47 protein-coding genes and 3 rRNA genes (2 of these 50 cut by a window edge) are annotated in these 56,945 nt (G+C 65.3%); 18 read left to right on the top strand and 32 right to left on the bottom strand.

The window, feature by feature from the left end; all coding sequences use genetic code 11:
* From ABRP17_RS10265 to ABRP17_RS10225, 9 genes are all read right to left on the bottom strand, one after another.
* On the bottom strand, positions 1-1,294 hold the 5' portion of the coding sequence (locus ABRP17_RS10265; protein ID WP_349984740.1) for a VOC family protein. Its footprint begins 71 nt before the window's first position; only the first 1,294 of its 1,365 coding nucleotides appear in the window; the start codon lies at positions 1,292-1,294; the stop codon falls past the left edge of the window.
* 75 nt (positions 1,295-1,369) lie between these two features.
* Positions 1,370-1,861 (bottom strand): hypothetical protein, encoded by a 492-nt coding sequence (locus tag ABRP17_RS10260; RefSeq protein WP_192082732.1) that lies wholly within the window; start codon positions 1,859-1,861, stop codon positions 1,370-1,372.
* A gap of 31 nt (positions 1,862-1,892) precedes the next feature.
* Positions 1,893-2,657, bottom strand: a complete 765-nt coding sequence (locus tag ABRP17_RS10255) for an HAD family hydrolase (protein ID WP_349984741.1) — start codon at positions 2,655-2,657, stop codon at positions 1,893-1,895.
* A gap of 193 nt (positions 2,658-2,850) precedes the next feature.
* Positions 2,851-3,276, bottom strand: coding sequence for an EF-hand domain-containing protein (locus ABRP17_RS10250; RefSeq protein WP_349984742.1), 426 nt, complete (start codon positions 3,274-3,276; stop codon positions 2,851-2,853).
* A 217-nt stretch (positions 3,277-3,493) separates the two neighbouring features.
* On the bottom strand, positions 3,494-3,871 hold the full coding sequence (locus ABRP17_RS10245; RefSeq protein WP_188325870.1) for a hypothetical protein: 378 nt from the start codon (positions 3,869-3,871) through the stop codon (positions 3,494-3,496).
* Positions 3,872-3,928: 57 nt separating this feature from the next.
* Positions 3,929-4,642, bottom strand: a complete 714-nt coding sequence (locus tag ABRP17_RS10240) for a M15 family metallopeptidase (RefSeq protein ID WP_349984743.1) — start codon at positions 4,640-4,642, stop codon at positions 3,929-3,931.
* A complete protein-coding gene (locus ABRP17_RS10235) occupies positions 4,575-6,056 on the bottom strand; it encodes a serine hydrolase (protein ID WP_349984773.1) in 1,482 nt (493 codons plus the stop codon). The genes ABRP17_RS10240 and ABRP17_RS10235 overlap by 68 nt, the downstream gene beginning before the upstream one ends.
* 183 nt (positions 6,057-6,239) lie before the next feature.
* Positions 6,240-9,266 (bottom strand): TonB-dependent receptor, encoded by a 3,027-nt coding sequence (locus ABRP17_RS10230; RefSeq protein WP_349984744.1) that lies wholly within the window; start codon positions 9,264-9,266, stop codon positions 6,240-6,242.
* A 39-nt stretch (positions 9,267-9,305) separates the two neighbouring features.
* A complete protein-coding gene (locus tag ABRP17_RS10225; protein WP_372487003.1) occupies positions 9,306-10,688 on the bottom strand; it encodes a transglutaminase-like domain-containing protein in 1,383 nt (460 codons plus the stop codon).
* A gap of 260 nt (positions 10,689-10,948) precedes the next feature.
* On the opposite strand from ABRP17_RS10225, the gene ABRP17_RS10220 reads away from it, so the two are divergent.
* From ABRP17_RS10220 to ABRP17_RS10190, 7 genes are all read left to right on the top strand, one after another.
* A complete protein-coding gene (locus tag ABRP17_RS10220) occupies positions 10,949-12,412 on the top strand; it encodes an SH3 domain-containing protein (RefSeq protein ID WP_349984746.1) in 1,464 nt (487 codons plus the stop codon).
* The gene (locus ABRP17_RS10215) at positions 12,412-13,506 is read left to right on the top strand and encodes a dipeptide epimerase (protein WP_192095923.1); all 1,095 of its coding nucleotides are present in this window, start codon (positions 12,412-12,414) and stop codon (positions 13,504-13,506) included. The genes ABRP17_RS10220 and ABRP17_RS10215 overlap by 1 nt, the downstream gene beginning before the upstream one ends.
* Positions 13,507-13,612: 106 nt before the next feature.
* A complete protein-coding gene (locus ABRP17_RS10210; RefSeq protein WP_349984747.1) occupies positions 13,613-14,461 on the top strand; it encodes a MurR/RpiR family transcriptional regulator in 849 nt (282 codons plus the stop codon).
* 12 nt (positions 14,462-14,473) lie between these two features.
* Positions 14,474-15,247 (top strand): L,D-transpeptidase family protein, encoded by a 774-nt coding sequence (locus ABRP17_RS10205; protein WP_349984748.1) that lies wholly within the window; start codon positions 14,474-14,476, stop codon positions 15,245-15,247.
* A complete protein-coding gene (locus ABRP17_RS10200; RefSeq protein WP_188325862.1) occupies positions 15,244-16,548 on the top strand; it encodes an APC family permease in 1,305 nt (434 codons plus the stop codon). The genes ABRP17_RS10205 and ABRP17_RS10200 overlap by 4 nt, the downstream gene beginning before the upstream one ends.
* Before the next feature lie 292 nt (positions 16,549-16,840).
* Positions 16,841-17,185, top strand: a complete 345-nt coding sequence (locus tag ABRP17_RS10195; protein ID WP_349984749.1) for a hypothetical protein — start codon at positions 16,841-16,843, stop codon at positions 17,183-17,185.
* A 134-nt stretch (positions 17,186-17,319) separates the two neighbouring features.
* Positions 17,320-18,474, top strand: a complete 1,155-nt coding sequence (locus ABRP17_RS10190; RefSeq protein ID WP_349984750.1) for a PQQ-dependent sugar dehydrogenase — start codon at positions 17,320-17,322, stop codon at positions 18,472-18,474.
* A gap of 66 nt (positions 18,475-18,540) precedes the next feature.
* Here ABRP17_RS10190 and ABRP17_RS10185 read toward each other — a convergent pair whose 3' ends face one another.
* The 6 genes from ABRP17_RS10185 to tsaD form a co-directional block, all read right to left on the bottom strand.
* Positions 18,541-19,155: a hypothetical protein gene (locus ABRP17_RS10185; RefSeq protein WP_349984751.1), complete on the bottom strand. Its 615-nt coding sequence runs from the start codon at positions 19,153-19,155 to the stop codon at positions 18,541-18,543.
* A 133-nt stretch (positions 19,156-19,288) separates the two neighbouring features.
* Entirely contained in the window at positions 19,289-21,463 is a 2,175-nt protein-coding gene (locus tag ABRP17_RS10180) for a glycoside hydrolase family 3 N-terminal domain-containing protein (protein WP_349984752.1), read from the bottom strand.
* A 141-nt stretch (positions 21,464-21,604) separates the two neighbouring features.
* On the bottom strand, positions 21,605-22,867 hold the full coding sequence (locus ABRP17_RS10175; RefSeq protein ID WP_188325857.1) for a mechanosensitive ion channel family protein: 1,263 nt from the start codon (positions 22,865-22,867) through the stop codon (positions 21,605-21,607).
* A 61-nt stretch (positions 22,868-22,928) separates the two neighbouring features.
* Positions 22,929-23,285, bottom strand: a complete 357-nt coding sequence (folB, locus tag ABRP17_RS10170; protein WP_349984753.1) for a dihydroneopterin aldolase — start codon at positions 23,283-23,285, stop codon at positions 22,929-22,931.
* Positions 23,286-23,376: 91 nt separating this feature from the next.
* Positions 23,377-23,901, bottom strand: coding sequence for a hypothetical protein (locus tag ABRP17_RS10165; protein WP_349984754.1), 525 nt, complete (start codon positions 23,899-23,901; stop codon positions 23,377-23,379).
* Positions 23,902-24,236: 335 nt separating this feature from the next.
* On the bottom strand, positions 24,237-25,262 hold the full coding sequence (gene tsaD / locus ABRP17_RS10160) for a tRNA (adenosine(37)-N6)-threonylcarbamoyltransferase complex transferase subunit TsaD (RefSeq protein ID WP_349984755.1): 1,026 nt from the start codon (positions 25,260-25,262) through the stop codon (positions 24,237-24,239).
* 168 nt (positions 25,263-25,430) lie between these two features.
* On the opposite strand from tsaD, the gene rpsU reads away from it, so the two are divergent.
* From rpsU to ABRP17_RS10135, 5 genes are all read left to right on the top strand, one after another.
* A complete protein-coding gene (gene rpsU / locus ABRP17_RS10155) occupies positions 25,431-25,646 on the top strand; it encodes a 30S ribosomal protein S21 (RefSeq protein WP_002808376.1) in 216 nt (71 codons plus the stop codon).
* A gap of 141 nt (positions 25,647-25,787) precedes the next feature.
* Positions 25,788-26,234 carry a GatB/YqeY domain-containing protein gene (locus ABRP17_RS10150; RefSeq protein ID WP_192095910.1) on the top strand — a complete coding sequence of 149 codons (447 nt, stop codon included), beginning with the start codon at positions 25,788-25,790 and terminating at the stop codon, positions 26,232-26,234.
* A 155-nt stretch (positions 26,235-26,389) separates the two neighbouring features.
* Positions 26,390-27,361, top strand: coding sequence for a YihY/virulence factor BrkB family protein (locus tag ABRP17_RS10145; RefSeq protein WP_372486749.1), 972 nt, complete (start codon positions 26,390-26,392; stop codon positions 27,359-27,361).
* Between the two features lie 60 nt (positions 27,362-27,421).
* Entirely contained in the window at positions 27,422-29,158 is a 1,737-nt protein-coding gene (gene dnaG, locus ABRP17_RS10140) for a DNA primase (protein ID WP_349984756.1), read from the top strand.
* A gap of 33 nt (positions 29,159-29,191) precedes the next feature.
* Positions 29,192-30,163 carry a bile acid:sodium symporter family protein gene (locus tag ABRP17_RS10135; protein WP_188325851.1) on the top strand — a complete coding sequence of 324 codons (972 nt, stop codon included), beginning with the start codon at positions 29,192-29,194 and terminating at the stop codon, positions 30,161-30,163.
* A gap of 373 nt (positions 30,164-30,536) precedes the next feature.
* Here the strand turns inward: ABRP17_RS10135 and ABRP17_RS10130 are convergent, their stop codons facing one another.
* The 5 genes from ABRP17_RS10130 to ABRP17_RS10110 all read right to left on the bottom strand — a co-directional run bounded on the left by ABRP17_RS10130 (position 30,537) and on the right by ABRP17_RS10110 (position 35,032).
* Positions 30,537-31,349 carry a calcium-binding protein gene (locus tag ABRP17_RS10130; RefSeq protein ID WP_349984757.1) on the bottom strand — a complete coding sequence of 271 codons (813 nt, stop codon included), beginning with the start codon at positions 31,347-31,349 and terminating at the stop codon, positions 30,537-30,539.
* A 244-nt stretch (positions 31,350-31,593) separates the two neighbouring features.
* Positions 31,594-32,484 (bottom strand): heme o synthase, encoded by an 891-nt coding sequence (cyoE, locus tag ABRP17_RS10125; protein ID WP_192082831.1) that lies wholly within the window; start codon positions 32,482-32,484, stop codon positions 31,594-31,596.
* A gap of 4 nt (positions 32,485-32,488) precedes the next feature.
* A complete protein-coding gene (locus ABRP17_RS10120) occupies positions 32,489-33,652 on the bottom strand; it encodes a COX15/CtaA family protein (protein WP_349984758.1) in 1,164 nt (387 codons plus the stop codon).
* 10 nt (positions 33,653-33,662) lie between these two features.
* The gene (locus ABRP17_RS10115; protein ID WP_349984759.1) at positions 33,663-34,238 is read right to left on the bottom strand and encodes a hypothetical protein; all 576 of its coding nucleotides are present in this window, start codon (positions 34,236-34,238) and stop codon (positions 33,663-33,665) included.
* Between the two features lie 80 nt (positions 34,239-34,318).
* Positions 34,319-35,032, bottom strand: coding sequence for an SURF1 family protein (locus tag ABRP17_RS10110; protein ID WP_349984760.1), 714 nt, complete (start codon positions 35,030-35,032; stop codon positions 34,319-34,321).
* A gap of 57 nt (positions 35,033-35,089) precedes the next feature.
* On the opposite strand from ABRP17_RS10110, the gene ABRP17_RS10105 reads away from it, so the two are divergent.
* On the top strand, positions 35,090-35,308 hold the full coding sequence (locus ABRP17_RS10105; protein ID WP_188325844.1) for a twin transmembrane helix small protein: 219 nt from the start codon (positions 35,090-35,092) through the stop codon (positions 35,306-35,308).
* Between the two features lie 17 nt (positions 35,309-35,325).
* On the opposite strand, the gene ABRP17_RS10100 is transcribed toward ABRP17_RS10105, so the two are convergent.
* The 5 genes from ABRP17_RS10100 to coxB all read right to left on the bottom strand — a co-directional run bounded on the left by ABRP17_RS10100 (position 35,326) and on the right by coxB (position 39,601).
* A complete protein-coding gene (locus ABRP17_RS10100; RefSeq protein WP_192082827.1) occupies positions 35,326-36,201 on the bottom strand; it encodes a cytochrome c oxidase subunit 3 in 876 nt (291 codons plus the stop codon).
* Between the two features lie 23 nt (positions 36,202-36,224).
* Entirely contained in the window at positions 36,225-36,821 is a 597-nt protein-coding gene (locus ABRP17_RS10095) for a cytochrome c oxidase assembly protein (protein ID WP_188325842.1), read from the bottom strand.
* Entirely contained in the window at positions 36,818-36,949 is a 132-nt protein-coding gene (locus ABRP17_RS10090) for a hypothetical protein (protein ID WP_274603073.1), read from the bottom strand. The genes ABRP17_RS10095 and ABRP17_RS10090 overlap by 4 nt, the downstream gene beginning before the upstream one ends.
* Positions 36,950-36,957: 8 nt before the next feature.
* Entirely contained in the window at positions 36,958-38,568 is a 1,611-nt protein-coding gene (gene ctaD / locus ABRP17_RS10085) for a cytochrome c oxidase subunit I (RefSeq protein ID WP_188325841.1), read from the bottom strand.
* 61 nt (positions 38,569-38,629) lie between these two features.
* Positions 38,630-39,601 carry a cytochrome c oxidase subunit II gene (coxB, locus tag ABRP17_RS10080; protein ID WP_349984761.1) on the bottom strand — a complete coding sequence of 324 codons (972 nt, stop codon included), beginning with the start codon at positions 39,599-39,601 and terminating at the stop codon, positions 38,630-38,632.
* Positions 39,602-40,023: 422 nt separating this feature from the next.
* Here coxB and putA point away from each other — a divergent pair, with 422 nt between their 5' ends.
* On the top strand, positions 40,024-43,245 hold the full coding sequence (gene putA / locus ABRP17_RS10075; protein WP_349984762.1) for a bifunctional proline dehydrogenase/L-glutamate gamma-semialdehyde dehydrogenase PutA: 3,222 nt from the start codon (positions 40,024-40,026) through the stop codon (positions 43,243-43,245).
* Between the two features lie 437 nt (positions 43,246-43,682).
* Here putA and pnuC read toward each other — a convergent pair whose 3' ends face one another.
* Entirely contained in the window at positions 43,683-44,261 is a 579-nt protein-coding gene (gene pnuC, locus ABRP17_RS10070) for a nicotinamide riboside transporter PnuC (RefSeq protein WP_349984763.1), read from the bottom strand.
* 248 nt (positions 44,262-44,509) lie between these two features.
* Here pnuC and ABRP17_RS10065 point away from each other — a divergent pair, with 248 nt between their 5' ends.
* Positions 44,510-45,931, top strand: coding sequence for a S8 family peptidase (locus ABRP17_RS10065; protein WP_349984764.1), 1,422 nt, complete (start codon positions 44,510-44,512; stop codon positions 45,929-45,931).
* Positions 45,932-46,011: 80 nt separating this feature from the next.
* On the opposite strand, the gene ABRP17_RS10060 is transcribed toward ABRP17_RS10065, so the two are convergent.
* A complete protein-coding gene (locus tag ABRP17_RS10060) occupies positions 46,012-47,355 on the bottom strand; it encodes an outer membrane protein transport protein (protein WP_192082822.1) in 1,344 nt (447 codons plus the stop codon).
* A gap of 223 nt (positions 47,356-47,578) precedes the next feature.
* On the opposite strand from ABRP17_RS10060, the gene ABRP17_RS10055 reads away from it, so the two are divergent.
* Positions 47,579-48,271 carry a rhomboid family intramembrane serine protease gene (locus ABRP17_RS10055; protein ID WP_188325836.1) on the top strand — a complete coding sequence of 231 codons (693 nt, stop codon included), beginning with the start codon at positions 47,579-47,581 and terminating at the stop codon, positions 48,269-48,271.
* 104 nt (positions 48,272-48,375) lie between these two features.
* Here ABRP17_RS10055 and ABRP17_RS10050 read toward each other — a convergent pair whose 3' ends face one another.
* Both ABRP17_RS10050 and ABRP17_RS10045 read right to left on the bottom strand, forming a co-directional pair.
* The gene (locus ABRP17_RS10050; RefSeq protein ID WP_349984765.1) at positions 48,376-49,845 is read right to left on the bottom strand and encodes a S41 family peptidase; all 1,470 of its coding nucleotides are present in this window, start codon (positions 49,843-49,845) and stop codon (positions 48,376-48,378) included.
* A 128-nt stretch (positions 49,846-49,973) separates the two neighbouring features.
* Entirely contained in the window at positions 49,974-51,191 is a 1,218-nt protein-coding gene (locus ABRP17_RS10045) for a peptidoglycan DD-metalloendopeptidase family protein (RefSeq protein ID WP_349984774.1), read from the bottom strand.
* A gap of 190 nt (positions 51,192-51,381) precedes the next feature.
* Here ABRP17_RS10045 and ABRP17_RS10040 point away from each other — a divergent pair, with 190 nt between their 5' ends.
* Both ABRP17_RS10040 and ABRP17_RS10035 read left to right on the top strand, forming a co-directional pair.
* Positions 51,382-52,044: a hypothetical protein gene (locus ABRP17_RS10040; RefSeq protein ID WP_349984766.1), complete on the top strand. Its 663-nt coding sequence runs from the start codon at positions 51,382-51,384 to the stop codon at positions 52,042-52,044.
* A 55-nt stretch (positions 52,045-52,099) separates the two neighbouring features.
* Positions 52,100-53,827, top strand: coding sequence for a M28 family metallopeptidase (locus tag ABRP17_RS10035; RefSeq protein ID WP_349984767.1), 1,728 nt, complete (start codon positions 52,100-52,102; stop codon positions 53,825-53,827).
* A gap of 230 nt (positions 53,828-54,057) precedes the next feature.
* Here the strand turns inward: ABRP17_RS10035 and rrf (ABRP17_RS10030) are convergent.
* The 3 genes from rrf (ABRP17_RS10030) to ABRP17_RS10020 all read right to left on the bottom strand — a co-directional run.
* Positions 54,058-54,172 (bottom strand): 5S ribosomal RNA (gene rrf, locus ABRP17_RS10030).
* Positions 54,173-54,327: 155 nt separating this feature from the next.
* Positions 54,328-54,442, bottom strand: a 5S ribosomal RNA gene (gene rrf, locus ABRP17_RS10025).
* Between the two features lie 174 nt (positions 54,443-54,616).
* Positions 54,617-56,945, bottom strand: a 23S ribosomal RNA gene (locus ABRP17_RS10020) (it continues 555 nt past the right edge of the window).

Below are 56,945 nucleotides of genomic sequence, written 5' to 3'. Positions count from 1 at the left end.
CACCCAGCGCTTCTTCAAACGCGCTGCGGTTCGCGTGTGCGGCATAGGCGCGTTGCTCGCCGCCGCCCAGGTTGGACTGGAAGATGCCCGCTGCGCTGACCGGCAGGAAGTCCTCATAGATGATCGGATCGGCGGTGGCCAGGCCTTCGGCGATCAGCCGCTCGGCCGGCAGGTCGGCGACACGCCCCGGTGCCGCGCGGCCGGCGTCGGTGAGCTGGTACCGATAGAAGCCCAGACCTTCGGTACGCAACGTGGCATGGTCGTCCGGGAAGCCGACAAACACGGCCTGGAGGCGCTGGCCGTAGTCAGCGCCCGTGCTGCCTGCCGCATCGGCTTCGCGGGCCTGCGTGAGCAGCTGGTCATACAGCGCGCGGCCCTTGTGGGTGAGGGCCAGCCCGCGCTGCTCGATCTCGCCGAAACGCGCGGTGTGGCTGCCAGCGCGGCCGCCTTCGCCATCCGGGAAGTGCACCGGTTCCTCCAGCGCCTTGAAGCTGGTCTGCCGCAGCAGGATCGGACAGGCGCGCGGCGGGGGCCCTTCGATCACCGCCTTGGCGGCCATGCCGCGTTCGATCATCGCCGCCTGCGCTGCGTCGATATCCAGCGTACGCGGCGTGAGGTGGTTGATGTGCGGGCCGCGGAAGCTGACCACGTCGGCGATCAGGCGATGTGCCTCCTGCAGGGCGTGGTAGGTGTCCAGCGCCACGGTGGCGTCGCCGTGCCAGCGGAACGTTTCCAGCGCCTGCGCGACGAAGCGTTCGGCATCGGCGGTCGACAGTCCACCGTCGTGCTCGGCCTGTTCGATCAGCGCGAGCGCGTCATCGGTGAAGATGCGGCGACGTGCGAGGATCGCGGCAGCCTGCGCGCGCAGCGCGTCGTCTTCGATCAGCTCCAGGCGCAGCAGCGATGTGAAAACACGGAACGGATTGGCCGCCAGCGCAGCGGCGTCGGTGGGGCGGAATGCCGTGGAGTGCACCGGCACGCCGGCCACGCTGAGATCGTAGTAGCCCACCGGCTGCATGCCCATCACCGCGAACAACCGACGCAGGGTGGAAAGCTCTTCGGCCGTGCCAACGCGGATGGCGCCGTGGCGCTCTTCATCCAGCCGACCGCGGCCATCGTTGCGCTGCAGCTGCGAGGCAAGTTCGGCATCGGTGTCCAGCACCTGTGCATTGATCTGCGCCACCAGATCGACCAGGTCGCCGTAGAGCGGCACTTCGGCGCGGTACATGCGGGACATCGCCTGCGCGAACAAGCGGCGGATGGCATCGGTCGACAGGAATTCAGAAGTGCTCATGGGGTACCCGGCAAGGAACACGGAACAGGCGTTGAGCTGCATTGTCGCTGGGCCACCGCCGCTTGGGTAGCGCCGTCAGTTGCCCAGCTGGCGGCGCAGGGTGGCGTCCAGGGTGATCGGGCGGTCCCAATGGCGGAAGCTGGCCACGATGTCGTGGCGCACCGCGCGCCAGTGCAGGTTGTCCGGTGCTACCGGCAAGCGCTCGACCACGGCTTCCCAGCCCCCTTCCGGGTTCGCACTGAAAGCCCGCACCGTGTCGCGGCAACTGTGCTTGATTGCCTTGGCCCAGAAACAGGCGAAGTACACGTCGGCGGCGTGCCAGCCGTGGTTGTTGACCAGTGCGGCGGCGTAACCGCGATCCACGCCGCTGTAGCGCGACACCTCGTCCAGGAAGCTGTCCGGGTAGCGCTCGGCGTAATGGTTGATGTCGCTCAGCCAGGTGTCCACCCAAGCGTCGCCGGTCTGCACGGTGTAGGTGGCGGATTTCTCCGCGGTCTGCTGGGCCAACGTGATCGTCGGCACCAGCAGCGCGGACAGCAACAGCAGCAGGGTCAGCAGGCGGCTCATGCCCTGATTGTGACCCAGCGCGCCGCGCCTGTCAGGCCTCCCCGCCGCGGGCTGCGGTGGCCTTGGCCTCGATCGTGTCCAGTGCAGCCGGCCAGTCCCACGCGGTATCGGCGGTGACCATGCGCGGCTCGTCATCGGCCACGCCGTGCTCGGTTTCATGGGCCCAGGTGACAGCGTAGGGGGTATGCACGCCCCAGCCACCGAGGGTCACCACCGGCTCGATATCCGAGCGCAGTGAGTTGCCGACCATCACGAACTGCGCGATCGGCAGGTCGAACTCGGCCAGCACGCGGGCGTAGGTTTCCGGGTCTTTCTCGGACACGATCTCGATGCGCGGGAAGAGATCGTGCAACTGCGCGACCTTGATCTTGGCTTCCTGATGAAACAGGTCGCCCTTGGTGATCAGCACAACGGGGTACTGCTCCGCGATCTTGGCCACCGACTCGCGCACACCCGCGATCAGCTCGACGGGATGACGCAGCGTGGCATGGCCGATGTCCAGCATGCGTTGGATATGCGCCGCACTGACGCGGCTGTCGGTGATCTCGATCGCCGCCTCGATCATCGAGAGCGTCATCGCCTTCACCCCGTAGCCGAACACGGTCAGGTTCCGACGTTGCACCTCCAGCAGGTGCCGCGCGGTGTCGGTGTCGTGCACGTCGATGTAGTGGGAAAGCAGTTCGAGGTAGTCCTGCTCGGCCTGACGGTAGAAATCCTCGCTCTTCCACAGCGTGTCGTCACCGTCAAAACCAACTAGGCCAATGGCGCGGTCACGCGCAGGCGTTGGGGTAGTCATCGGTGAAGAATAACAGGGGGGGTGGGGCTCGGGATTTGCCTCTGGACGGGGCTGCGAAATTTGCCTCTGGACGGGGCTGCGAATGCCAGCTAGGGGGCAAGACCGCGAGCGAAATCGGAACTACCGGCGCGGGTCAGCCGGCCAGCATCCCGCGGTGCCGGCCGGAGCCGACACCGCAGAATAGAGGCTGGGATCAGTTGCCCTGTGCCGCGCCTGCTGCCTGCTGCGACTGCACGAAGGCCTTGTACTCATCGGCCGACAGCTCGCCGTCCTTGTTGGTGTCCGCCTGGTCGAAGACCTGGGCGAGTCCGGCGTTGACCTGCGCCTCGCTCTTGCTGAGGGTGCCGTTGCCATCGGTATCGATGCTGGCCCACGTCTGGCCACCGCCACTGGCCTGTGCCGCGGCCTGCCCGGCGGCGTGGGTTGCCTGGTCGGCGGCATTGCCTGCTTCGGCGGCCTGGTTGCCCGCCGCTGCAGCGGCCTGCTGGGCCTGCACGGCCTGCGCCTGTGCATCCGCTGCGCGATTCTGTGCGGCGCTCTGCGCCATGGCCGGAAGGGCGAACACACTGCCAGCGGCGACAAGGAGGGCGATCAGCGGCTTACGGTTACGAATCGTCATTGGGTGGTCTCCTGAGGGAATGTTGCACGGCCATGTATTCCGTACGGGGCCTACGTTGGCAGCGCGTCGATGAACGCAAATTGGGCCGCAATCAGCACGAACACGGCGTGTTAACCAATCTCCGGAAGGCATCGGCTACCTGCTTGGTTAGCCGGCGGTGAGCTGAAAGTAAGGTGCGCATTCAGCCGGGTGATTTTTAACCTGCAACAAACATAAATCAGCCGGCATCGGGCGTTTCATCGACTGACCGCGAACTGAACAACAGCCATCCCAGGGCAACACCGGACAGGGCACCGATGATTTCCAGCATGACCCGACTGCCCAGTTCGTTCGGATCGTGGATGGTGGACAGGAAAAGACGCGCGTAGAACGGCGACTCCATCCGCACGATGCCCATGTAGAACAGCTTCCACATGTCGATGCCGGCCGCGATGACCACCGAGATACCGCTGGCCCAGCCCAATGCGGGACCGTGGGCCCATCGCAGCGCGCGCGCGATGTGGTGGAAAAGGAAGTACACGAGCAGGCCGACCAGCAGGGCGATGCCCGCCGCTTCCAGCGTGCCCAGCAGACCGAAATGAAGGGGAAGGTTCATAGCGACAGTGTAAGGGGCCGCAGGGCGTCAGACCGCGCGGTGGCGTGGAACCCGCGATCACTCCACGGGCACGTCGTACGCCGTCTGCGGATCCGGCTCGGGCTGGAAGGTGAAGTGCCACCATTCCTTCGGGTAATTGACGAAGCCCTCAGCGGCCATCGCCTGCTGCAGGCGTCGCCGGTTGGCCCGCTGCACGTCGTTGAGCCCGGCCGCGTCGGTATGTGCGCGGGCGCCGAAGAAGTCGAAGTCGGTGCCCAGGTCCAGCGGCGTGCAACGTGCGGCGTTGCAACGCATCAGCCCCACATCCACGGTGGCGGCGCGACTGTGGCCGGAGCGCTCGGCGATGTAGCCGTTCGCAAACAGCTGCGATTTCTCCATGTCGGGGTATTGCACCGCCTTGCGTGATGTCTCCCGCGGGTCGTGTGCCCACGCCACGAAGGCCTGCACCGAGTGGACGGGCCGGTAGCAGTCGTACACCTGCAGCGCATGGCCTTGGCGGCGCAGGTGGTGCTCTACCTTGGCCAACGCGTCGGCAACGGCAGGCAGGAGATAACAGGCCGGACGCGCGTAGCCGGGCACGCGCTGGCCGGTGAAGTTGTTGGCCGTGGCATAGCGGATATCCAGCGCGATGCCGGGCGCCCGCGTACGGATCTCCACCAGGCCGGCTTCGGCCGTCGTCCGCGCAGGGGATACCGCCGGCGGCTCAGCGGCGTGGACGCTCGCGGCCAGGGCAATCGCCAATGCGAGTGAAATGCAGGTCCTGGTAGTCATAACTGAAGTCGATATCCGGATCGATGGCGCGCAGGTCCAGGGTGGGCACCGGCCCGGCGGTGGGCTGCAGCCATGCCTGCGCGGTGGGCTCCAGCGTATCCCAGCGCAGCACCCAGCGTGATCCGGCCTGCAGCACATCGGCCTGCAGCCGCGGGGACTTATCCACGCTGAAACGCAGCCGACCCTGCACCGGGCAGAGCGATGCGTCGCCCAGCCAAGGATCACGATAGCGGCCCTGTACGGCGTGCAACGCGGTTGCGGACGCGCGCGGTGCCGCGCGGGTGGCCTCCAGCGGATCGTCCGTCGCAGCGGGCGAAGGGTGCGCCTGTGCCAGCTTGTCCAGCCATCCCTCCACGCCCTGCGTGTCAGCGGGCGCGGTGTAGTGTTTCAGCGCCGCCTGCATCAAGGCAGTACGTGCATTCTCGCCTTCGCCGTTGATCAGCAGCACCACGCCCACCTTGCGGTCCGGCAGCAGGGCGAGCGAGGAATACATGCCGGACAGGGTGCCGGTGTGGGCGACTTTCCATTGCCCGTCCAGGTCGGACAGCCGCCAGCCATATCCATAGCCTGCAACGTGCGCGTTGTCCCAGCGCCGCTGCCGCTCACCCAGCGGCATCGGCATGTGCAGCGTCCACAACGCATTGCGCTGGGCGGCGTCCAGCCAGCCCGGGACGGTGCCCGGATCGAGCAGCACCTGCATCCAGCGCAGCATGTCATTCAACGAACAACGGATGCCGCCGGCCGCCATCGACGGTGCGTCCGGGTTGGTTTCCATGTCCGGCGCGACGACCACGTTGCGTCCCGCGCGGCGCACGTGGGGCTGGGCGACGTTGCCCACTGCGGTCGTAGACCAGGCACCCACCTGGCAGCGGGTCAGGCCCAAGGGCTGGAACACCTGCTCGCGCATCAGCTGGTCATAGGGTTTGCCGCCCGCGGCTGCGGCGACTTCACCGGCTACGACATACATCAGGTTGTCATAGGCGTACCCGCTGCGGAAACTGGTGACCGGCTTCAGGTGGGCCAGGCCGGCGATGATGTCCTGCCGTGTGAACTGGTTAGGCTCCGGCCACAGCATCAGGTCGCCGGCGCCGAGACCCAGCCCGCTGTTGTGGATCAGCAGGTCGCGCACCTGCATCTGTTCGCCCACCCAAGGATCGAACAGGGTGAAGGACGGCAGGTGACGACGCACAGGATCGTCCCAGCGCAGGCGTCCCTGCTGCACCAGCCGTGCCAGCAACGCGGCGGTCATGGCCTTGCTGTTGGAGGCGATCTTGAACAACGTGTCGTCGTCGATGCGCGCACCCGTGGCGTCGCCGCGCCGCCCTTCCGCGCGGCGGTAGACAACGTCGCCATTTTCCACCACGCCCATGGCGAGGCCGGGCAACTGCTCGCGCTGCACCGTGCGCTCGAACATGGCGTCGAACGGCGATGATGCGAGCGCGAGCAGCAGCAGCGGTTGGAACATGGCAGGCAACCCTTCAAGAATGGATCTGTAGCGCCGAGCCATGCTCGGCGAGCGCAGCGGCCGGGGCAACCGATTGACGGCCAGCGGCCGTCATTACCGGATACCTGACGGCCAGCGGCCGTCACTACCTTCCTAGAAGTTCCAGGCCACCACCAGCTGCGCATAGCGCGGTGCCTGCCAACGCGTGCCTGTGTTGAACGTCGCTTCGCGGAACACGCCGGGCTGGCTCTCGTAGCGCTGGTGCACGTTGATCACGGTCTGGTTGTTGAACAGGTTGTACACCGACAGGCGCGCGCTCAGGTCGATGCCGTCCACCGGCAACCGCCAGGTCACGTTGGCCCCCATGGTCCAGGTCCACGGCAGGCGACCGAAGGCCCCGCGCGCGGTCGGTTCGAACACGCGCTGGTCTACGGGTCCGGCACAGTTGGCCACGCACAGCCAGCCGGTGCCGCCGCCGCTGCCTTCGCTGGAGGTGCTGCCCCCGGCCACGGTGTCACCCGGCCACATCACGCCGAAGGCGGTGATGGGGCCACCGGACTGCACCTGCAGCGTGGTACCGAACGACCACTGCTCGTTCAAGGCATAGGCGGCGCGGAACTTGAACTGATGGCGGAAGTCGTTGAACAGCACGCCATAGCGTTCGTTGTTCGACGGGTGGTCCCAGTGCTGGACCATGCCGGTGTCACCGTAGTTGGTGTCCGAGTTGACCGGCCCTTCGAAGTTGCCTTCGCTCTTGGCCCACAGGTAGGACGCGTTGAACATCCACTTCTCGTCCCATGCGCGATCCAGTTGGAACTCCAGCGCCTTGTAGGTGCGCTTGGGTTTGGAATACCCCACCACCTCGCCACTGCCGCCCTTGCGGTAGCCGCTGTTGGCGGTATCGATGGTGATCCAGCCCTCCTCGGCGCACCCTATGCTGGAATCCCCCCAGATGGTCAGGCTTTCGCCGGGATTGGCGATCGGCCACAGCGTGCTGCCGGTCGGCCCGCACGGCGTGTAGTTCAGGCGCATATCGTCCAGCGCACGCGTCATCCTGCGATAGGTGCCGTTGACGCCCCACGACCACGCCTGGTCGATCATGGTCTGGAAGCCAAGGATGTATTCGTCCTGGTAGACCGCCTTCAGGTCTTTGTCCACGCTCTGCCGCAGATCGGCCGCACCGGTGTTCATGCGGGTATCGGTCGGCCCCACCTGCTGGCCGATGATCGGCGCCATGTACGGTGCACCGGTCACCGGGTTGCTCTGCTGCTGCCAGCCGTTGAGCACGTAGTAACTGTATTCGTCGGTGAGCCCGCCGGCGAAGTTGACGTTGATGTTGTTGGTCACCGGCAGGTAATAGCGCCCCGCGTTGCCGAAGATCTTGGTGCTGCCGTCGCCCTTCACGTCCCACGAAAAGCCCACGCGCGGCGCGATCAGATCGTCCATCTTGATGAAGGCATCGCCATCGGCGGTGCGGTTCTCGAACCGATCCCAGCGCACGCCCAAGGTGAGCATCAGGGTCGGGGTGATGTTCCAGATGTCTTCGACATACAGCGCATTGGCTTCGGTTTCGAAGGTGCCGCCGGATACGCGGTTGCGGGCACGCAGCATCTGCATCACACCCGGCGGCACGAAGGCACCGGCGCCGTCCCACACCTCGTCACCGGGTCGCGCTGCATAGGCGGTGTAGGTCATCTGGCTGGGGCCGGGATAGCGGGTGGACTGCTCGGTGGTCATCAGCTCGCGGTCGATGCCGAAGCGCAGCAGGTGGGTGCCCAGGGCCCATTCGAAATCCAGGCGCGCGGCATCGCGGGTATCGTCGCGCTCGGCGATGGCGGTACCGGTGGGGTGGCAGCCGGCACGCAGTCCGTTCAACTGGCCCAGGTAGGGTGCGTACGTGGCATCGGTGAACACTGCATCGCAGTACAGATCCAGCGTCGAGTTGGAGAAGGCGCGCTGGTTGTTCTGGCCGACCATCGCCTTGGCGGTGAAGTTTTCGCCGAAGCGTCCGGTATACGTGGCCGACCAGTTCTTGCCACCGCCGTCGGTCAGCGTGTCACCGCCCCATTGCCCGAGCGTCTGCGTCTCCCAGTTGTAGCCGGACGACGCCTGCGTGGTCTCGGTTTCGTCGGAGAAAGCCAGCAGTTCCAGGGTGTGGTTGTCGGTGATGTTCCAGTCCAGCTTGGCCCCCCAGAAGTCGTCGTCGCCCTTGTTGTCGAACCAGGTGCGCCCGTCGGATGCCGTGTTGTTGCCGTGGGTATCGCGCTTTTCATACATCGCGAACAGGAACAGCCGGTCTTTCACCAGCGCACCGGAACCCCACACATTGGTCTTGGTGAACGAAGTGGCATCGGTGCTGGCATAGGCGTGCGGCGAACCGTCGCGATGGAAATGGTCGCGTGCCGACGAGCGCCACGCGTTGGGCTCGAAGGTGACTTCGGCACCTCCCTCGAATTCGTTGCTGCCGGAACGGGTCACGGCATTGATCACGCCACCGGTGGAACGGCCGAACTCCACGGAGTAGCCGCCGGTCTTGACCTGGAATTCCTGGAAGAAGCCAAATGGCGCGCTGGAGAAGCCGCGACGGGTGTACATGTCGGTGACGTTGAGGCCGTTGATGTAGACCGCGTTTTCCGCCACTGATGAACCGGCAAAGGACAGCCCGCCGAACGATGAGTTGCCGCCGACCACACCCGGCGCCAGCAACGCCACGGCGGACAGGTCCTGGGCCACCGGCAGCCGCGAAATCTCCTGCCGGTTGACGTTGAACGAGGTCTCGGTGGAGTACACGTCCACCCGGTTGATGACCCGCGACCCGACCACCTGCAGGGCATCGAGATTGACCACGCCGCCACCGCTGGCCAGGTTGACCGTGGTGGTGCCGCCCACGGCCACGCTGACGCTGACCGGTTCGCCTACTGCCGCGCCGTCGCGGCTGAGTTGCAGCGTGTAGTCACCCACGGGCAGCTGGCCAAGGCGGTAGCTGCCATCGCGTGCTGCCGTGGCGGTGCGGGTCAGGCCGGTGCCGCGGCTGACCACGGTCACCTGGTCGCCCGCCGTCGCCCGGCCGGCAACCGCGCCGGATACGTTCTGTGCCGATACCACGCTGGGCATCATCATGCCCAGGCAGGTCCCAAGTGCGACGCAGAGCGCCGCACGCTTCACGCTGATTGCCTTCATCCCCTGCTCTCTCCTGCAGAAATTGAACGGTGTAGGTGCCTAGGGTGTCGCGCTGGGTATGCCGCCTGCAGGCAGTACCTGCCACTGGAACCGGTAGTCCCATTGGTCGAAGTACAGGTTGCCGCCTGCCCACTCGGCCTCGCCGCGCTGCGAGTCCACCGTTTCCGAGCGGAAGTGCTGTTTGGCCGGTACGAAGGGCTGGCCGAAATCATCGTTGAACGCGATGCGGTAGCCATCCAGGCCACCAAAGTAGAAGTCGCGCAGCACCGGATCCGTGCTGTCCAGCGCACCGGTGGTGACATCCATCGGCAGCCAGCCATAGGGCGCCAGATAGACCGCGCCCCAGTCGTGCAGGTTGCTGTAGCCGGTCGCGTTGTCGGAGAACACCATGCCGGACTGCCACCGCGCCGGGATGCCGTTCATGCGCAGCAGGGTGATCAGCAGCAGGGTCTGCTGGCCGCAGTCGGCGTGGCCGGCCTGCAGTGCATGCTCGCTGATGTTGCTCAGCGTGGAGTATTCGCGCGCACCGGCCCACGGGATCTGGTCTACCGCGTTGAACAGCAGGCGCGCCACTTCATACGGGCGGGTCTCGCCCTGCAGCACCCGCTGCGAGTACGCGCGCAGCGCGGGGGTGAAGCGCACATGCGGTGCCTGCTCGGCGAGGTAAGGCGCCAGGGCAGCATCGTGCGGCGTGGGCTGCACCGTGGAGGGATCGATGGCGGTGTGCCGTGCGCTCACGGTCAGGGCATAGCGGATTTCGAACTGCGTCGGCTGGCCGGCAACCGCCTTGGCTTCCAGATACGCCGTGCGCTGTTGCGTGTCCGCAGGCGCGATACGCGCCCGGGCAGGACGGCTGCCGATCCACTGCAGATGTTCCTGCTGTCCCGGAATCTCGCGCGGATACGGAATCCATGCACGCACCGTTTCACCCGCCGGCACGGCGTCGGCCTTGACCACCAGCGATTGGGTAACCGCCACCCGCTGTGGCAATACGAACGCCGTGGGGTTGCCCCGTGCCGCCGCGATCACCTGCGCGTGGTACGGGGTGATCGATTCGAAGGGACCGTCCACCGGCATCGGGGCGTCCGCACGGCGACGGGCACGTGCCTCTTCGCTCAGGCGGAACAGGTTGGACGGCGCGCGATTGAAGTACCAGCGCTGGCCATCGATATCCAGATGCTCCAGCCGCCCCTGCGCATCCCAGCGCGCGAACTCATCGTCGCGCAGGTCCGGAATCCAGTGCCGCAGTTTCTCTTTCGCCGCACGCTCGTCCAGGCTGAAATCCAGACGGATGCGGCGCATGCGCTCCTGCTGGAACCGCAGCGCCTCGGCCCCGGCGACGTCGGTCGCGGGCGTGAGCGTGAGCGCAAGCCGAGACTGCACTGCCTGCTGCGCTTCGCGGAAACGGCCGTTGTCGATCATCGTCACCACGTCGCCGTTGGCATCGGCCGCAGGCGCCTGGGGCACGCTGCCGGCTACCGGTTCGCACACGATCACCGCGCACAGGCAGGCCATGGCGGGCAGCAGCAGTTTGCGAACGACGGTATCCACAGCGACACTTCCCCAGCGCAGGTGGTCATCGCTGTGTAACACGCACGGGGCATCGGGTCAATAATTTATTCTTGCGTTCCCCGCAAAAAGGAATAACTATTCCACTGGCTATCAACGAGGGTGACCGCCGCATGTTCCTGGCTTCCCGTCTCACGCGCCGCTGGCAGGCGCCAGCGCTTGCGCTGGTGCTGGTGCTGTGCCTTGGCAGCCTGCCCGCGCTGGCAGGCACCGCCGCGCCGCTGCCAGCCCCCGATCCCGGCCCCGCCCTGCCCTACATCGTGGGGCTGCATGAGGCCTACCTGACGCCCCAATACTGGGCGGCGCGGCTGCCCGATGCGGATGTGCCGATGCTGGACCGTGCACAGGTCGACGCACAGAACGCGCGCATGCGCCGCGATGATGACCATATCCAGGACATCGGCCGGTTGCCTGCAGCGATCAGCGCGGCGCAGCTGCGGGCATCGATCGTCGCGTTGTCCAGCTGGCCTGCGCGGCCCCTGCACGATAGCCATGGCACGCTGGTGTCGTCGGCGCTGCGCCAGGACATCGAGGCCAACCTGGCGCTGGACGCGCTGCCCGCCAGCACCGCACCGCAGTACGGCCTGGTGGTGCACCGCGCGGCGCTGCGCACGTTCCCGACCCGCCAGCGTGTCTTCAGCAGCAGCGAAGGCACCGACATCGACCGCTTCCAGGAGTCCGCGCTGTTCCCGGGCGACAAGGTCGCCGTGGTCCATCGCAGCGCCGATGGCGCGTGGTTGTTCGTGCACAGCGAACGCTACAGCGCGTGGATCGAAGCCCGCCACGTGGCCACCGGTCGCAAGGACACCGTGCTGGGCTACGGCGCGAAGGGCCCGTATCGGGTCATCACCGGCGCGGTGGCGCATACGGTGTTCACGCCCGAGGAACCACGCGTGTCCCGCCTGCAGCTGGACATGGGCGTACGCCTGCCGGTGCTGGCCGACTGGTCACCTGCGCAGCCCGTGAACGGCCAGCAGGCGCATGCCAGCTGGGTGGTGCAACTGCCGGTGCGCGACGAAGACGGCACGTTGCAGTTGGTGCCGGCGTTGCTGCCGCGCTCGCAGGACAGCAGCGCCGACTATCTGCCACTGACCCCGCGCCTGCTGCTTGCGCAGGCCTATAAGTTCCTGGGTGAGCGCTATGGCTGGGGCCACGACTACGACACTCGTGATTGCAGCGGCTTCGTATCGGAGATCTATCGCAGCTTCGGCGTGCTGCTGCCACGCAATACCAGCGCGCAGGGGATCAGCCCGGCCCTGGACCGCATCACCTTCACCGCGAAGGACGATGCCGCCACGCGGGATCGCGCCGTCGCCGCCTTGCGGGTCGGCGACCTGGTGTACATCCCGGGCCACGTGATGATGGCCATCGGCCACGTCGACGGCCGCACCTGGGTGATCCATGACACCGCCGGTGGCAGCTGGAAGGGACCGGATGGCGCGCGGGTGCAGGCGCATCTGAACGGTGTGTCGGTGACGCCGCTGGAGCCGATGATGGCCAGCGACACCCTGCGCTACATCGACCGCATCACCAACATCCAGCGGCTCCGGCCGCCTACCTCGCCGCAGAGTCCTTGATGAAGATCACCGATATCGAACTGGGCATGCTGCGCGTGCCCTTGAAGACCCCGTTCAAGACCGCCCTGCGCACCGTGGAGACCATCGAGGACGTGGTGGTGATGGTGCGCACCGACAGCGGCCACACCGGCTATGGCGAGGCGGCGGCGACCGCGGTGATCACCGGCGATACGCACGGATCCATCATCGAAGCCATCCGCCATTTCATCAAGCCGCGCCTGGTGGGCCAGGAGGTGGCCAACCTCAACCGCCTGTGCGCGCTGGTGCAGACCTCGATGGAGCGCAACAGCAGCGCGAAGGCGGCGGTGGAGATCGCGCTGTACGACCTGTGGGCGCAGCTGCATGGCGCCCCGCTGTACCAGATGCTGGGCGGCGGCGATCCGGTGATCACCACCGACATCACCATCAGCGTGGACTACATCGACAAGATGGTGGCCGATTCCGTGTCTGCGCTGGATCGCGGATTCGAGTCGCTGAAGATCAAGGTCGGCAAGGACATCGGGCTGGATATCGAGCGAGTGAAGGCGATCCACGCGGCGGTGCAGGGCCGTGCCCTGCTGCGGCTGGATGCGAACCAGGGCTGGACCGCCAAGCAGGCGGTGCACGCCATGCGCACGCTGGAAGACGCCGGCGTGGTGCTGGAGCTGCTGGAACAGCCGGTCAAGGCCGCCGACATCGCCGGGCTGAAGTACGTAACGGACCGCGTGAACACGCCGGTGATGGCCGATGAGAGTGTGTTCAGCCCGGCGCAGGTGATCGATCTGATCCAGCAGCGCGCCGCCGACATCGTCAACATCAAACTGATGAAGACCGGCGGGCTGTCCAACGCCATCCGCATCGCCGACATCGCCGCCATCCACGGCGTGCCGTGCATGATCGGCTGCATGATCGAATCCAGCATCAGCGTCGCCGCAGCGGTCCACCTGGCAGTTGCCAAGAGCGATGTGATCACCAAGGTCGACCTGGATGGCCCCTCGCTGGGGCAGTTCAATCCGGTCAGCGGCGGCGTCACGTTCAATGAGTCGGAGATCAGCATCAGTGATGCCCCCGGATTGGGGATCACCGAAGTGCGCGGGCTGGAGATGCTGGCGTGAACACGCACGCGCAACGCGAAACACCGCGCGCGGCGGGAACCACCGCGATGCCTGACCAAACCGCCGCCGAGCGTGGCTCGGCGCTACGCGACGTGTTGGACGCTGCATGCCACCGCTGCTGAAAATCCGCGCCGAACGTGGGCAGATGTCGGCGATCGAGCGGCGCATCGCGGATTTCATCCTCGACAACGCCCACCTGCTGCGCGACTACTCCTCGCAGCAGCTGGCCAGCGCGCTGGGCATCAGCCAGTCCAGTGTGGTGAAGTTCGCGCAGAAGCTCGGCTTCAAGGGGTATCCGGACCTCAAGTACTCCATCGGCCAGGACATCGCGCGCAGCGGTGCGCCGGCCTCACCAGCGCCTGCCGTGGCCAGCGGCGTGGACGGCTACACCCGCATCGCGCAGGCGCTGCAGGCCAGCAAGGCCGCCGCCGAAGACGAAACGCGCGCGGCCAACCCGCAGTCCGATGTTGAGCGCATCGTCGCCCTGATCGACGCGGCGCCGAAGCTGTTTGTCTACGGGCTGGGCGATGACGGCCTGTATGCCCGCGAGTTCGCGATGCGCCTGTCGCTGCTGGGCATGTTGGTGGTGCACCATGCCGATCCCATCCTGATGCTCACCAACCTCTCCGCGGCCCGTCCGGGCGATGTGATGCTGGTGTTCTCCGAGTTCGGCAAGCTGCCCCAGTTGTCGATGCTGTCACGCCAGTTCCAGGATGTCGGCGGCAAGGTGGTATCGATCACCCGGCATACCGCCAACCCCCTGCGCGCCCATGCCGATGCGTCACTTGCCGTCTGCGCGGAAGATCGCGCGGCGCACGTGGCGCAGGTGCTGTACCGTTCTTCCTTGCAGTCGCTGCTGGATTTTGTTTTCGTGCTGTTGTGCGAGGCCAATCCGGACCGCAACCGCCAGTTGGCGGTCAACCTGGAACGCATCGAACACCTGCTGGATACCTGACCGGAGCTGCCCATGAAGTCGCTGTTGCGTTGCCTGACCATCGCGGCGCTGTCGCTGGCCGGTCCCGTTGTCGCCGGCACGCCGTTGCACGGCGCCGATCAGCTTGTGGTGGTGACCAGCGAGGGGTGGGACAGCACACAGGGGCGCCTGCAGGCGTACGCGCGCACCCGCAGCGGATGGAAGGCAGAGGGTGCACCGTTCGACGTCGCGTTGGGCCGCAGTGGCAGCGCGTGGGGCCTCGGCCTGCATGACGCGGATATCGACACGACGGCCCCCCAGAAGCGCGAAGGCGATGGTCGCAGTCCTGCCGGTGTGTTCGCGCTGGGTACCGCCTTCGGCTACGCCGCGCAGGCCGATACGAGGTGGCCGTGGCAACCGATGCGCGAGAGCAGCTACTGCATGGACGTGCCCGACTCGCCGTACTACAACCGCATCGTCGATGCAGACACCGTGGGCGCAGATGCGGTGGAAGGCTCCACCGAGCCGATGCGACTGGACCTGCACAAGAACGGCGACATCCGCTATCAGCAGGGCTTCGTGATCGCGCATAACCCGCGCAACGTGCCCGGCCAGGGCAGCTGCATCTTCGCCCACCTGTGGGGCACGCCCGGTGAGGCGACGGCCGGCTGCACGGCCATGACGGCGGCACACATGCAGGCGCTGCTGGCCTGGCTGGACCCACGGCAGTCACCGCGCTTCGTGCTGTTGCCACGGGCCGCATATGCGCGACTGCAGGACGCGTGGCAGCTGCCTGCGTTGCCGCCCATCGCCAAGGCCCAACCGTGAGCGCGGCCGATACCGAGCCCACCCCGAGCCTGCAGCGCGCGGTCAGTCGCTGGCAGATCGTTGGCCTGTCCATCAACGATGTCATCGGCAGCGGCATCTACCTGCTGCCCGCTGCGACGGTGCTGCTGCTCGGCCCGTTCAGCCTGTGGGGCGTACTCGCGGCAGGCGTGGTCGTCGCCCTGCTGGTGCTGTGCTACGCGCAGGCCGCGAGTTACTTTGACGAACCCGGCGGCAGCTATCTGTACGCACGCGAGGCCTTCGGCCGGTTCGCTGGCTTCGAGATCGGCTGGATGATCTGGCTGACCCGCATCAGTTCGGCCGCTGCCCTGAGCAACGCGCTGGCCGATGCCGTGGCCCGCTTCTGGCCCATGGCCGGCAGTGGTGGCGGACGCGTCGCGGTGATCGTGCTGTCGCTGGCCTTCCTGACCGGGATCAACATCGTCGGTGTGCGTTCTGCCGCGCGTACCGGCGTGGTGCTGGTGATCGGCAAGCTGGTGCCGCTGGTGTTGTTCGTGGCCATCGGCGCGTTCTACATCGATCCGCAGCTCGCCTTCTCCGGTCAGCGCCCGGACCCGCATGACCTGCAGCGGATGGGCGAAGCGGCGCTGTTGCTGCTGTACGCGTACGCCGGATTCGAGAACATTCCGGCCGCCGCGGGTGAGTATCGCAACCCGCGGCGTGACATCCCGTTCGCTCTGATCACCATGATCATTACCGTCACCGTCATCTATGCAGCGGTACAGATCGTGGCGCAGGGGACGCTGGTGGGCCTGGCGGGGTCTGCGACGCCGCTTGCTGATGCGGCGGCCGGCTTCGGTGGCGAGGCACTGGCCCTGATCCTGACCGTGGGGGCGACGATCTCGATTCTGGGCACGAACAGCAACACGATGATGATGGGGCCGCGCTTCCTGTATGCGTTGGCGGCCGATGGCTACGGCCCCAAGGTGCTGGCGCAGGTGCATCCGCGCTTCCGCACGCCTGCGGCGGCGATCCTGTGCCAGGGTCTGATTTCGTTGGCGTTGGCGTTGAGTGGTTCGTTCGTGCAGTTGGCGCTGCTGTCGATGACGACGCGTCTGTTTGCCTACATCGGGACCGCTGCCGCCGTGCTGGTCCTGGCGAAGCGCTTTGCCGACCGTCCCGGTGCGTTGAAGCTGCCGGGCGGCCCGGTGATCCCAGTGCTGGCACTGGTGCTGTGCCTGGCGCTGTTTGCCAGCGCGAGCTGGGCGAACATCCTGGCGGCGCTGGCCGCGTTCGCGGTGGGCGCGGTGATTTATCTGTTCCCACGCAAAGCGGAGCAGTAACCCACGCGGTACCCATGACGCGCCCGGCTGCGTCCGCTAGGTAGAGCCGACTTCAGTCGGCTGCATTTCGCGCAAGAGCAGCCGACTGAAGTCGGCTCTACGAGAGCAGGGGCAAGAGCAGCCGACTGAAGTCAGCTCTACCAGAGCGGGGTGGTGGCGGGGGTGGCATGAGCAGCACGGGCGTAAGCCACAACCTGCCGGCTGCACGTTGCGCTCACGCCGTGGGCCCGGGGCGTTAACCGCCGCTCCGCCATGATGAAGCCTCACTCATGACCAAGACGGAGCCCACCCAATGAGCCCCGATTATCAGATCCCCGGCCGCGTGCCGGACGACGGTGTGCAGCGCGATACGTTCTCCACTTACTGGCGTGAGCGCTATCCGAGCGAGCCGTACTTCGATGCCAACTCGGCCTTTGATGAGTACGAGCCCGCCTACCGCCTCGGCCATCAGTCGCGGGCACAGGATGTCATCCGTGCCTACGAAGAGGTTGAGCGTGAGCTGGAAACGCGCTGGGCCGCCGAGCGCGGAGAGAGCCGCCTGGAATGGCTGCAGGCGCGGCACGCTGTGAAGCGTGGCTGGGAAGATGCATTGCTGGCCGATCCGCGCCTGGGCAAGGATCCGAAGCGCGGCCTCTGATCACGACTGCGACATGATGGTCCCCGATGCGCCCCTCAGTGGGCGCATCGTCGTTTCCGCGCCGCGCACGGTGTGCACGACGGGGATGGTATACAGAAGGGGTTGGCCATCCGCGTCCCCGTCTGGAGATACCCATGACCCGTAAGTTGCTTCTCACCCTCGCCATCGGCTTGACGCCGGTGTTCGTCACGACCGCCTGCAGTGCGGCGGCACCCGATGCACCGGCCCCCGCCGCGACACCGAAGACACAGGCCGCGTTCAACAGCACGGAGTTCGCGCGCTTCGATGAGCCGTGGGCCATGGCCTTCCTGCCCGACGGCAGCCTGCTGGTGACCGAGAAAGGTGGCCGCCTGCAGCACTTCGATATCGGCACCAAGCAGAAGCACGAAATCAGCGGTGGCCCGAAAGTGGCCTACGGCGGCCAAGGCGGCTTCGGCGATGTCGTGCTGCATCCCGCATTTGCCAGTAACCAGCTGGTGTATCTGAGCTACGCCGAACAGGGCAGCAACGATACGCGCGGTGCGGCCGTGGCGCGTGGCAAGCTGGTACTCGATGGCAAGGGCGGCGGCACGCTGCAGGACCTGTCGGTGATCTGGCGGCAGGATGCGAAGGTCAGCGGCAACGGCCACTACGGTCACCGCATTGCGTTCGGCCCGGATGGCAAGCTCTGGATCACCTCCAGCGAGCGGCAGAAGTTCGATCCCGCACAGGACATGAAGAGCAATCTGGGCAAGCTGATCCGGTTGAACGACGACGGCAGTGTGCCGGCAGACAACCCGTTCGTTTCGCAGGGTGGCGTCGCCGCGCAGGTGTGGTCGCTGGGCCACCGCAACATGCTCGGCATTGCCTTCGACGGCAGCGGCAAGCTGTGGGTGCACGAGATGGGCCCGGCCGGCGGCGACGAGTTGAACCTGATCACTCGCGGCGAGAACTACGGGTATCCGATCGTCTCCAATGGCGACCACTACGATGGGCGGCCGATCCCGGACCACAGCACGCGCCCGGAATTCGCGGCGCCGAAGATCACCTGGAATCCGGTGATTTCGCCTGCCGGCTTCATGATCTACAGCGGCGACCTGTTCCCCCAGTGGAAGGGCAGCGGCTTCATCGGCGGCCTGTCGTCGCAGGCGCTGGTGCGCGTGACGTTCGACGGCGAGAACGCGCGTGAGGCGGAGCGCTTCGACATGGGCGCACGCATCCGCGAAGTCGAGCAGGGACCTGACGGTGCGGTGTGGATCCTGGAAGATGGCAAGGACGGCAAGCTGCTGAAGCTGACCCCCAAGGGCTGAGCAGCCGGGGTCGGATCCCTTTCGCAGCGCGAAGACGATCCGACCCCGCCCCTCGCGGGACGCGCGTTACTCCTGGATGGTCACGACCTTCACGTCGCTGCGGCTGCATGCCTGATCGACGCACGTGCCGTTCAACCAGACCTGGCCGCTGCCGATCATCACGCCCTGCTGGTTCGCGAACACGGTGTCGAAGGACTGCGCGGCGATCGCCTGCGCGACCGGCGTGGTGATGATCTGTGCGTAGTCGTGCTGGAACGCAGCGGCATCGGCGATTTCGCGCTTGCCGGCTGCGGTTTCGACATGCAAGGGATAGCGCATCAGCGTGGCGACCGCGGCACGGTCTTCGCTGGCAACGCCCTGCTGCAGCGCCTTGAATACGCGTTCATAGCTGTCCGCATCCCCGAGCACCCGCTCGATGCGGGTACGCGCCTGGCCGGCGTCCTGCGCTGCGGCGTCTGCCGGTGCGTTGGGCCCGGACTCCACGGCAGACGCAGTGCGGTCGTCGGGTGCGGCCGTCATCGGCGGGGGCGTCGGCGTGTCAGGCTGTGCAGGCGCTGCGCCCGTCATCGGCGGCGGCGCGGCTTCGTCAGCAGCGGGTGGCGCGGCGGACGGGCTGCAGGCGGCCAGCAGCAAGGGGCTGGCAAGCAGCAATGGCAATGAGAAACGTCGTGTCAGGCGCATCGGTGACTCCGTCAGAATCGGTCACCACCAGCCTAGCCCGGCCAACGTGAGCCGGGCATGCATGACGGGCCGCAGACGCGTGTGCGCCGTGTTGGCAGACCCGTGCAACGCGCCCGCAGGCGCGTTGATCGCGTCAGCCCGCGAGCAGCTCGAACTGCACCGGTGAACCACTGATCGCCGAGGCACACACCCACAGGTCGAACAGCCCCGGCTCCGCACGCAGCACGTTGTCGCGGCCGGTGAACTCCAGCTGCGAACGGTGCACGGTGAACGCCACCTCGACCGACTCGCCCGGCTGCAGCATGACCTTGCGGAAATCCTTCAGCTCACGCACCGGGCGCACACGGCTGGCAACGCGGTCATGCACGTACAGCTGCACCACTTCTTCACCGGCCACGCTGCCGGTGTTGGTCAGCGTGGTGGTGACGGTCAGCGTGTCATCCCAGCCCAGGCGGGCTGCACTCAGCTGCGGTACGCCGTAGGCGAAGCTGGTGTAGCTGATGCCATGGCCGAACGGGTACAGCGGCTCGTTCGGGATCTCGCGCCAGCGTGCCTTGAACTCCGACATGGTCGGCAGTTCCGGACGGCCGGTACGCGGATGGTTGTAGAAATAGGGCTGCTGGCCGGACACCTGCGGGAAGCTCACCGGCAGACGTGCGGACGGGTTGTAGTCACCGAACAGCACATCGGCCACGGCGTGGCCGGTCTGCGTGCCCAGATACCACGTGATGGCCACGGCCTGCGCATTGCGCACCGCGCCCTGCAGGGCCAGCGCGCGACCATTGCGCAGCAGCACCACCAGCGGCTTGCCGGTCATCGCCACCGCTTCGGCCAGCGCCTGCTGCGCGGGCGGCAGGGTGATCTCCACGCGCGACTGCGCTTCGCCGCTGTACCGCTGCGGTTCGCCCAGTGCCAGCACCACCACGTCGGCGCGCAGGGCAGCCGCTACCGCTGCTTCGATGCCACCGCTGACGGCCGCTTCGAGGTCACAACCCGGCACCACTTCCAGCTGCGCTTCGTCGGCGATGGCCGCGCGCACGCCGGTTTCCAGGTCGACATAGCGTTCCTTGTCACCGAACAGCGTCCAGCAGCCTTCGATGTTCTCGCGGTCCTGCACGAACGGGCCGATCAGCGCGATCTTCTGGCCGGTCTTGCGCAGCGGCAAGGCGGCGTGTTCGTTCTTCAGCAGCACGATGGAGCGGCGCGCCGCATCACGCGAGAGCGCGTCATGGGCCAGGATGTGCGCGTCATCGGCTTCGCGTGCCGGATCCAGCGAACGGTACGGGTTGTCGAACAGGCCGATGGTTTCCTTCAGCCACAGGATGCGACGCACCCCTTCGTCCAGCACCGACATCGGCACTTCACCACTTTCCACCAGGCCCGGCAGGTGTTCGGCATAGAAGCCGCTCTGCATGCTCAGGTCCAGCCCGGCGGTGAATGCCTTGGCCGTGGCGTCGCGATCGTCGGCGGCATAACCGTGTGCCACCAGTTCCATGTCGGCGGTGTAATCGGAGATCACCACGCCGGGGAAGTTCCACTCACCGCGCAGGATGTCGGTAAGCAGCTCCGCATTGGCACTGGCGGGCACGCCGTTGATGTCGTTGAACGAGGACATCACGGTGACTGCACCGGCATCGAAGGCGGCCTTGAACGGCGGCAGGTGCACGTCGCGCAGGGTCTGCGGCGAGATGTCCACCATGTTGTATTCCATGCCCGCCATCACTGCACCGTAGGCAGCGAAATGCTTCGGCGTGGCCAGCAGTGCGTCGTCCGCGCGCAGGTCATCGCCCTGGAAACCGCGCACGCGGGCAGCGGCAAACGCACAGCCCAGCACCACGTCTTCGCCCGCGCCTTCCGCACCACGGCCCCAGCGCTGGTCGCGGGCGATGTCCACCGCCGGCGCATAGGTCCAGTGCAGGCCGGCGGCCGTCGCTTCCACCGCCGTGGCACGCGCGGTGCGGCGGGCCAGGTCGGGCTCGAAGCTGGCTGCTTCACCCAGCGGAATCGGGAACACGGTGCGCATGCCGTGGATGACATCGGCCGCCAGGATCACCGGGATGCCCAGGCGGCTTTCTTCCAGCGCAACCTGCTGGATGCGGCGGCCCAGTTCGGCGCCCACGCCGTTGAACAGCGAGCCGACCTTGCCTTCACGGACCTGCTGCAGCACCTGGTCGGCGTTGCTCACGTTGGCTTCCGGGTTCACATCCGGTGCAAAGGGGCGAACCATGTCGGCGAACACGCCCAGCTGACCCACTTTTTCTTCCAGGGTCATCTGTGCAATGAGGGATTCGATACGTTCGGAAGCCACCGGGTGTCCTTGATGTAAACGTTTTCAGTGCCGACATTCTATCGGTATCGGGTCCATATGTGCGCATCTTCTGCGTTCATGTGGACCCGGTCTGTGTGGTTGGCCGCAGGGCCAGGGGGTCAGATTAAAGCACCCGGCCTATCAGCGGGCAGCGTCGCGGGCGGTCATCAGCATGGCGTCGCTGGATGACTGGAATACGCGCAGGCCGAAGGCCGGCAGTACCGCCAGCAAATGGTCGAAGATGTCGGACTGCACGCCCTCATATTCCACCCATGCCGTGCTGCGGGTGAAGCAGTACAGCTCCAGCGGCAGGCCCTCGGTGGTCGGCTCCAGCTGGCGCACCATCAGGGTCATGTCCGTATTGATACCGGGGTGGCTGCGCAGGTAGCGGTCCACGTACGCCCGGAACGTGCCCAGGTTGGTGACCCGGCGGCTGTTGATCTCGTCGGCGCCGCGTTCGCGAAGCTCGGCATTCCAGGCCGCCAGTTCCTCTTCCTTGGTCTTCAGGTAGTCGCCCAGCAGCGCGAAGTGGCCGATGCGGGTGCGGACTTCCGGCGCCATGAAGCCGACACTGTGCTGGTCCAGGTAGAGCGAGCGTTTGATCCGCCGTCCACCGGACTCCTGCATGCCGCGCCAGTTCTTGAAGGACTCGGTCACCAGCTTCTTGGTCGGGATGGTGGTGATGGTCTTGTCCCAGTTCTGCACGGTGACCGTATGCAGGGCGATATCGATGACATCGCCATCGGCATTCTGGCTGGGCATTTCGATCCAGTCGCCCAGGCGGATCCGGCCGTCGCCGCTGATCTGCACGCTGGCGACCAACGACAGGATGGTGTCCTGGAAGACCAGCATGAGGACCGCGGTGGCGGCACCCAGGCCGGTCACCAGGTAGCGCAGCTCGACACCGGCGAGGGTGGCCACGATCGCCAGGCCGGCGATGGCGAAGATGACGATCTTCGCCACCTGCAGGTAACCCTTGATCGGCTTGTTGCGCGCGTCCGGCCGACGCTCGTACAGATCGTTGGCGGCGTCGAGCGCATGCGATATCGCCAGCGAGACGGTCAGGATCGCCCATGCCTGGCAGGCGGCGACGATGAAGGCGACCAAGCCCGCCGGCAGGTCCGGTACATAGGTGATGCCGGAGGCGATGACCTGGCTGGGCACGACGTTGGACAGGCGCGCGATCACCCGCATGACATTGCTGCCACGGCCGGAATCGGCACCGGGCAAGCGGGCGATCAGGCGACGCAGGCCGCGCAGCAGGATGCGCTTGGTGACCCAGTTGGCGACGAACGCGGCGATCACCAGCGCCGACAGCATCAGGCCGAGGTACGCACCCGGGTAGGGCGCCAGGGAATCCTGCAGCTTGTCCAGCCAGTTCACGATTACTACCGCATCCACCATCAGTTGTGTCTCCTGCTGTTTCAGTTGTGTTTCGGGTTGTCGGGGTTGGCGTTACCGGGCGTCAGGGCGCGCGTTCGCGCTCGATGATCACGCCGACGGCACGGGCGCCGCGTACGGCACCGGGCTTGCTGAGTTTCAGCCGCAGCCAGCGCACATCGAACTCCTGCAGGACGATCTCGGCACAGCGCTCGGCCAGGGTTTCCACCAGGCCGAAGTCAGAAGCACGCACGTACTCTTCCAGCCGCTTGCTCACCGCCTTGTAGTTCAGCGTGTGCTCGATGTTGTCGCTGGCAGCCGGGCGGCGATTGTCGAAGCCCATTTCCAGGTCGAACACCAGCGTCTGGCGGATACGGCGCTCCCAATCGTAAATGCCGATCAGAGCGTCGATTTCCAGCCCTTCGATGAATACCTTGTCCATGCCCGATGCCCAGCGAATGAGGCGGCCATGGTAACGGGACCGGGCGTGGGGTGCAGGGACGGGGCGTGAACGGGTAGCCCGCTGCGACGGCTCATTCGATCATTTCAGGCGCTGCCGGGCCACCACGGTCAAGCGTCGGGGACAGATTGGTAGATGCCGGAACCGCACGATAACCAAACACATCGGCAATGAGATTCGCGAAGCCGATGCGCGAGCCGTACAGAATCACCGCCAACAATGCGACAACAGCGGCAGCCAGTAAATTCGCGACGAGGTTCTCGGCGATGGCACGCGGGAGCGAGCGGCGCTCGGCGAGGCGTCGGCATAGCTCGCCCTGATAGCGCAGTTCGATCTCACGCGTCGATTCACCGAGCACTTCCTGGGCAAATACCTCAAGCGACTGCTCTGCCTCGGATCGATAGGCTGACACACGCAGACTGAGATTCGCCGTGACAATGAACGCTTCGAGTTCGTCTTCGGTAGGACAACGCCCCTTGTCCAGTCGGAATGCATCGATGAACTTCAACTTGTCACGTTTGTACAAGGCGTATGCGACATGCCCCGCCATATCACCTTCGTCATTGACGAGCTTGGCGTAGGTCAGATGCCCGCCCACCGCTGCATCAGCCGCGTTTCAGCGAACCGAGTGCAATCCTGCCAGCCCGGTTGATCATGTCGCGGGTCAGCACTACAGGGTACTGCGCGTTGCCGGGGTGTAACGCAGGCGCCGTAGAGGACGAAGAACGCGCTATCAGGCGCTCGTTGGCATCACGCACCATCTGCCTTGTCACGACGACTTTCGGGTAAAGCATGAGCACGGGCTACTCCACGATTCGACAACGCGTGAAAGAGTATTGCACCGCGGTGACCGGCAGTGGGCGCTGGATCGATGACCATCAAAAGAAACGATGAAAATCCGGCACACGTACGCTCATCAACAACCGCTTTTCCTTACACCGCCGGCAGCGTCGCCATGTCCCAACGAGAAGTGACGTCCACGCGTGGCGGAGTGTGCTGGCCGGCCTGCAGCCGCAGCGCGCCGGCGAAGGCGATCATCGCGCCGTTGTCGGTGCACAGCGCCGGACGCGGAAAACAGGCACGGCCGCCCAGCTTGGACGCCATCTCCTGCAGGCGCACGCGCAGGCGTTTGTTCGCCCCCACGCCACCGGCCACGACGATGACATTGGTGCCTGCCGCCTCCAGCGCGCGGCCGCATTTGATCACCAGTGTTTCCACCACCGCGTCTTCAAAGCCGCGGGCGATGTCGGCACGGGTCTGCTCGGTCTGGTCACTGTCGCGCCATGCCAGCAGCACCTGGGTCTTCAATCCGGAAAAACTGAAATCCAGCCCGGGCCGGTCGGTCATCGGCCGCGAGAAGCGGAACGCGCCCGGACGCCCCTGTTCGGCCAGCGCGGCCAACTGCGGACCGCCCGGATACGGCAGCCCCATCATCTTGGCGGTCTTGTCGAAGGCTTCGCCGGCGGCATCGTCCAGGGTCTCACCCAGCAAGCGATACCGGCCGATGGCGTCCACCGCCACCAGCTGGGTATGGCCACCGGATACCAGCAGCGCCACGAACGGGGCCTGCGGCGGGTCGTCTTCCATCAGCGGAGCCAGCAGATGGCCTTCCATATGGTGTACACCCACCGCCGGCACGTCCAATGCCCATGCCAGCGAACGGGCCACGCCGGCACCGACCAGCAACGCGCCGACCAGCCCGGGGCCGGCCGTGTAGGCCACCCCGTCGATGTCGTTGACGCCCATCCCGGCCTCGTCCAGCGTCTGCCGGATCAGCGGCAGCAACTTGCGCACATGGTCACGGCTGGCCAGTTCAGGCACCACCCCGCCGTACTCGGCGTGCAACGCGATCTGGCTGTACACCGCGTGGGCGCGCAGGGCCTCGATGCCGGTCAGGTCGGTGTCATACACCGCCACGCCGGTCTCATCGCACGAAGATTCAATACCCAGGACTCTCATGTGGTGTATTATGCGCCCCCTGCGTGCTCCTCAGGGGCGATGCAGTCCCTTGAGATGCAAGAAAACCGGCCCGTATTCAGGCAGGGGCGCTTGCAGTTTATCGAACCGCCGCTATAATGTGCGGCTCGCCGGGTATAGACCCGGTTCTACACAGTGTCCGGAGATTCCATGCCCAGCGTCAAAGTCCGCGAGAACGAACCTTTTGAGTTTGCTCTTCGCCGCTTCAAGCGCACTTGCGAAAAGGCCGGTGTGCTGGCCGAAACCCGTAAGCGCGAGTTTTACGAAAAGCCGACCCAGGAACGTAAGCGCAAGGCTGCTGCTGCAGTAAAGCGTCAGCTGCGCCGTTCGTCGCGCGACGTTACCAAGCGTCAGCGCCTGTACTGATCGGACGCACTCATGGCGACAGGTCCTGCCTGTCGCGGTGAGGTTGAAGCCGGCACGCGCAAGCGTCGCCGGCTTTTTGCGTTCCCGGGAATCGGTTCCCGATGCCCCTATCTGCCCGACCATCGACACACGAGGTGCCCCATGAGCATGAAGCTGCAGCTCAACGACGACATGAAGGCCGCCATGAAGAGCGGCGACAAGCACACCCTGGGTGTGGTCCGCCTGATCAAGGCTGCCGTCCAGCAGAAGGAAGTGGACGAGCGTATCGAACTGGACGACGTGGCCGTCATTGCCGTGCTGGACAAGATGGTCAAGCAGCGCAAGGACTCGATCAGCCAGTACGAAGCCGCCAACCGCGAAGATCTGGCACAGATCGAGCGCGAGGAAATGGTGGTGATCGAGCGCTACCTGCCGGCCAAGATGGGCGAAGCGGAGATCATCGCGGCGATCCAGGCGGCCGTTGCCGAAACCGGCGCTGCCAGCCCGGCCGACATCGGCAAGCTGATGGGCGCGCTGAAGCCGAAGCTTGCCGGCCAGGCCGATATGGGCCTGGTGTCCAAGCTGGTCAAGCAGCAGCTCGCGGGCTGACGTAAACGCCTGCGCACTTCTGCCCTGGTGCCGCCGCGCCACGCTCGGCGGACAGGGTCAGAACGCTTCAAGGGAAAGCCGCCGAGCAGGGCTCGGCGCTACCTTCGCTTCGCGCTTCACCCTTTCTTCGACCTGCGGCTGGTAAAACAGCCCGCATGTCCGATCCGACCCACACCCCCCCCGCCACCGCCGCCACCGCCGCCACCGCCGCCACCGCGCACAGTCCTGTGCCCGCGCCGCTGCGCAAATATGTCGACCGGCTGCAGCGCAGCTTCCCGATGGCGGTGATCAACCGCTTCATCGAAGTCGACGTACTGAGCCAGGCCGCCGCAGTCTCGTTCTATGCCTTGCTGTCGATGGCCCCGCTGCTGGTGCTGCTGCTGTGGCTGACCGCCTCGCTGTATCCGCCCGCACAGCAGGCGCTGGTTGATCAGATCGCAACGGCGGCCGGCAGCAGCGTGGCGACGGTCGCCGAGACCGTGCTGAAGAACGCCGACAACCAGCCCAACATCGGATCGCTGGCCGGCATCTGGAGCACGTTGTTGTTGTTCATCGGTGCCACCGCGGTCTTCGCGCAGTTGCAGAACGCACTGAACCTCATCTTCCGCACCAGTGGCGAGCGCCTGGATGGCTTGGCGGCGTGGCTGCGCAAGCGTGTTTTCTCCTTCGGCGTGGTGCTGGCGCTGGGCTTCCTGCTGGTCGTCTCCATGACCGCCACCACGATGCTGCAGGTGGCGTTTGCCCAGCTGCCCTCGCTGCTGCCGGCACTGGGTTACCTCAGCACCCTGCTGCTGTACACCGTGGCCTTCGCCTTCATGTACCACTACCTGCCCGACCGACGCGTGGCGTGGCGACAGGCCTTCATCGGCGGCGCCATCACGTCGGCGCTGTTCGCCTTGGGTCGCTACGGCATCGGCGTATACATCGCCCAGGTTGCGCCGGGCAGTGCGTATGGATCAATGGGCGCACTGGTGATCTCGCTGGTCTGGATCTACTACGCGATGGTGGTGTTCTTCGTGGGTGCGGTGATGACCTCGGTGATCGACGAGCGCCTGCGCGCGCGTACCCATCTGGCCGCCGCCGGCATCACACCGCCAGAGCCGGGCGAGACCGTCGCCAACAGGTAAACTAGGGGCCTGATCTTTCTGCCCCGCGCGGCCGCCCTGGCCGTGCACCTGCTGGTGGCCATGGCCCGCATCCCCGACGCGTTCATCGACGACCTGCTTGCCCGCTCCGACATCGTCGAAGTGGTGGGCAGTCGCGTTCCCCTGAAGCGCCAAGGCAAGGAATACGCGGCACGCTGCCCGTTCCATGACGAACGCTCGGCCTCGTTCACGGTGTCCCCGACCAAGCAGTTCTATCACTGCTTCGGCTGCGGCGCGCATGGCACCGCGATCAGCTTCCTGATGAATTACGACCGCCTCGAGTTCCTCGACGCGGTGGACGAGCTGGCCAAGCGGGTCGGCATGGAAGTGCCGCGCAACGAGAACCCGCGCAACGCGCAGCAACAGGATGAGGGGCGCGAACTGTATTCGGCCCTGGACGCTGCCGCGCGCTTCTTCCAGAAGAATCTGGAGGACAGCGAGAAGGCACGCAGCTATCTGGACGGCCGTGGCGTGGACGAAGAGAACCGCGCGCGCTTCCAGATCGGATATGCGCCGGATGGCTACAGCGGGCTGCGCGATGCACTGGGCAAAGACGAGCGGCGGATGAAGCTGCTGGACCGCGCCGGCCTGTTTTCCAAAAACGACCGCGGCCATGTCTACGACAAGTTCCGCGACCGGGTGATGTTCCCGATCTTCGACCGCCGTGGCCGGGTGATCGCCTTTGGTGGCCGTGTCTTCGAAAAAGACGATGGCCCGAAGTACCTCAACTCGCCGGAGACCGCGCTGTTCCACAAGGGGCGCGAGCTGTACGGGTTGTGGCAGGTGCGCCAGGCCAACCAGAAGATCGAACGGTTGATCGTGGTCGAGGGCTACATGGACGTGGTCTCGCTGTTCCAGTTCGGCGTCACCCAGGCGGTGGCGACGCTGGGCACGGCGACCACGCCGGACCACGCCGAGCTGCTGTTCCGCAACGCGCCGGATGTGTTCTTCTGCTTCGATGGCGATGCCGCTGGACGCCGCGCGGGCTGGAAGGCGCTGGAATCGGTGTTGCCGCGCATGAAAGATGGCCGACAGGCGTTTTTCCTGTTCCTGCCCGACGGCGAAGATCCGGACACCATCGTGCGCAAGGAAGGCGCCGAGGCCTTTGATGCACGGCTGAAGGCGGCCACGCCGCTGTCGCAGTTCTTCTTCGACGAGCTGTCGCGCGAGATCAACCTAGGCACGCTGGACGGCAAGGCACGCCTGGCTGAGCGGGCCAAGCCGATGCTGGCGCAGATCCCGGATGGCGCCTTCGGTGACCTGATGAAACAGCAGCTGTCGATGGTGACCGGGCTGGGTGCCAACGCTGCCCAGCGCGCGGTGCCGCAGCCGCGACTGGCTGGCCGTCCGATCGCCCCGGTGGCCAAACGCAGCCTGGTGCGCGCCGCGATCGCGATCCTGCTGCAGCAACCCTCGCTGGCGATGTCCCTCGGCGGTCGCCACCATTTCCATGGCCTGCGGCTGCCCGGCGTAGAGCTGCTGCTGGAGTTGCTGTCGCTGGTCGAGCAGCGTCCGGACATCAGCACCGGCGCCTTGCTGGAGCACTTCGACGGCCGCGAGGAGCAGGCATCGCTGCATACGCTGGCCGCGCAGAGCATGGCGGGCGATGAAACCCTGTGGACCGAAGAGCTGCACGACGCGGTAGGTCAGCTGGAGAAGCAGCTGTTGTTCCAGCGCATCGAAGACCTTAACGCCAAGCAGCGACAACACGGCTTGGACGATACTGACAAATTCGAAATGCGCGAGCTGCTCAAGGCCCGCGCCAGCCTGCGCATCTGATCGCGTGGGCACCCGCCAAGGAGCCTGCCCGACATGACACGCTGGTGGTCGCGACTGCGACCGGACAACTTCACCCTCGCCCTGCTCGGCACCGTACTGCTGGCCTCACTGCTGCCGATGACCGGGGCCGCGGCGATGGTCCTGGATGATGTCACCAATGTAGCGATCGGCCTGCTGTTCTTCCTGCACGGCGCGCGACTGCCGCGCGAAGCGGTGATCGGCGGCCTGCTGCACTGGCGACTGCACCTGCTGATCCTGGCCTGCACGTTCGTGCTGTTCCCGTTGATCGGGCTGCTGTTCCATCCGCTGTCCGGGTGGCTGCTGACGCCGGAGCTGTACCTGGGCGTGTTGTTCCTGTGCACCCTGCCCTCCACCGTGCAGTCGTCGATCGCGTTCACTTCGATGGCGCGCGGCAACGTGCCGGCAGCCGTGTGCAGCGCGTCGCTGTCGTCCATCCTTGGCGTGTTCCTGACGCCGCTGCTGCTGACCGCACTGGCCGGTACGCAGGGCGGCATCCACAATCCGCTGGAGGCCATCGGCGGCATCATGCTGCAGTTGCTGGTGCCGTTCGTGGCCGGCCATCTGCTGCGACCGTGGATCGCCGGCTGGGTGGAACGCCAGCGCGCGCTGCTGCGCTACACCGACCAGGCCACCATCCTGCTGGTGGTGTATTCCGCCTTCGGTGCAGCGGTGACCGAGGGCCTGTGGTCGAAGACCCCGCTGCTTTCACTGTTCACCGTGGCCGTGGTGGCGGCGGTGATCCTGGGCATCGCGATGCCGCTGATCACCTTCATCGCGCGCCGCCTGAAATTCAGTCGCGAAGACGAGATCGCGATCGTGTTCTGCGGCTCGAAGAAAAGCCTGGCCACCGGCATTCCGATCGCCAAGGTGCTGTTTGCCGGCGGCAGCCTCGGCGCGATCGTGCTGCCGGTGATGATCTACCACCAGATCCAGTTGATCGTGTGCGGCATCATCGCCCAGCGCTACGCCAGAGAAACCCGGTAACCCGGTATCCCGGTAACGCCGAGCCATGCTCGGCGGCTGTCTTCACGGACGTCTGGCACATTCCGCCGAGCGTGGCTCGGCGCTACCAGAGCCGAAGCATCATCGCCCAGCGCTACGCCAAAAAAGCCCGATAGCCCGGTAGCGCCGAGCCATGCTCGGCGGCTGTCTGCACGGACGTCTGACACATTCCGCCGAGCGTGGCTCGGCGCTACCAGAGCCGAAGCATCATCGCCCAGCGCTACGCCAAAAAAGCCCGATAACCCGGTAGCGCCGAGCCATGCTCGGCGGCTGTTTGCACGGACGGCCTGACACTTTCCGCGAGCGTGGCCCGGCGCCACTAGAACCGGCTTCCGGTAGTGACGGCCGCTGGCCGTCAGTCGAGCAGGCGGGCGACGGTGAAGCGCGGCAGCCAGACCCACAGGTCGTAGCTGCGGTCGGAGCCCTTATCGGTGCGTGGCGATGCGCCCAGAAAGGGTGGGATCGGTTGGCTTCCGCATCGGCGGTAGCCGCGACAGCCCCAGAACTCGCCGGTGCGCGCCTCGATGCGGACGTTGTACTGATCCAGGTCGACAAGCAGTGAGGCCATGGGCGGGTAGGTAATCATGCTGGGCTGACTGCGCATGCCGTGCACATTCCCAATCAGTACCAGCAGACGCGCGTTTGCAGGCAAGGCGTTATACCGTTCGCGCAAGTCGTTGGCCATGGCGGCATCGCGCGTGCCGGGCGGTGCGCCCTCGGCAGGCAACGGCACGTGGTCAATGCCGTAGACCTGGATATCGTTTCCACTCTCACGCAATACGCGCAGCGCTTCAATCATGTCCAGCATGTCGTGGCTGCGGCGTCCGTCATGGAGGTGCGACTCCACCGTCCAGTACTTCGTACCCCGCAGGGCACTACGCGCAGCCGTGTCGCCCGTGGACTGCAGATAGGTTCGCAGGGCGTCGTTCTCGCTGGTGGGCAACTCCAATGCCAACTGAGTGGGAATTCCCTGTCGGGCGTAGGACTCCACGATCTGCTGCAGCAACTGCGGTGTTTCGCGTGTGCCATGCATTTCCCCGAGCACCAGCAGACGATGAGCGCCAGCGTGCTCCCGGATCTGCGCAGCGATCGATTCGTCAGCCAGCGCGCGGTTTGCAAGCAGCAAGCTGATCAGCAAAGTGCAGCCAAATCGCATCCATCGGGACATCCGCGCCACCTCGCTTCCTTCGGGTCGTGATGCAAGGAGTGGCGACGTTGTGTGCGTGATTCAAGATCGAGGCGGTAGCGCCGAGCCATGCTCGGCGGCTGTTTGCACGGACGTCTGACACATTCCGCCGAGCGTGGCTCGGCGCTACCAGAGCCGAAGCATCAGCAGCGCGCGCCGGGCCGACGCGCAGGCTCCCGGTAGTGACGGCCGCTGGCCGTTAGCACACCCCGCTGGGATCAGCGCGTTACAGCCAGGGCAGGATCCAGTGGTCCACCAGCAGGAACGCGAACAGCGCCATCAGGTAGACCACCGACCAGTTGAACATCTTCATCGAGAACAGTTCGTCCGGCGGGTTCTGCATGCGCCAGGCGTACCAGAGGAACACGGCGTTGAGCACGATCGCGCCGCCCAGGTAGAACGGACCGCTCATGCCAACCACGTACGGCAGCACGCAGATGAGGGCGAGCACGATCGAGTACGCCAGGATCTGCTTGCGGGTATGCACCACGCCGTGGGTGACCGGCAGCATCGGGATCTTCGCCTTGGCGTAGTCTTCGCGGCGGAAGATCGCCAGCGCCCAGAAATGCGGCGGCGTCCAGATGAAGATGATCAGCACCAGCAGCGCGGAGTACCACCAGTCGGCGGAGGTCTGCATGCCAGTCACGGCGGCCCAGCCGAGCATCGGCGGCATCGCGCCGGCCAGTCCACCGATGACGATGTTCTGCGAGGTCGCGCGCTTCAGGTACACGGTGTAGATCACCGCATAGCCGATCAGCGAGGCGAAGGTGAGGATCGCGGTGATGACATTCACCCACACCACCAGGATGGTCATCGACAGCACGATCAGCGCACCCGCGAAAGCGAGCACCTGCCACGGCTTGACCTTGCCGACCACCAGCGGGCGCCATGACGTACGCGCCATCTGTGCGTCGATCTTGGCATCCAGCAGTTGGTTGATGGCCGCCGCTGCCGACGCCGCCAACCAGATGCCGAAGAAGCCCAAGGCACCGAGGCGGACCTGCTCCCAGCTGGGGACACCGGGGATGGCGAGCACCATGCCGACCAGCGCGGTGAATACGATGAGGGCGACGACCTTGGGCTTGGTCAGGTCCCAGTACTGACGATAATTGGCCATGGCGTCAGTCCGGTGCCCGCAGTCGGGCCAGCAGGCTGACCATCACGAACAACAGCACCACGGCACCGCCGTTGTGCAGCACGGCCACCGGCAACGGCAGCGCCATCTTGACGTTGGCGACGCCCAGGCTGATCTGCGCGACCAGTGCCACGACCAGCGTCACGGCCCAGCCGCGCATGCTCGGCGTGCGGAACAAGCGGATGCCCAGCCACACCAGGTAGAGCGCCACCACGATGGCGAACATGCGGTGGCCCATCTGGATGGCAATGCGCGATGCTCCGTCGAGGATGCCGCCTTCGTAATCGACGCCGATGCCACGCCACAGGGTGAAGCCTTCGGCGAAGTTCTGCTGTGGCCACCACTGGTTGGCACAGCGCGGGAAATTGTCCAGTGACAGGCTGCCACCGCCGCAGGCGAGCGCGGCGTAGTTCGCACTGACCCAGCCACCCAGCGCAATCTGCGCGGTCAGCACGGTGATGCCGATGCGCAGCAGCCATTTCAGCTTCGGCGCTTCGGCCAGGGTGATGGGCAGGTGGGTCGCGCGCCACGCCATCCAGGCCAGCATCGCGAACATCAGCATGCCCCCCAGCAGATGGCCCATCACCACGATCGGCTTGAGCAGCCAGGTGACCGTCCACATGCCGAGCAGCGCCTGGAAGATCACCACCGCCAGGGTCAGCACCGCCGCGCGCGCCAGGTCGCTGTTGCTCCAGCGGAACGCGGCGATCAGCAGGATCACCTCACCGGTGAGGGCCAGCACGCTGGCCGTTGCATGCCAGCCGGTCATGTACAGCGGTATGCCCGCCGCCACCAGTGCGCAGGCGGTGACGACCGCCGTGCTGCCGAGGCGACGGCGACGCGTGGCCAGCAGGGCCAGGGTAAGAATCTCGATGCCCAGCGCGCCGGCGAGGAAGCGATGTACCTGCTCGCGCCAGGCTTTGTGCGTCTCCAGCGGACGGATCTCCGCCGCCGGGTGTCCGATGGTTTCTTCCACGTGCTGCGGCCACGTGGCCTGCCCATAACAGGTCGGCCAGTCCGGGCAGCTCAGTCCGGCATCGGACAGGCGCACGAAGGCACCGAACAGGATGGTGCTCGCGGTCATGATCATCGCGAACCACGCCAGGCGGTGGAAATTGCGGTGCAGCGCCGGACGCGTGGAAAGACTCATCTAACGGGACTCACTTCAGTTTCAGCAACGTGGACAAGTCCTTGCGCAGGCCACCGAGGTCGGTGCCGGGCGCATGGCGCAGGATCACGAAGCCGTTCGGGTCGACGACATAGACCGGCACGCCGGACGGGTCATCGACACCGGGCAAAGCAGCGCGCAGTGCCGGCGAGGGAGCCAGCGCGCGCAGTGCGGGGGTTCCAGCGAGGGGCGCCGGCGGCGTTCCCAGCCAGAGGATGTCGACATTATCGGCGTTATGGCCGAACAGCTGCCACACCTTGGCCAGTCCCTGCGACAAAGTGACGCACTGTTCGGCGCAGGTGGTCGGCGGCGCGACAAGGATGCGCCAGATCTTTTTTTCGCCCTTCCACGGATACGGGGCGCCGCTGGCCAACTGCGGTGGTTGCCCGCGCAGGTCCACTGGCGGCTGCAGCAGCTGGCCCACGTTTTTATGGGCGGCAGGCTGCCAGCCCGTGAAGCGCAGCACGCCGGCCAATGCCATGGCGCCGAAGAACACGGCGAACAGCAGCAGCAACGTGCGGCGACCGTGGCCGCGCGCGGTTTCCTGCGGTGACGAAGCAGCGTTCATGGGCGGTATTTTCTCATGTCGGGAGGGGGTGTGCCGGTGGGTGGGACGTTGCCGCAGCGCTCGCCGAGCATGGCTCGGCGCTACCGGGGGAAACGGCGGCGGCGCCATTCCAGAACCAGCGCCACCAGCAGCACGGTCAGCGCCAGGGCGAACCACTGCACGGCGTAGCCCAGATGGCGCTGCGGCGGCAGGGTGTTGGGCAGCAGGTCGAGGTCGCGCTCGTCGCCGAAGGGCAGCGCCGGATCCAGCCGCAGCACGCGCGCAGGCAGCGTCGGCAGGCCCAGCACCGGTGCCAGCGCATCGGTATGCAGGCGACTGGCCAGCCAGCGCTGTGGACCCGCTGCGTTGAATACCGGCCCCAGGGCCAATCCCGGCGCAGGCGCAGGGGCCAGCAGTCCACGCACGGCGACCGGCGACGGCGGCGATGGCACCTCGGGCAGGGCGCGGTCTGCAGGCAGCGGCCGCCAGCCAAGGTCGACCAGCACCACGGCTCCCCGCTCGCTGCGGAACGGGCGATACAGCTTCACCCCGGCACGACCGTGGCGCATCTGGTTGTCCAGCAGTACCAGACCGGGCAGGAAGCGTCCGTCATCGATGACCCTGTGCACGACGCCCGGCGCCGCCAGTGCGCGGTCCAGCGGCATCGGAAGCTGCGCGGATGCGGCCACCTGCGCATCCAGCAGGTGCTGCTTTTCGTGCATGCGCTGCAACTGCCAGCGACCCAGCAGGCAGAAAACCACCATCGCCCCCACCGCCAGTGCCCACCCCAGCGGGCGTGTGTGCCGACGCGTCATGACAAACGACCGGAAACGCGGTCAGATAGGGCCATCCGCCCCGCCATCGAGCTGCGCATGAACGATTCGCTGAAGACCCTGCTGGTGATCGCGTTCCTCATCGTCATCGTCTGGAACCTGGGCGCGGGCCTGTACTACCTGCTGGTGGATCGGGGGCAGACCAAGCGCACCGTCAACGCCCTGACCCGTCGCATCGCGGTATCGGTGGCGCTGATCCTGCTGGTGGTCATCGGCATCCTGGGCGGCTGGATCCAGCCGCACGGCGTTGGCCGCTGAGTGCATCGACGCCGCGGTCAAAGCACGTAGACGAACAGGAACAGCATCAGCCACACCACGTCGACGAAGTGCCAGTACCACGCGGCGGCTTCGAAGCCGAAATGATTGTCGCGGGTGAAGTGCCCCTTCGCTGCGCGCAGCCACATCACCGCCAGCATGATCGTGCCGAGCAGCACGTGCGCCCCGTGGAAGCCGGTCAGCATGAAGAACGTGGAGCCGTAGATGCCCGACCCCATCGTGAGGTTGAGCTCGGTGTACGCGTGGATGTACTCCTCTGCCTGCAGGGTCAGGAACACCAGCCCCAGCACCACGGTAATGCCCAGCCAGGTCAGCAGCTGGCGGCGATGGCCGGCCTTCAATGCGTGGTGGGCGATGGTCAGGGTGACGCCGGAGGTCAGCAGGATCAGCGTGTTGATCAGCGGCAGGCCCCACGCCGGAATGGTCTGGAACTGCCCGCCGATCGCCGCCGGCCCGTTGGTTGGCCAGCCCGCCGAGTAGCCCTGCCACAGCAATTCGTTGGTCATCACCCCGTCGCCCTCGCCGCCCAGCCATGGCAGGCCCAGCGCGCGGGTATAGAACAGCGCGCCGAAGAAGGCACCGAAGAACATGACTTCGGAGAAGATGAACCACACCATTCCCATCCGGAACGAGCCATCCACCTGCACGTTGTAGCGGCCGGCCTGCGATTCGCGCACCACGTCGCTGAACCACCAGAACAAGGTGAGCACCAGCATCGCCAGGCCTGCGAAGAAGGTCCAGCGGCCCCACGTGGCATCGTTGAGCCAGCTGGCGACGCCCACCATGGTCACCATCATCGCGATGGACCCTATGAACGGCCAGCGGCTATGGGTGGGGACGTAGTACACGTTGGCGTCGGAGGGAAGCTGGGCCATGGTCGGTGTCCGGTTCGTTGCGCTCAGGGCGCGGCGTGCGCGGTGGCCGGCACGGTCGCCGGTGCCAGGCGCGCGGAGAGCGCGTCGTTCTTGTAGAAGGTATAGGACAGGGTGATGGTGCGGATTTCCGGCGGCAGGTCGGGATCAACGATGAAGCGCACCGGCATGTCGCGTTTCTCGCCGGCCTGCAGGGTCTGTGCGGTGAAGCAGAAGCACTCGGTCTTGCTGAAATATCCCGATGCGCGTGCCGGTGCGACAGAGGGCACGGCACTGCCGACGATGGCGATACTGCTTTCGTTACGGGCGAAATACAGCGCTTCGTTGAGCTCGCCGGGCACCACGTCCATGGTCAGTTGTTCGGGATGGAAGGCCCACGGCAACTGGGAGTTCACCCCGCCGTCGAATTCCACGCGCACGGTGCGCTTGCCGCCCGCCGCGCCCAGGCTGGCCTGCGCCCCCGGGCCGCGTTCAAGGCGCACGCCAAAGACCTTTTCGCAGGCGATTCGGTACAGCGGTACCAGCGAAAACGTCAGCAGGAACACGGCTACCGCCACGCCGATCAGGCGCGGCAGGCCGGCATGCCGGGACGGTGCGGGCGCCGTGTCGTGCGGCGTGTTCATCGCCCGATCACTCCGCTGAGGATGAAGCCGGCGTACACCAGCACCGCGATCGCCCCCACCCACAGCGCGGTGCGGCGTGCGCGCCTGCGCTGCAGGGCCATGGCGGTGGACGTGTCGGTGTCATGCATCACGCACCTCAGTGACTGATGTCGTCGTGGGCCAGGTCACCCGGGCGGATGACCGGTGGCGTGGTGAAGGTATGCGCCGGCGCCGGTGACGGCACCGTCCACTCCAGTCCGCGCGCGCCTTCCCAGCTGCGTGCGGCAGCCCTTTCACCATGGCGCAGTGACCACAGCAGGATGGCCGCCATCATGAAGGGGGTGACGAACATGCCGAAGGCACCGATGGAACTGATCAGGTTCCAGTCGGCGAAGGCCACGCTGTAATCGGGGATGCGCCGCGGCATGCCGGCCAGGCCGAGGAAGTGCTGCGGGAAGAACAGCAGGTTGACGAAGACGATGGACCACCAGAAGTGCACGCGGGCCCACCTCTCGCTGTACATGCGCCCGGTCCACTTCGGCCACCAGTAGTACACCGCAGCGATCAGCCCGAACACCGCGCCGGTGACCAGGACGTAATGGAAATGCGCGACCACGAAGTAGGTGTCGTGGTACTGGAAATCAGCCGCCACGATGGCCAGCATCAGGCCGGAGAAACCGCCGATGGTGAACAGGATGACGAAGGCCACCGACCACAGCATCGGGGCTTCGAAGGTCAACGAACCGCGCCACATCGTACTGACCCAATTGAACACCTTCACCCCGGTGGGAATGGAGATCAGCATGGTGGCGAACATGAAGTAGATCTCACCGCCCAGGGGCATGCCCACGGTGAACATGTGGTGGGCCCAGACGATGAAGGACAGGAAGGCGATGGCGGCGGTCGCGTAGACCATCGCCTGGTAGCCGAACAACGGCTTGCGGCTGAAGGTGGGGATGATCTCGCTGACCACGCCGAAGGCGGGCAGGATCATGATGTACACCTCCGGATGACCGAAGAACCAGAAGATGTGCTGGAACATCACCGGGTCGCCGCCGCCGGCCGCATTGAAGAAGCTGGTGCCGAAGAACTTGTCGGTCAGCAGCATGGTCACCGCACCGGCCAGCACGGGCATCACCGCGATCAGCAGGAAGGCGGTGATCAGCCAGGCCCAGCAGAAGATCGGCATCTTCAGCAGATCGATGCCAGGTGCGCGCATGTTCAGCACGGTGGCGATGATGTTGATCGCGCCCATGATGGAACTGATACCGGCTACGTGGATGGCGAACACGGTGAACGCCACGTTGTAGCCGCCCTGCAGCGACAGCGGCGGGTACAGCGTCCAGCCACCGGCCGGTGCGCCACCGGGCAGGAACAGGGTGACCAGCAGCAGGCTGAAGGCCACCGGCAACAGCCAGAACGACCAGTTGTTCATGCGCGGCAGCGCCATGTCCGGTGCACCGATCTGCAACGGGATCATCCAGTTGGCCAGGCCGACGAAGGCCGGCATCACCCCGCCGAAGATCATCACCAGCGCGTGCATGGTGGTCATCTGGTTGAAGAATTCCGGCTTGACGAACTGCAGGCCGGGTTGCGCCAGTTCGGTGCGGATGACCACGCTCATCGCCGCGCCGATGATGAACATGACGAAGCTGAAAAGCAGGTACAGCGTGCCGATGTCCTTGTGGTTGGTGCTGAAGAACCAACGTGCGAAGAACCCCTGCGTAGGGCCGTGGTGGTCGTCGTGCCCAACTGCCGAGTGCGCCATTGCAAAACACCTCTCAGATCGATTTGTCACGGTGGCCGCGGTGCGGCCACGGGTGGTTGGGTCAGGCGTCGGTGGTGGGCGCCGGGACCGGTGCGGAAGCGGGCTCGGCCGGGGTCACCGGTTGCCGTGGCGCGCTGCCGTCGCCAGCCGGGGTCGTGGGCTCCGGTGACGTCGGCGTGGCGGGCGCAGCGGGAGCCGCGGCAGGCGCCGGCTTCTTCTGGGCCAGCCAGCGCTTGAATTCGTCCTTGGACACGGCCTCCACCACGATCGGCATGAAGCCGTGGTCCTTGCCGCACAGTTCGGCGCACTGGCCGCGGTATACGCCGGGGGTGTCGATGCTGGTCCAGGCTTCGTTGATGAAGCCCGGGATCGCATCCTGTTTCCAGCCCAGCGCCGGTACCCACCAGGCATGGATCACGTCGTCGGACGTGATGACGAAACGCACCTTGGTATCCACCGGCAGCACCAGCCGGTTGTCCACATCGAGCAGGTAGTGCGGGTTGCTCTCGCGGGTGGGCACCTTGCCACTCTGGCGCATGCGGTCGGATTCGCGATCCAGGCGGCTGGTGAAGTCCACGCCTTCGCCCAGGTATTCATAGCGCCACATCCACTGGTAGCCCGTGACCTTGACGGTCATCTCGGCATCGCGGGTGTCGTACATCTTGATCAGGTTGGCCGTCGCCGGCCACGCCATCACCACCAGGATGATCACCGGGATCACCGTCCAGATGACCTCGGCCTTGGTGTTGTGGCTGAAGGTCGCGGCGACCGCGCCCTTGGATTTGCGGAACTTGAAGATGGCGTAGGCCATCGCACCGAAGACGATCACGCCGATGACCGTGACCACGATCAGCGACAGCATGTTCGACTCCCACGCCAGGCGCGAGGTCTGGGTGACCCCCCGGCCCATGTTCAACTGCCACGGCTTCGGATCGGCGGACTGGGCCCAGCCGAGAGCAGGAACACCTGCGCCTGCCGCCAACGCGGCCAATCCGGAAACGCACCTGCCGCCCCACGCGCTGCTTTGCTTCATTGCCTAGACCCTTGACGTCATCGGTGACCGCCATCGCTGGCGGAGAGCAAGCTTTCAAACTGGCTGCCGGGGCATCGAACGTCCGTGGGGGGGACGCCCGCGCCGTTGCGTATTCAGATCCCCTGCGGCGCACCGTGCGCCCTGATCCTGTCGCAACCGCGTTGTTGCCGCGGGATACGTCTGGATGGTAGCCCTGCCCTCTCGACACTTACAAGGTCCATTCACGGTTTTTAGCATGCTGCAGCACAGCAATACGCCGTCGGCCGATTTGCCGATTTCGGCACAATTTACCCCCGCCTCCCCGAGATAGCTGAATCCTTTACGGGGCGGGACTATCAGGAATGCCGCAATGGTCAATAAGGGGGCTATCCGGCGAGCGAAAAATGATTAAAATCGCCAAGTTTTCCACTGGCCGGACCGGCATGAACGCACCCACTCTTTCGCCCGCTGCCCCCGGCCTCGCGCCGCAGGCCGACGCGCTGCTGTCGCCGGAACTGCCGGCCTCCCCCTCCCCGTTCCGCCAGGCAATCACCGACGCCTGGCTGAAAGACGAAACCGCGCAAGTCACCGAACTGCTGGCCCAGGCTCGCCTGCCGGCCGACGAACAGGCCCAGGTGCAGGCGCTTGCCGCCGACCTGGTCGCCCGTGTGCGGGTGCGTGCCAAGGACCAGGGCGCCATTGAAGCCTTCATGCGCCAGTACGACCTGGGTAGCGAGGAGGGCGTGCTTTTGATGTGCGTGGCCGAAGCGCTGCTGCGCATTCCCGACCAGGCCACCGCCGACAAGCTGATCCGCGACAAGCTGGCCGATGCGGACTGGAAAAAGCACATGGGCGGCAGTGATTCGGTGCTGGTCAACGCGTCGACCTGGGGCCTGATGCTGACCGGCCGCCTGGTGCAGATCAACGATGCGACCCGCGCCGATGTCCCGGGCGCCTTCCAGCGTCTGATGGGCCGCGTGGGCGAGCCGGTGATCCGCCTCGCGGTGCGCCAGGCGATGAAGATCATGGGCCACCAGTTCGTCATGGGCCGCACAATCGGCGAAGCGCTGGACCGTTCGCACAAGGGCGACAACGCCAGCTACCGCTACTCGTTCGACATGCTGGGCGAAGGCGCGCTGACCATGAAGGACGCGCTGCGTTACCTGGAAGACTACCGCCGCGCGATCCATGCCATCGGCGGCGACCACAAGGCCCGCGGTGGCCGTCCGGATGGCGATGTCAACAACGCCCCGGGCATTTCAATCAAGCTGTCCGCGCTGTACCCGCGCTACGAACATGCCAAGCGCGAACGCGTGCTGCACGATCTGGTGCCCGGCGTGCTGGAGCTGGCGCAGCTGGCGAAAAGCTACGGCATCGGCTGCACGGTCGACGCCGAGGAAGCGGACCGCCTGGAACTGTCGTTGGACATCATCGACCGCGTGTTCTCCGACGCCTCGCTGGCCGGCTGGGATGGCTTCGGCGTCGTGGTGCAGGCGTACCAGAAGCGCACCCCGTACACGATCGATTTCCTCGCCGACATGGCCCGCCGCAACGGTCGCCGCCTGCAGGTACGCCTGGTCAAGGGCGCGTACTGGGATGCCGAGATCAAGCGTGCGCAGATCGAAGGCTACCCGGGCTACCCGGTGTTCACCCGCAAGCAGAACACCGACGTGTCCTACCTGGCATGCGCCAAGCGCCTGTTCGGCCATGCCGATGCGATCTATCCGATGTTCGCGACCCACAACGCGCACACCATCGCGGCGATCCGCACCCTCGCCAAGGGCGGCGTGTACGAGCATCAGAAGCTGCATGGCATGGGCGACGATCTGTATGCCGAAGTGGTGCCGGCCGATCGCCTGGGCCTGCCGTGCCGCGTGTACGCGCCGGTCGGTTCGCACGAAGACCTGCTGCCGTACCTGGTGCGCCGCCTGTTGGAAAACGGCGCCAACTCCAGCTTCGTCAACCGCATCACCGATGACCGCGTCGCGATCGCCGAGCTGGTACGCGATCCGGTGGAGATGGTGGCTTCGTTCGCGTCCATTCCACACCCCAAGATCCCGCTGCCGGTTGACCTGCTGCGCAGCCAGAACCACGACAGGAACAATTCCATGGGCATCAATCTGGCCAACGACAACGCGCTGCGCGACCTTGCCGAGCAACTCAACGGCGCCGTCAAGGCATGGCACGCCGCCCCGCTGGTGCCGGGTGCGACGCTGACCGGTGCGACGCTGCCGGTGACCAACCCAGCCGACAACCGCCAGGTGATCGGCCAGTGGCAGGCGGCCGACGATGTGACCGTGCAGAAGGCGTTGACCAACGCAGTGGCGGCGCAGCCGGCATGGAACCGCACGCCGGCCGCCAGCCGCGCGGCGATCCTGGAACACGCCGCGGACCAGCTGGAAGCCCGCATCGCCGAGTTCATGGCGCTGTGCGTGAAGGAAGCCGGCAAGAGCCTGCCCGATGGTGTGGCCGAAGTGCGCGAAGCGGTCGACTTCCTGCGTTACTACGCCAAGCAGGCGCGCGAACAGTTCGGCCATGCCGAGCAGCTGCCCAGCCCGACCGGTGAATCGAACGAACTGCAGCTGCATGGCCGCGGCGTGTTCGTCTGCATCAGTCCGTGGAACTTCCCGCTGGCGATCTTCCTCGGCCAGGTGGCCGCTGCGCTGGCCGCGGGCAACAGCGTGATCGCCAAGCCGGCCGAGCAGACCAACCTGATCGGCTACTACGCGGTGAAGCTGATGCTGGACGCGGGCGTGCCGGAAGGCGTGCTGCAGTTCCTGCCCGGTGATGGCGCCACCGTGGGTGCGGCACTGACCGCCGATCCGCGCGTGGCCGGCGTGGCCTTCACCGGGTCCACCGATACGGCGCGCGCGATCAACCGCGCGATGGCCGCGCGTGATGCCGCGATCGGCGTGCTGATTGCCGAAACCGGCGGCCAGAACGCGTTCATTGCGGATTCGTCGGCGCTGCCGGAACAACTGGTCAAGGATGCCATCGGTTCGGCGTTCACCTCGGCGGGGCAGCGTTGCTCGGCCGCGCGCGTGCTGTTCGTGCAGGACGACATCGCCGACAAGGTGATGACCATGCTGGCCGGCGCGATGAAGGAACTGAAGATCGGCGACCCGGGCCTGCTGTCCACCGACGTGGGCCCGGTGATCGATGCGGACGCGTTGAAGATCCTGCACGACCATGCCGCACGCATGGACACCGAAGCGCGCCTGATCGCCGCGGCAACCCTGACCGACGAAGCCGCACATGGCAGCTTCTTCGCCCCGCGCGCGTATGAACTGAAGGACCTGGGCCAGCTGCACAGGGAGATCTTCGGACCCGTGCTGCACGTGATCCGTTGGAAGGGTGATCAGCTGCAATCGGTGATCGACCAGATCAACGCCACCGGCTATGGCCTGACGCTGGGCGTGCATTCGCGCATCGATGAGACCGTGGACCGCATCACCACCGGCATCCAGGTGGGCAACGTGTACGTCAACCGCAACCAGATCGGTGCCGTGGTCGGCGTGCAGCCGTTCGGTGGCCAGGGCCTGTCCGGCACCGGCCCGAAGGCGGGCGGCCCGCACTACCTGCTGCGTTTTGCGACGGAAAAGACGGTGACGGTGAACACCACCGCCGCCGGTGGCAACGCCTCGCTGCTGACGCTGGGCGACTGATTTTTCCTGCTGTGCCGCGGGTGTGGGTTTTCTGTGGGTGGGTAGAGCGGGATGGGTTCCCGCGGCTGCCAGCAGGTGTGGGTTGGTAGCGCCGAGCCATGCTCGGCGAGCGCAGCGGGCCATTGGCGGGAACAGTCCGCCGAGCACGGCTCGGCGCTACCACTGGTATTGTTGACCCGTCGGGTGGAGAGAGCCCCCGATCCCTTTTCATTTCCCCCCGTCCAACCCGATGTTTGTCCATGGCCACCATGGACCTGTCGAAGGCGGGGCGGGGTGGGTTGGCGGGGGCGTTGAGCGCCATGGATGGCGCGAAACGAGGCCCGCATGGATGCAGTTTCTGCCGTCCCCCGCCAATCCACCCCGCCCCGCCAACCCACGGCCCCGCAGGGCTTTTGATGTTGACGTTGACGTTGCCTGCGCTTCTGACCGTACGCGCGTCAGCGCGCAACGTCCATCTCCCGCCGCCAGTGCCGCAGTGCGACCAGCGCGTTGATCCAATACCCCACGTACAGCAGCGCAGTCAGCTGCAGGCCACCGCTGTAGTACAGCGGAACCGCCAGGGTGTTCACCAGCAGCCACACCCACCAGCACTCCAGCTTGCGCCGCATCATCAGCAACTGACCGACCATGCTCAGCAGCAGGATCGCCGCGTCCACGTAGGGCGCATGGCCGTCCGTATGGCGCACCAGCATCGCGCCGTAGCCCCACGTGCCCGCCACCACCAGCAACGCCAGCCACGGCCATGCAGCGGCCTTCAGGCGGGTGATGCGCAGCGGCGCACCGCGGTCACCGCGCAGCCACTGCCACCAGCCCAGCGCGCCCACGGCGATGAAAAAGCCCTGCAGCGCCACTTGACCGTACAACCGCGCCTGCAGGAACACGAGGGCGAACAGCACCCCGGCGATGATGCTGATCCACCAACCATGCACGCTGTTGCGCCCGGCCAGCAGGATCGATGCAGCAGCGGCGACGTTGGCGGCGATTTCAAGCTGAAACGCGGGGTCTGAAAAATCCATGGCCCAGTCTAGTACCGCCAAGGCTTCTGAGGATAAGGGCACTTTTCCCACGGCACGGCAGCAGGGACGCCGATGGATGTCCGCCGTGGGCGACAGTAAGACGCGCTGTTGCTCTGCCTGAATGTGATGGCGGCCACGAGACGTACTGATCGCGAACTTTTCCTACACCGCGGTCAATCGCAAAGACTCCTACTGAACACTCCAAGCAGGTGCGGCACCTGCTTTCCATCAGTTGAAGGAGGGTTCTCGTGAACAACAAGCTCACCCCATCTCGTTCTCCACGCATCCATTCCCTGTTACCTCTAGCTGCGCTGGTCACGCTCTCGCTGGCGGCAGCGCCGGTTACCGCTGACTCACTTCTACGCTCCAACAGCGACAGCCATTCAACCCATCAGCAGTACATTGTCCGCTTCCACCCCGAAGCCGCTGAGGCGTCATTACCGCGCCTCAGGGCGGCTGCACTGCAGCGTGCAGCGCAGCACCTGCCTGCGGCCCGTGTGCGTGGACTGCAGGTGCAGCAGGTACGCCAGATGGCATCGGGTTCGTTCGTCGTACGCACGTCCCACGCCTTGGATTCAATCGAATCGGAAGCGTTCATCGCTGCGCTGACCGCCGACCCTGCCGTGGTTCATGCCCAGCCCGATCTCGTACTGCAGTCCACCTGGATACCCAATGATCAGCACTATCCGAAGCAATGGGGCCTGGGCACATGGAGTTATGCGATCAACGTCCAGCCTGCGTGGGAGCTTTCCAGAGGCGCGGGGATCACGGTGGCAGTCCTTGACAGCGGCACCACCGTGCATCCTGATCTGGATGCGCAGATGCTGCCGGGTTACGACTTCGTCAGCGACCCGCAGGTCGCGCGCGATGGCAATGGCCGAGATGCCAACCCCCAGGATGAGGGCAACTGGGGCACGACTATCGATTGTCGTCGCAACATAGACTCTGATTGGCACGGTACCAAGGTGGCAGGCACGCTTGCCGCCATTGCCAACAATCGCGAAGGCATCGCCGGCGTAGCGAACGGCGCACGCATACTGCCGGTGCGCGTAACCGGGAGGTGTTCACGTGGCATGCTCTCCGACACCGTCGATGCGATGCTGTGGGCAGCAGGATTCGACGTGACTGGAGTAAAGAAAAACACCAATCCGGCAAACATCGTCAACATCTCCTTGGCAGGAATTGGTATGTGCTCATCGGAGATGCAAGAGACCATAGACAAGCTTGGCTTGGCCCGCGTCACGGTGGTTACGGGTGTCGGCAACGATAACGCCGATGCGAAGGACTACACACCGGCCAATTGTCTCCGAATCATCGCGGTCGGCAGCAACGATGGACAAGGCCGCAAGAGCCTGTTTTCCAACACGGGAGAGAATGTGGATCTGGTGGCCCCAGGCGAAGATATCTACAGCACGAGTAACGGCGGCTCTACGTATCCTGAGACGCCATGGTATGGCGAACAATCGGGCACCTCGTTCGCCGCTCCCCATGTCGCAGGCGTCGTAGCCCTCATGCAATCGGGCAGGGAGCGACTACTGACCCCTGCAAATGTGGAACTCATCCTCAAGAATACGGCAAAGGACATGGGCGCTGATTGTCCACGCAGTGAGTGCGGTTTTGGGCTGATCGATGCGGAGGCGGCGGTCAGACGTGCGCGCGCAACCCCTTGACGTTTCCATCGTTGCTGCAATGAAAAAGCCCCGCTTGCGCGGGGCTTTTTCGTTCTGCGCTCACACGTTGCGGCGTGAAATCAGAACTTGTACTGCATCGAAGCGGCCAGCACGTCGCCACGGACCTTGTACTTGCCGGTCAGCGAGTTGCCCTGGTTGTTGGTGGTCGGCGACACGAACACGTTCGGATCGCTGGTCAACAGGTGGGTGTAGCCGAAGTTGTACTCGACGTTTTCCGACGGGTTCCAGCCCAGGCCGACCGACAGCCACTTGCGGCTGGTATCCGGCACGCGGACATCGCGGTGCGCGTCGGTGGTGGGGGTCTGGTCCAGCGCCACACCACCGCGCAGGGTGATGGTATCGCTGAGCTTGAAGTCGGTACCCAGCGACACGAAGGTGGTGTCGCGGTAGCCGAAGTCCAGCACCGAATCCGGCTGCGCCGACGCGTAGTCGATGGTCACCTGGTCGAACGCGGTGGACCACGCGGTACGGGTGACGTCACCCATCACGGTCCAGCGATCGTTGATGTTGTGGGTCACGCTCAGCGTGGCCGACGCCGGCAGGGTCACCGTCGCCCGGCCGCTGGTGTCGGTGAAACGACCCGGCTGGGCCACGGCCAGCACGGCCGCTGCATTGGACGGCACGTCGAAGGTGGCATCGCCGCCGGTGATCTTGTGCTCGACCTTGGAACGGTAGCTCAGGCCGATGTGGGTGTTCTCATCGAGGCTGAACAGACCGCCGACGGTCCAACCGACCGCGTTGTTGTCGCCTTCCACGGTCAGCTTGCCATCGGCGCTGCCCGGGGCGAAGCCCGGAACGCGGGACTGGGCCAGCGCGGTGCCGAAGTCGATGTTGTTGCTCAGCTCGATGGTCAGGTGCTCAACGAACACCGACGCGCCGAACGACACATACGGGTTGACGTCGTAGGACATCGCGAAGCCGAGGTCGATCGCCTTCAGGTCGGTCTTCAGGCCGCTGTAGCGACCCACCCAGCCTGCGTCGTAGTCGGTCTTGAAGCCGAACGGTGCGGTCAGGGAGACGCCGAAGTGGGCCTTTTCGCCGACCGGCATGTGGAAGTACGCGGCCGGGACCGGCGCGATCATGCCGGCGTCGCCGCCGTCACCACCGGTCTGCGGGGCGCCGGTCGGCTTGCGGCCGGAGCCTTCGAACTCGGCCTTGAAGCTGATCGCGCTCAGGTCGCCCTGGACCACGCGGCCATCCAGCTGGCGCATGCCGGCCGGATTGGCGGCGATGATCGAGGCATCACCCTCGGCGCTGCCCGAACCGGCGAAGGCACGGCCCAGGCCCTTGGCACTCTTTTCCGCCAGCTGGAACGCCGCAGCGTTCGCATCGGTGGCAGCCAGTACGCCGGCAATGCCGACGGCCAGCATCGAAATGCGGGCAAAAGTAGAAGCGGTTTGCATCGTTTTATCTCTCCGGAAAGCGGTTGTTTGCTCTGCATGCGCCTGCGTCCCCCTTAGGCCAAGGCCCTCCAGGACGCGCCGGATTCCCCTCCCGACATACGACGCCGTATGCGAGTATCACCCAGACGTGTTAATGAAACAATAACAGATAGGGTGCTTTTTCCACCCTGAAATCTGAATACGAGGCGCGCGATGAGGGCGCCGACGGGATACGCTTGCCGTCATGTTCCTTTCGCTCCCCTCGCGCCGGAAAGCTGCCGTCCGCTGGGCTACCCCCCTGCTGTTCGCCGCCCTCTGGATCGCGTTCCTGTGGTCGATCTCGCGCCCGCACGAGGCGCGCAGCAGCCTGTGGATGGATTGGGGCGCCCTATCGGCGGGTCTGGTGCGGCCGCTGGACTGGTGGGCCACGTTCAAGGACGGCAGCGTGCTGCGCCTGTTCACCGCGCTGTTCCTGCACGCGGACTGGTCCCACTTGCTGGGCAACCTGGTGTTCCTGCTGATCTTCGGCCTGCCTGCCGAGCGGGTGCTGGGACCGTGGCGCTTGATCCTGCTGTTCCTGTTCGGTGGGGCCTTCGCCAACCTGACCGCGGTCTACACGATGGGCACGCCGGACCAGATCATCATCGGCGCCAGCGGCGCGGTGTCGGCGTTGATCGGCACCTACCTGGCGCTGTTCCCGGGGGCGCGCCTGGGCGTGGTGATCCCGCTGGGGCTGTTCCTGGAGTTCGTGCGGGCCCCGGCGTATCTGCTGATCGGCGTGTGGGCGGTGCTGCAGGTGGTGTTCGCACACATCGGGCCGAGCTTCGGCATGGTGGCGTGGTGGGCGCACATCGCCGGCTTCGGGTTCGGGGTGTTGTACGGGGTGTACGTACGCGCGGCGATCGCGCGCAGGCTGCGCAAGCGTCAGGGGTTCTGACGCGTCGCGGCGGGTGGGTGTGGCGGCCGCTGGCCGCCGGATCTGCTCCGTCCGCTGCGCTCGCCGAGCATGGCTCGGCGCTACCAGGGGCGGCGTCGCCGTGATCAGGGTTTGACCGGCGGCTCCGTGGGCTTTGCTTCCGGCTTTGCTTCCGGCTTTGCTTCCGGCTTTGCTTCAGGCTTTGCATCCGGCTTCGCTTCCGGCTTTGCATCCGGCTTCGCTTCGGCTGCTGGCTTGGGCGGGGCCTTCGCGGCTTCGGCCTTCAGCCGCGCGGCGACCGAGCCGGGCTGCTTGAGCTCGGCCAGTGCCTCGTTGATCGGGCCGTCGCCGGGCAGTACGTCGCCCGCCTGGTAGCCTTCTTCGCCTTCGGCATCGCCATGCAGGTGACCCGGCAGCGTGGCTTCACTGAAATCGGTCAGGCTGGCGGGTAGTGCCTCTTCGCCTTCCACCGGTGCGGGCTTCAGCTCCACTTCGGGCACGATGCCGGTGGCCTGGATCGACTTGCCGCTCGGCGTGAAGTAACGCGCGGTGGTCAGCTTCACTGAATCGCCATTGTCCAGCGGCAGCACGGTCTGCACCGAACCCTTGCCGAACGTGCGGCTGCCGATCACCCGGGCACGCTGGTTGTCGCGCAGCGCGCCCGCCAGCACTTCGGAAGCACTGGCCGAACCCGCATCCACCAGCACCATCACCGGCGCGCCCTTCAACAGGTCGCCCGGGGTGGCATCGAAACGCGCATCGCTGATGCTGATGCGGCCACGCGTGCTGACGATGTTGCCCTTCTCCAGCAAGTCATCGGCGACCTGCACCGCGGCGGTCAACAGGCCGCCAGGATTGCTGCGCAGATCCAATACCAGGCCCTTCAGCTGGCCACCGGCCTGCTTGGACAACTGGCGCACGTGCTTCTGGAAATCCGCACCGGTGTCGGCCTGGAAGGTGCTCAGGCGGATGTAGCCGTAGCCCGGCTCGAGCATGCGACTGCGCACGCTGGTGACCCGGATCGTTTCGCGCGCCAGGGTGACATCGAAGGGCTTGGGCTTGCCGTCGCGCACGATGGTCAGCACGACCTTGCTGCCGGCGACGCCACGCAGCGGTTCGCTGGCCTTGATGGCACTGATCGGCTTGCCGTCGATGGCGATGATGAGGTCGCCGGCGAGGATGCCTGCGCGGGCGGCCGGCGTGTCGTCGATCGGCGAAATGATCTTCAGGCTGCTGTTGTCCGGCTGCTGCTGCAGCTCCACCCCGATGCCTTCGTAAGCGCCATTGGCCTGCTCGTCGAAGGCTTCGGCGTCTTCCTTGCCGAAGTAGGTGCTGTGCGGGTCCAGGTCCAGCAACAGGCCACGTACCGCGTCCTGCATGAGCTTCTTGTCATCCACCGGATCCACGTACGCTGCACGTACCGCGTTGTACACCGCCACGAATCGCCGGATTTCCTCCAGCGGCACCTTCGACGTCGCAGCTTCCTCGTTGTTGGCCGCACTGGCGTCACTGGCGGGGACGGCTGCCGGTTGCTGCGCCAACGCAAGCGAAGGCAGCAGGGCCAGCAGCAGGGTGGCGGTTCGGGCTACACGCATGAAGCACTCCTGGGGGATCGGTGACGGATGTGCCGCTGGAATGCGTGCACGACCGTTGCAGCGCCCGATTATGCGTTACCCGCCGGTAAATTCCCGTTGACATGCCTACCGCCGCGAACGACTACGGTTCAGCGTCGCTGCAACCAGCTGTCCGGGTTCACCGGCTGCCCACCGCGTCGCAGTTCGAAGTACAGCGCCGATACGCCCTGACCGCCGGAATTGCCGACCTTGGCCAGCGCGTCGCCGCGCTTGACCGCCGCACCGGCGTCCTTCAGCAACGTGTCGTTGTGTGCGTACAGGCTCATGTAGCCATTGCCGTGATCGACGATCAGGATCATGCCGTAGCCGGTCATCCAGTCGGAAAACACGACCGTGCCATCGGCCACGGCGGTGACCGTGGTGCCGGCGGCCGCGCCGATCAGTACACCGCTGCTGGTGCGTCCATCGGGCAGCTTGCCGCCATAGCGCGCCAGCAGATTGCCGGAGAGCGGCCAGCCCAGGCCGCCGACCTTCGGCGCGGGGGCCGAGGCCACGACCGGCGGAACCTTGATCGCGCGCGGTGGCGGTGCGGGGCGACCTTCGGCGACGGCACGATCGGCGGCGGCCTTTTCGGCCGCTTTTTCCGCTGCGACCCGACGGGCGGCGGCACGGCGCTCCGCCTCTGCACGCGCGGCGGCTGCACGCAGGTTCGCAAGCAGGGTTTCCAGCGCCTTGGCATCCTTGCCGAGGGCTTTTTCGCGTTCGCTGCGGTCCTTGAAACGCTCGTCGAGCGCGGCAACCGCACGCTCGCGATCACGGCGATCGTTGACCAACGCCGTGGCCTGCTGTTTCTGCTGCTGGCGCGTGCCCTGCAGCTCTGCCTGCCGCGCGCTGATCTGTCCCTGCAGGGTGTCCAGCTCCTTCAGGTCGGCGGTGATGTCATGGATCCGCTGGCTGCGTTCGCGCTGCAGGTACCGGTGATACGCGAGCGAGCGGTTGCCATCGGCCACGGTGTCCTGCGAGAGCAACAGCTTCAGCGGTGCGTGGTTGCCCAAGCGGTACGCCCCACGCAGCAAGCCGGCCAGTTCCTTGCGCTGCTGCTGCAGGCTGCCCTGCAGATCCCCACGCCGCTTCTCCAGACCGGCCAGCGCCGTGTTCTGCTCCTGCAGCGCGGCTTCGGTCTGCGCCAACGTGCGCCCGGTACGCGCCACCTTCTCGTCCATTTCGCGCAGTTGGCGGCTGGCCTGGTCGCGCTGGCTGTCCAGTTGCTGCCGCTCCTGCGCAACGCCCTTCAGTTCGGTACGCAGTTTCTGCAGCTTGCGTTCGGCCTCCCGGGTGGACTGCGCATGGACCGGCGCCACCGGCATCAGCCCGGCAGACAGGGCCAGCAGCGCGCCGCACGCCAGCAGGCAGGCGCGGGTGTTAGCGATGCGTGAGGGAAAGGCGTTGTCGCGCAAGAGCGTTCCAGTGACTTCAGGCAGATGCGGTTTCTGGTGCAGCATGGTGACATCTTTGCCGGGCGGCCTGCCAGCCGCATGTGCCACACAAGGAACCGCCATGAACGCACGATCCCTCGCCTTGCTGCTTGCCCTCGCGGCGGCTGCCACACCGGCGCTCGCGCAGGAAGACATCAGCAAGGTCAACGGCAGCATCACTGCAACCTCCGGTCAGCGCTACGGTGATCTGGACACGGTCAACGGCAGCATCCGCGTAGACGATGGCGTGGAAACCGGCGACATCGAGACCGTGAACGGCACCATCAAGGTCGGCGAAGGAGCGCGCACCGGCGGCATCGCGACCGTCAACGGCGGCGTTCGCCTGGCCGGCGGCGTGATCGCACGCGGCAACGTCACCACCGTCAACGGAAGCATCTTCGCCGACCGCCGCAGCCGGATCGAAGGCCGCGTGGAAACCGTGAACGGTGGCATCGGCCTGGTTGAAACGCAGCTGGCGGGCGACATTGAAACCGTCAACGGGGATGTCACGGTGGGCGTCGGGTCGGTGGTCAACGGCGGCATCCAGATCAAGAAGCCGAGCTTCAGCATTTCATTCACCCCGAACCGGAAGCCCCGCGTCATCATCGGCCCGAATGCCGTGGTGAAGGGCCCGCTGCAGTTCGAGCGTGACGTGCTGTTGTACGTACATCGCAGCGCGACGACCGGTCCGGTCAGTGGCGCGACGCCGGTACCGTTCGATACCGATACCGCGCCTGAAAATTGATTCCATGCCGGGCCTGCCTGAGCGGGCCCGCCCCTACCCTGCAGGATCCTAGATGATGCCCCGCAACCTACTGCTCTGCCTTGCCATCACCGCGGCATTGACCGCCTGCAAGGGCGACGACACCGCGCCCGCCGCAGCGGCGCCGGCCGCGCCCACTGCGACCACCGCCCCGGCTGCCAGCACCCACACGTTCTCGCCGGAGATCAATGCGGCCGACTTCGCCGAACTGGTCAAGACGCTTTCTTCCGACGCGTTCGAAGGGCGTGCCCCCGGCAGCAAGGGTGAAGAGCTCACGGTCAACTACATCCGTGACCAGATGCAGCGCATCGGCCTGCAGCCCGGCAACGGCGACAGCTGGTTCCAGGACGTGGCGATGACCGAGACCACGGCCGACGAATCGACCTCGTTGAAGATCGACCAGGCCGGCAAGTCCAGCGAGCTGAAGTTCGGGACCGACATGGTGGTGGGTACCCGCACCGGCCAGACCGAGGTCAAGGTCGACGGCAGTGACATCGTGTTCGTCGGCTATGGCGTGGATGCGCCGGAGCAGGAATGGAACGACTACGCCGGCCAGGACTGGAAGGGCAAGACGGTGGTGATGTTCGTCAACGATCCCGGGTTCCATGTGGACGATGCCAAGCTGTTCGACGGCAAGCGCATGACCTACTACGGTCGCTGGACCTACAAGTTCGAAGAAGCCGCCCGCAAGGGTGCGGCTGCCGCCTTGATCGTGCATGACACGGCCGGCGCGTCATATGGCTGGGACGTGGTGAAGAATTCCTGGGCGGGTCCGCAGTACGACCTGCCGGCCAAGGACGATCCGGACGCGCGCCTGCCGGTCCAGGGCTGGCTGAGTGCGGACGCGGCGAAGGCCTTGTTTGCCGGTGCCGGCCTGGATCTGGCGCAAGCCTACAAGGATGCCAACAAGCGTGGCTTCAAGCCGGTGCCGCTGAAGGCCAAGCTGTCGGTGGACCTGAAGAGCACGACCGCGGAGAAGACCTCGCGCAACGTGGTGGGGGTGTTGCCGGGCAGCAGCCGCGCCGACGAAGCGGTGCTGTACATGGCGCATTGGGATCACCTGGGCAAGCATGAAGGCGAGGCCGACGACAACATCTACAACGGCGCGGTGGACAACGCGACCGGCGTGGCCGGCATCCTGGAAGTCGCCGACGCGATGGTGCATCAGGACCCGAAGCCGGCGCGTTCGGCGGTGTTCCTGGCGGTGACGCTGGAAGAGTCCGGCCTGCTCGGTTCGAAGTACTACGTGGCCCACCCGACGTTCCCGCTGGACAAGATTGCCGGTGTGATCAACATCGATGCGATGTCGGTGGCCGGCCGCGCGAAGGACATGACCGTGACCGGCTTCGGCAGCTCGGAGCTGGAAGACATCCTGAAGCCGCTGGCTGCCGCGCAGGGCCGTACGCTGCATGGCGAGAGCGCGGTGCAGAGCGGTTTCTACTTCCGTTCGGATCATTTCAACTTCGCCAAGGCCGGCGTGCCTGCGTTGTATGCCGATGGGGGCGAAGACCTGCGCGAGGGCGGTGTCGAGGCCGGCCGCAAGGTGGCCGAGGACTACGGGCGCAACCGCTACCACGGCCCGAAGGATGAGTTCGATCCGGCGACGTGGAAGCTGGACGGCACCGTGGAAGACCTGCAGTTGCTGCATGGTGTCGGCAAGGAGCTTGCTGCGGGCGACCGCTGGCCGAACTGGTACGAGGGCAACCCGTTCAAGGCGGCCCGCGACGAGATGATGAGGGGCAAGCCGGCAGCCGCTGCCAAGTAACGTCTGGCGTGATGCACAAGAAGCGGCGGCCTGCAGGCCGCCGCTTTTTTTATGCCTGACGCCCGTGGGATCGCCCTACATCGCCAGGCCTCGGGTGCCAACGCACACAGGTAGCGCCGAGCCACGCTCGGCGAGCGCAGCGGCAGGCAGTTGACGGCCAGCGGCCGTCACTACCGCGCCGCGCATAAAAAAAACCCCGCTGCGTGAGCAGCGGGGTTTTCGGTTTTAAACCCTGGCGATGACCTACTCTCGCATGGCTTGAGCCACACTACCATCGGCGCAGCTACGTTTCACTTCCGAGTTCGGGATGGGATCGGGTGGTTCCATAGCGCTAATTTCACCAGGGAGACGGTTGGAGCGTCGCGTTGCGGCGTGCCCTTGCGGGGGACGCGCATAAGCGCAGCTCACGTTCTTGCCCTTGGGCGGCAGGTACGAAAAAGCATGTACCTACATAAAAAGAAAACCCCGTTGCATGAGCAACGGGGTTTTCGGGGTATAAACCCTGGCGATGACCTACTCTCGCATGGCTTGAGCCACACTACCATCGGCGCAGCTACGTTTCACTTCCGAGTTCGGGATGGGATCGGGTGGTTCCATAGCGCTAATTTCACCAGGGAGACGTTTGGAGTGTCGCCGCGGGTCGTCGTGTCTTTGCAGGGAGCGGGGCACGTTAGTGCCCTGCTTTACAAAGAGACGCGCCTACAGCGCCTGCCTCTCGTTTGGTCTTGTGACGTAGCGTGCACTTGGATCTATCGACATGTCATGTCGGCCAAGGCAACTTGAGGTTATATGGTCAAGCCTCACGGATCATTAGTATCAGTTAGCTCAATACATTGCTGTACTTACACACCTGACCTATCAACCACATAGTCTATATGGTTCCTTCAGGGGGCTTGTGCCCCGGGAGATCTCATCTTGAGGCGCGCTTCCCGCTTAGATGCTTTCAGCGGTTATCGCTTCCGAACATAGCTACCCGGCAATGCCACTGGCGTGACAACCGGAACACCAGAGGTTCGTCCACTCCGGTCCTCTCGTACTAGGAGCAGCCCCTCTCAAATCTCCAACGCCCATGGCAGATAGGGACCGAACTGTCTCACGACGTTCTGAACCCAGCTCGCGTACCACTTTAAATGGCGAACAGCCATACCCTTGGGACCGACTACAGCCCCAGGATGTGATGAGCCGACATCGAGGTGCCAAACACCGCCGTCGATATGAACTCTTGGGCGGTATCAGCCTGTTATCCCCGGAGTACCTTTTATCCGTTGAGCGATGGCCCTTCCATACAGAACCACCGGATCACTAAGTCCTAGTTTCCTACCTGCTTGATCCGTCGATCTTGCAGTCAAGCACGCTTATGCCTTTGCACACAGTGCGCGATGTCCGACCGCGCTGAGCGTACCTTCGAGCTCCTCCGTTACTCTTTAGGAGGAGACCGCCCCAGTCAAACTACCCACCATACACGGTCCCTGATCCGGATTACGGACCTAGGTTAGAACGTCAAGCACGACAGGGTGGTATTTCAAGGTTGGCTCCACTGCAGCTAGCGCCACAGTTTCATAGCCTCCCACCTATCCTACACAGACGAACTCAACGTTCAGTGTAAAGCTATAGTAAAGGTTCACGGGGTCTTTCCGTCTTGCCACGGGAACGCTGCATCTTCACAGCGATTTCAATTTCACTGAGTCTCGGGTGGAGACAGCGCCGCTGTCGTTACGCCATTCGTGCAGGTCGGAACTTACCCGACAAGGAATTTCGCTACCTTAGGACCGTTATAGTTACGGCCGCCGTTTACTGGGGCTTCGATCAAGAGCTTCGCCTTGCGGCTGACCCCATCAATTAACCTTCCAGCACCGGGCAGGCGTCACACCCTATACGTCCACTTTCGTGTTTGCAGAGTGCTGTGTTTTTGATAAACAGTCGCAGCGGCCTGGTTACTGCGACCCTCTTCAGCTATAGCTCGCATGAGCCACCAAAAAGGGTGCACCTTCTCCCGAAGTTACGGTGCCATGTTGCCTAGTTCCTTCACCCGAGTTCTCTCAAGCGCCTGAGAATTCTCATCCTACCCACCTGTGTCGGTTTACGGTACGGTCTGCGTAAGCTGAAGCTTAGGAGCTTTTCCTGGAAGCGTGGTATCAGCGACTTCGCCTTAAAGGCTCGTCTCGGTGCTCGGTCTTAAAGGATCCCGGATTTGCCAAAGATCCAAACCTACCGCCTTTCCCCAGGACAACCAACGCCTGGTACGCCTAACCTTCTCCGTCCCTCCATCGCACTTACGCGAGGTGCAGGAATATTAACCTGCTTCCCATCGACTACGACTTTCGTCCTCGCCTTAGGGGCCGACTCACCCTGCGCCGATTAACGTTGCGCAAGGAAACCTTGGGCTTTCGGCGTGCGGGTTTTTCACCCGCATTATCGTTACTCATGTCAGCATTCGCACTTCCGATACCTCCAGCGGACTTCTCAATCCACCTTCAACGGCTTACGGAACGCTCCTCTACCGCGTACAACCCTGAAGGTTGCACACCCCAAGCTTCGGTTCACTGCTTAGCCCCGTTAAATCTTCCCCGCAGACCGACTCGACCAGTGAGCTATTACGCTTTCTTTAAAGGGTGGCTGCTTCTAAGCCAACCTCCTGGCTGTCTGTGCCTTTCCACATGGTTTTCCACTTAGCAGTGAATTTGGGACCTTAGCTGTGGGTCTGGGTTGTTTCCCTTTTCACGACGGACGTTAGCACCCGCCGTGTGTCTCCCATACAGTCCGTCTCGGTATTCGGAGTTTGCAATGGTTTGGTAAGTCGCGATGACCCCCTAGCCATAACAGTGCTCTACCCCCGAGAGGATACATATGAGGCGCTACCTAAATAGCTTTCGAGGAGAACCAGCTATCTCCGGGTTCGATTAGCTTTTCACTCCTAATCACAGCTCATCCCCGTCTTTTGCAACAGACGTGGGTTCGGGCCTCCAGTACCTGTTACGGCACCTTCACCCTGGCCATGACTAGATCACCCGGTTTCGGGTCTACTGCCCGCGACTATGCGCCCTTATCAGACTCGGTTTCCCTTCGCCTCCCCTATACGGTTAAGCTTGCCACGAACAGTAAGTCGCTGACCCATTAT

It is taken from the genome of Stenotrophomonas sp. WHRI 8082, from assembly GCF_040223995.2.
Classification (GTDB): domain Bacteria; phylum Pseudomonadota; class Gammaproteobacteria; order Xanthomonadales; family Xanthomonadaceae; genus Stenotrophomonas.
The sequence above is the reverse complement of the archived record's forward strand: the minus strand, read 5'-3'. Positions and strand labels throughout refer to the sequence as shown.

What these genes read in the sequence shown, in the direction of transcription:
- ABRP17_RS10100 (WP_192082827.1), bottom strand. Translation starts at nt 36,201, where the DNA reads ATGGCCCAGCTTCCCTCCGACGCCAACGTGTACTACGTCCCCACCCAT.
- cyoE (WP_192082831.1), bottom strand. Translation starts at nt 32,484, where the DNA reads ATGGCCAATTATCGTCAGTACTGGGACCTGACCAAGCCCAAGGTCGTC.
- ABRP17_RS10115 (WP_349984759.1), bottom strand. Translation starts at nt 34,238, where the DNA reads ATGAACGCTGCTTCGTCACCGCAGGAAACCGCGCGCGGCCACGGTCGC.
- ABRP17_RS10040 (WP_349984766.1), top strand. Translation starts at nt 51,382, where the DNA reads ATGAACGCACGATCCCTCGCCTTGCTGCTTGCCCTCGCGGCGGCTGCC.
- ABRP17_RS10050 (WP_349984765.1), bottom strand. Translation starts at nt 49,845, where the DNA reads ATGCGTGTAGCCCGAACCGCCACCCTGCTGCTGGCCCTGCTGCCTTCG.
- coxB (WP_349984761.1), bottom strand. Translation starts at nt 39,601, where the DNA reads ATGAAGCAAAGCAGCGCGTGGGGCGGCAGGTGCGTTTCCGGATTGGCC.
- ABRP17_RS10055 (WP_188325836.1), top strand. Translation starts at nt 47,579, where the DNA reads ATGTTCCTTTCGCTCCCCTCGCGCCGGAAAGCTGCCGTCCGCTGGGCT.
- ABRP17_RS10035 (WP_349984767.1), top strand. Translation starts at nt 52,100, where the DNA reads ATGCCCCGCAACCTACTGCTCTGCCTTGCCATCACCGCGGCATTGACC.
- ABRP17_RS10135 (WP_188325851.1), top strand. Translation starts at nt 29,192, where the DNA reads ATGACACGCTGGTGGTCGCGACTGCGACCGGACAACTTCACCCTCGCC.
- rpsU (WP_002808376.1), top strand. Translation starts at nt 25,431, where the DNA reads ATGCCCAGCGTCAAAGTCCGCGAGAACGAACCTTTTGAGTTTGCTCTT.
- ABRP17_RS10235 (WP_349984773.1), bottom strand. Translation starts at nt 6,056, where the DNA reads ATGTTCGAGCGCACGGTGCAGCGCGAGCAGTTGCCCGGCCTCGCCATG.
- ABRP17_RS10205 (WP_349984748.1), top strand. Translation starts at nt 14,474, where the DNA reads ATGAAGTCGCTGTTGCGTTGCCTGACCATCGCGGCGCTGTCGCTGGCC.
- ABRP17_RS10150 (WP_192095910.1), top strand. Translation starts at nt 25,788, where the DNA reads ATGAGCATGAAGCTGCAGCTCAACGACGACATGAAGGCCGCCATGAAG.
- ABRP17_RS10130 (WP_349984757.1), bottom strand. Translation starts at nt 31,349, where the DNA reads ATGTCCCGATGGATGCGATTTGGCTGCACTTTGCTGATCAGCTTGCTG.
- ctaD (WP_188325841.1), bottom strand. Translation starts at nt 38,568, where the DNA reads ATGGCGCACTCGGCAGTTGGGCACGACGACCACCACGGCCCTACGCAG.
- pnuC (WP_349984763.1), bottom strand. Translation starts at nt 44,261, where the DNA reads ATGGATTTTTCAGACCCCGCGTTTCAGCTTGAAATCGCCGCCAACGTC.
- ABRP17_RS10090 (WP_274603073.1), bottom strand. Translation starts at nt 36,949, where the DNA reads ATGCATGACACCGACACGTCCACCGCCATGGCCCTGCAGCGCAGGCGC.
- ABRP17_RS10250 (WP_349984742.1), bottom strand. Translation starts at nt 3,276, where the DNA reads ATGACGATTCGTAACCGTAAGCCGCTGATCGCCCTCCTTGTCGCCGCT.
- ABRP17_RS10060 (WP_192082822.1), bottom strand. Translation starts at nt 47,355, where the DNA reads ATGCAAACCGCTTCTACTTTTGCCCGCATTTCGATGCTGGCCGTCGGC.
- ABRP17_RS10230 (WP_349984744.1), bottom strand. Translation starts at nt 9,266, where the DNA reads ATGAAGGCAATCAGCGTGAAGCGTGCGGCGCTCTGCGTCGCACTTGGG.
- dnaG (WP_349984756.1), top strand. Translation starts at nt 27,422, where the DNA reads ATGGCCCGCATCCCCGACGCGTTCATCGACGACCTGCTTGCCCGCTCC.
- ABRP17_RS10175 (WP_188325857.1), bottom strand. Translation starts at nt 22,867, where the DNA reads ATGGTGGATGCGGTAGTAATCGTGAACTGGCTGGACAAGCTGCAGGAT.
- ABRP17_RS10120 (WP_349984758.1), bottom strand. Translation starts at nt 33,652, where the DNA reads ATGAGTCTTTCCACGCGTCCGGCGCTGCACCGCAATTTCCACCGCCTG.
- ABRP17_RS10190 (WP_349984750.1), top strand. Translation starts at nt 17,320, where the DNA reads ATGACCCGTAAGTTGCTTCTCACCCTCGCCATCGGCTTGACGCCGGTG.
- ABRP17_RS10185 (WP_349984751.1), bottom strand. Translation starts at nt 19,155, where the DNA reads ATGCGCCTGACACGACGTTTCTCATTGCCATTGCTGCTTGCCAGCCCC.
- ABRP17_RS10210 (WP_349984747.1), top strand. Translation starts at nt 13,613, where the DNA reads ATGCCACCGCTGCTGAAAATCCGCGCCGAACGTGGGCAGATGTCGGCG.
- ABRP17_RS10110 (WP_349984760.1), bottom strand. Translation starts at nt 35,032, where the DNA reads ATGACGCGTCGGCACACACGCCCGCTGGGGTGGGCACTGGCGGTGGGG.
- ABRP17_RS10255 (WP_349984741.1), bottom strand. Translation starts at nt 2,657, where the DNA reads ATGACTACCCCAACGCCTGCGCGTGACCGCGCCATTGGCCTAGTTGGT.
- ABRP17_RS10225 (WP_372487003.1), bottom strand. Translation starts at nt 10,688, where the DNA reads ATGATCGACAACGGCCGTTTCCGCGAAGCGCAGCAGGCAGTGCAGTCT.
- ABRP17_RS10105 (WP_188325844.1), top strand. Translation starts at nt 35,090, where the DNA reads ATGAACGATTCGCTGAAGACCCTGCTGGTGATCGCGTTCCTCATCGTC.
- ABRP17_RS10240 (WP_349984743.1), bottom strand. Translation starts at nt 4,642, where the DNA reads ATGACTACCAGGACCTGCATTTCACTCGCATTGGCGATTGCCCTGGCC.
- ABRP17_RS10245 (WP_188325870.1), bottom strand. Translation starts at nt 3,871, where the DNA reads ATGAACCTTCCCCTTCATTTCGGTCTGCTGGGCACGCTGGAAGCGGCG.
- ABRP17_RS10195 (WP_349984749.1), top strand. Translation starts at nt 16,841, where the DNA reads ATGAGCCCCGATTATCAGATCCCCGGCCGCGTGCCGGACGACGGTGTG.
- ABRP17_RS10260 (WP_192082732.1), bottom strand. Translation starts at nt 1,861, where the DNA reads ATGAGCCGCCTGCTGACCCTGCTGCTGTTGCTGTCCGCGCTGCTGGTG.
- ABRP17_RS10215 (WP_192095923.1), top strand. Translation starts at nt 12,412, where the DNA reads ATGAAGATCACCGATATCGAACTGGGCATGCTGCGCGTGCCCTTGAAG.
- ABRP17_RS10045 (WP_349984774.1), bottom strand. Translation starts at nt 51,191, where the DNA reads ATGCCGGTGGCGCCGGTCCATGCGCAGTCCACCCGGGAGGCCGAACGC.
- folB (WP_349984753.1), bottom strand. Translation starts at nt 23,285, where the DNA reads ATGGACAAGGTATTCATCGAAGGGCTGGAAATCGACGCTCTGATCGGC.
- putA (WP_349984762.1), top strand. Translation starts at nt 40,024, where the DNA reads ATGAACGCACCCACTCTTTCGCCCGCTGCCCCCGGCCTCGCGCCGCAG.
- ABRP17_RS10095 (WP_188325842.1), bottom strand. Translation starts at nt 36,821, where the DNA reads ATGAACACGCCGCACGACACGGCGCCCGCACCGTCCCGGCATGCCGGC.
- ABRP17_RS10220 (WP_349984746.1), top strand. Translation starts at nt 10,949, where the DNA reads ATGTTCCTGGCTTCCCGTCTCACGCGCCGCTGGCAGGCGCCAGCGCTT.
- ABRP17_RS10145 (WP_372486749.1), top strand. Translation starts at nt 26,390, where the DNA reads ATGTCCGATCCGACCCACACCCCCCCCGCCACCGCCGCCACCGCCGCC.
- tsaD (WP_349984755.1), bottom strand. Translation starts at nt 25,262, where the DNA reads ATGAGAGTCCTGGGTATTGAATCTTCGTGCGATGAGACCGGCGTGGCG.